General features: G+C 41.4%; 54 protein-coding genes, 2 pseudogenes and 1 riboswitch (1 of these 57 running past the window's edge). Of the genes and pseudogenes, 19 read left to right on the top strand and 37 right to left on the bottom strand.

Going from position 1 to position 57,671, the window contains the following annotated elements; all coding sequences use genetic code 11:
- The first annotated feature begins 887 nt into the window (after window positions 1-887).
- On the top strand, window positions 888-1,937 hold the full coding sequence (gene fbaB / locus D3222_RS11110) for a class I fructose-bisphosphate aldolase (protein ID WP_118986216.1): 1,050 nt from the start codon (window positions 888-890) through the stop codon (window positions 1,935-1,937).
- A gap of 265 nt (window positions 1,938-2,202) precedes the next feature.
- Here the strand turns inward: fbaB and thiD are convergent, their stop codons facing one another.
- Together thiD and cspE are read right to left on the bottom strand one after the other, a co-directional pair.
- Window positions 2,203-3,003 (bottom strand): bifunctional hydroxymethylpyrimidine kinase/phosphomethylpyrimidine kinase, encoded by an 801-nt coding sequence (gene thiD / locus D3222_RS11120; RefSeq protein ID WP_198672789.1) that lies wholly within the window; start codon window positions 3,001-3,003, stop codon window positions 2,203-2,205.
- A gap of 41 nt (window positions 3,004-3,044) precedes the next feature.
- Window positions 3,045-3,137: riboswitch (TPP riboswitch) on the bottom strand.
- A gap of 239 nt (window positions 3,138-3,376) precedes the next feature.
- Complete coding sequence (cspE, locus tag D3222_RS11125; RefSeq protein ID WP_011147003.1) at window positions 3,377-3,586, bottom strand: transcription antiterminator/RNA stability regulator CspE; 210 nt, start codon at window positions 3,584-3,586, stop codon at window positions 3,377-3,379.
- A 598-nt stretch (window positions 3,587-4,184) separates the two neighbouring features.
- On the opposite strand from cspE, the gene pagP reads away from it, so the two are divergent.
- Window positions 4,185-4,808, top strand: a complete 624-nt coding sequence (pagP, locus tag D3222_RS11130; protein WP_118986218.1) for a lipid IV(A) palmitoyltransferase PagP — start codon at window positions 4,185-4,187, stop codon at window positions 4,806-4,808.
- A gap of 67 nt (window positions 4,809-4,875) precedes the next feature.
- Here pagP and D3222_RS11135 read toward each other — a convergent pair whose 3' ends face one another.
- Window positions 4,876-6,255: an amino acid permease gene (locus D3222_RS11135; RefSeq protein ID WP_118986219.1), complete on the bottom strand. Its 1,380-nt coding sequence runs from the start codon at window positions 6,253-6,255 to the stop codon at window positions 4,876-4,878.
- Between the two features lie 169 nt (window positions 6,256-6,424).
- Window positions 6,425-6,568 (bottom strand): PhoP/PhoQ regulator MgrB, encoded by a 144-nt coding sequence (locus D3222_RS26705; protein ID WP_112877748.1) that lies wholly within the window; start codon window positions 6,566-6,568, stop codon window positions 6,425-6,427.
- A gap of 441 nt (window positions 6,569-7,009) precedes the next feature.
- Between D3222_RS26705 and D3222_RS11145 the strand changes: the two genes are divergently transcribed.
- Window positions 7,010-7,393: a helix-turn-helix domain-containing protein gene (locus tag D3222_RS11145; RefSeq protein ID WP_118986220.1), complete on the top strand. Its 384-nt coding sequence runs from the start codon at window positions 7,010-7,012 to the stop codon at window positions 7,391-7,393.
- Window positions 7,394-7,695: 302 nt separating this feature from the next.
- Here the strand turns inward: D3222_RS11145 and yddG are convergent, their stop codons facing one another.
- Together yddG and D3222_RS11155 are read right to left on the bottom strand one after the other, a co-directional pair.
- Window positions 7,696-8,601 (bottom strand): aromatic amino acid DMT transporter YddG, encoded by a 906-nt coding sequence (gene yddG / locus D3222_RS11150; RefSeq protein ID WP_118986221.1) that lies wholly within the window; start codon window positions 8,599-8,601, stop codon window positions 7,696-7,698.
- A gap of 8 nt (window positions 8,602-8,609) precedes the next feature.
- Window positions 8,610-9,104: a DUF2165 family protein gene (locus D3222_RS11155; RefSeq protein WP_118986222.1), complete on the bottom strand. Its 495-nt coding sequence runs from the start codon at window positions 9,102-9,104 to the stop codon at window positions 8,610-8,612.
- 339 nt (window positions 9,105-9,443) lie between these two features.
- Between D3222_RS11155 and D3222_RS11160 the strand changes: the two genes are divergently transcribed.
- Window positions 9,444-9,872, top strand: a complete 429-nt coding sequence (locus D3222_RS11160) for a DUF805 domain-containing protein (protein WP_118986223.1) — start codon at window positions 9,444-9,446, stop codon at window positions 9,870-9,872.
- 383 nt (window positions 9,873-10,255) lie between these two features.
- Here D3222_RS11160 and D3222_RS11165 read toward each other — a convergent pair whose 3' ends face one another.
- The 4 genes from D3222_RS11165 to icd form a co-directional block, all read right to left on the bottom strand.
- Window positions 10,256-11,074 (bottom strand): N-acetylmuramoyl-L-alanine amidase, encoded by an 819-nt coding sequence (locus D3222_RS11165; RefSeq protein WP_118986224.1) that lies wholly within the window; start codon window positions 11,072-11,074, stop codon window positions 10,256-10,258.
- Between the two features lie 251 nt (window positions 11,075-11,325).
- A complete protein-coding gene (locus D3222_RS11170) occupies window positions 11,326-12,789 on the bottom strand; it encodes an alanine/glycine:cation symporter family protein (protein WP_118986225.1) in 1,464 nt (487 codons plus the stop codon).
- A 2,023-nt stretch (window positions 12,790-14,812) separates the two neighbouring features.
- The gene (locus D3222_RS11175; RefSeq protein ID WP_118986226.1) at window positions 14,813-15,187 is read right to left on the bottom strand and encodes a hypothetical protein; all 375 of its coding nucleotides are present in this window, start codon (window positions 15,185-15,187) and stop codon (window positions 14,813-14,815) included.
- A gap of 314 nt (window positions 15,188-15,501) precedes the next feature.
- Window positions 15,502-16,755, bottom strand: coding sequence for an NADP-dependent isocitrate dehydrogenase (icd, locus tag D3222_RS11180; protein WP_118986227.1), 1,254 nt, complete (start codon window positions 16,753-16,755; stop codon window positions 15,502-15,504).
- A gap of 139 nt (window positions 16,756-16,894) precedes the next feature.
- On the opposite strand from icd, the gene rluE reads away from it, so the two are divergent.
- The 5 genes from rluE (at window position 16,895) to purB (ending at window position 21,177) form a co-directional block, all read left to right on the top strand.
- The gene (gene rluE, locus D3222_RS11185; protein ID WP_118986299.1) at window positions 16,895-17,524 is read left to right on the top strand and encodes a 23S rRNA pseudouridine(2457) synthase RluE; all 630 of its coding nucleotides are present in this window, start codon (window positions 16,895-16,897) and stop codon (window positions 17,522-17,524) included.
- The gene (locus tag D3222_RS11190) at window positions 17,517-17,966 is read left to right on the top strand and encodes an NUDIX domain-containing protein (protein WP_118986228.1); all 450 of its coding nucleotides are present in this window, start codon (window positions 17,517-17,519) and stop codon (window positions 17,964-17,966) included. The genes rluE and D3222_RS11190 overlap by 8 nt, the downstream gene beginning before the upstream one ends.
- An 84-nt stretch (window positions 17,967-18,050) precedes the next feature.
- Window positions 18,051-19,154 (top strand): tRNA 2-thiouridine(34) synthase MnmA, encoded by a 1,104-nt coding sequence (gene mnmA / locus D3222_RS11195; protein WP_118986229.1) that lies wholly within the window; start codon window positions 18,051-18,053, stop codon window positions 19,152-19,154.
- Between the two features lie 2 nt (window positions 19,155-19,156).
- Window positions 19,157-19,783: a high frequency lysogenization protein HflD gene (gene hflD / locus D3222_RS11200; RefSeq protein WP_118986230.1), complete on the top strand. Its 627-nt coding sequence runs from the start codon at window positions 19,157-19,159 to the stop codon at window positions 19,781-19,783.
- Window positions 19,784-19,806: 23 nt separating this feature from the next.
- Window positions 19,807-21,177 carry an adenylosuccinate lyase gene (purB, locus tag D3222_RS11205; RefSeq protein ID WP_118986231.1) on the top strand — a complete coding sequence of 457 codons (1,371 nt, stop codon included), beginning with the start codon at window positions 19,807-19,809 and terminating at the stop codon, window positions 21,175-21,177.
- Between the two features lie 208 nt (window positions 21,178-21,385).
- Here purB and D3222_RS11210 read toward each other — a convergent pair whose 3' ends face one another.
- Window positions 21,386-21,613, bottom strand: a complete 228-nt coding sequence (locus D3222_RS11210) for a hypothetical protein (RefSeq protein ID WP_118986232.1) — start codon at window positions 21,611-21,613, stop codon at window positions 21,386-21,388.
- Between the two features lie 45 nt (window positions 21,614-21,658).
- Between D3222_RS11210 and D3222_RS11215 the strand changes: the two genes are divergently transcribed.
- Complete coding sequence (locus D3222_RS11215; protein ID WP_369973513.1) at window positions 21,659-21,898, top strand: type II toxin-antitoxin system HicA family toxin; 240 nt, start codon at window positions 21,659-21,661, stop codon at window positions 21,896-21,898.
- A gap of 63 nt (window positions 21,899-21,961) precedes the next feature.
- Window positions 21,962-22,369 carry a type II toxin-antitoxin system HicB family antitoxin gene (locus D3222_RS11220; RefSeq protein ID WP_118986234.1) on the top strand — a complete coding sequence of 136 codons (408 nt, stop codon included), beginning with the start codon at window positions 21,962-21,964 and terminating at the stop codon, window positions 22,367-22,369.
- 40 nt (window positions 22,370-22,409) lie between these two features.
- On the opposite strand, the gene D3222_RS25940 is transcribed toward D3222_RS11220, so the two are convergent.
- Window positions 22,410-22,664 carry a hypothetical protein gene (locus D3222_RS25940; protein ID WP_232832485.1) on the bottom strand — a complete coding sequence of 85 codons (255 nt, stop codon included), beginning with the start codon at window positions 22,662-22,664 and terminating at the stop codon, window positions 22,410-22,412.
- Window positions 22,665-23,247: 583 nt separating this feature from the next.
- Here D3222_RS25940 and phoP point away from each other — a divergent pair.
- From phoP to D3222_RS11240, 3 genes are all read left to right on the top strand, one after another.
- Window positions 23,248-23,916: a two-component system response regulator PhoP gene (gene phoP / locus D3222_RS11230; RefSeq protein ID WP_118986235.1), complete on the top strand. Its 669-nt coding sequence runs from the start codon at window positions 23,248-23,250 to the stop codon at window positions 23,914-23,916.
- Between the two features lie 19 nt (window positions 23,917-23,935).
- Window positions 23,936-25,399, top strand: coding sequence for a two-component system sensor histidine kinase PhoQ (phoQ, locus tag D3222_RS11235; protein ID WP_118986300.1), 1,464 nt, complete (start codon window positions 23,936-23,938; stop codon window positions 25,397-25,399).
- 83 nt (window positions 25,400-25,482) lie between these two features.
- Window positions 25,483-26,604, top strand: a complete 1,122-nt coding sequence (locus D3222_RS11240) for a ribosomal protein uL16 3-hydroxylase (protein ID WP_118986236.1) — start codon at window positions 25,483-25,485, stop codon at window positions 26,602-26,604.
- A 270-nt stretch (window positions 26,605-26,874) separates the two neighbouring features.
- Here D3222_RS11240 and pepT read toward each other — a convergent pair whose 3' ends face one another.
- The 5 genes from pepT to lolC all read right to left on the bottom strand — a co-directional run bounded on the left by pepT (window position 26,875) and on the right by lolC (window position 32,270).
- Window positions 26,875-28,134, bottom strand: a complete 1,260-nt coding sequence (gene pepT / locus D3222_RS11245; RefSeq protein ID WP_118986237.1) for a peptidase T — start codon at window positions 28,132-28,134, stop codon at window positions 26,875-26,877.
- 54 nt (window positions 28,135-28,188) lie between these two features.
- Entirely contained in the window at window positions 28,189-29,031 is an 843-nt protein-coding gene (gene cobB / locus D3222_RS11250; RefSeq protein ID WP_118986238.1) for a Sir2 family NAD+-dependent deacetylase, read from the bottom strand.
- Between the two features lie 92 nt (window positions 29,032-29,123).
- Window positions 29,124-30,371: a lipoprotein-releasing ABC transporter permease subunit LolE gene (lolE, locus tag D3222_RS11255; protein ID WP_118986239.1), complete on the bottom strand. Its 1,248-nt coding sequence runs from the start codon at window positions 30,369-30,371 to the stop codon at window positions 29,124-29,126.
- The gene (gene lolD / locus D3222_RS11260; RefSeq protein ID WP_118986240.1) at window positions 30,371-31,075 is read right to left on the bottom strand and encodes a lipoprotein-releasing ABC transporter ATP-binding protein LolD; all 705 of its coding nucleotides are present in this window, start codon (window positions 31,073-31,075) and stop codon (window positions 30,371-30,373) included. Before lolD ends, lolE begins: the two co-directional genes overlap by 1 nt.
- On the bottom strand, window positions 31,068-32,270 hold the full coding sequence (gene lolC / locus D3222_RS11265; protein ID WP_118986241.1) for a lipoprotein-releasing ABC transporter permease subunit LolC: 1,203 nt from the start codon (window positions 32,268-32,270) through the stop codon (window positions 31,068-31,070). Before lolC ends, lolD begins: the two co-directional genes overlap by 8 nt.
- A gap of 197 nt (window positions 32,271-32,467) precedes the next feature.
- On the opposite strand from lolC, the gene mfd reads away from it, so the two are divergent.
- The 3 genes from mfd to D3222_RS11280 all read left to right on the top strand — a co-directional run bounded on the left by mfd (window position 32,468) and on the right by D3222_RS11280 (window position 38,693).
- Entirely contained in the window at window positions 32,468-35,914 is a 3,447-nt protein-coding gene (mfd, locus tag D3222_RS11270; RefSeq protein ID WP_118986242.1) for a transcription-repair coupling factor, read from the top strand.
- Window positions 35,915-36,839: 925 nt separating this feature from the next.
- A complete protein-coding gene (pvcA, locus tag D3222_RS11275) occupies window positions 36,840-37,817 on the top strand; it encodes an L-tyrosine isonitrile synthase (protein WP_118986243.1) in 978 nt (325 codons plus the stop codon).
- 30 nt (window positions 37,818-37,847) lie between these two features.
- Window positions 37,848-38,693, top strand: a complete 846-nt coding sequence (locus tag D3222_RS11280; RefSeq protein ID WP_118986244.1) for a TauD/TfdA family dioxygenase — start codon at window positions 37,848-37,850, stop codon at window positions 38,691-38,693.
- 313 nt (window positions 38,694-39,006) lie between these two features.
- Here the strand turns inward: D3222_RS11280 and D3222_RS26710 are convergent, their stop codons facing one another.
- The 4 genes and pseudogenes from D3222_RS26710 to D3222_RS25945 form a co-directional block, all read right to left on the bottom strand.
- On the bottom strand, window positions 39,007-39,126 hold the full coding sequence (locus D3222_RS26710; RefSeq protein ID WP_118986245.1) for an Imm42 family immunity protein: 120 nt from the start codon (window positions 39,124-39,126) through the stop codon (window positions 39,007-39,009).
- Window positions 39,127-39,301: 175 nt separating this feature from the next.
- Window positions 39,302-39,784: a hypothetical protein gene (locus tag D3222_RS11290; protein WP_118986246.1), complete on the bottom strand. Its 483-nt coding sequence runs from the start codon at window positions 39,782-39,784 to the stop codon at window positions 39,302-39,304.
- A 203-nt stretch (window positions 39,785-39,987) separates the two neighbouring features.
- A pseudogene (locus D3222_RS11295) lies at window positions 39,988-40,473 on the bottom strand (ESPR-type extended signal peptide-containing protein); the annotation flags it as partial.
- Window positions 40,442-40,747 carry a hemolysin secretion/activation protein gene (locus tag D3222_RS25945; protein WP_232832487.1) on the bottom strand — a complete coding sequence of 102 codons (306 nt, stop codon included), beginning with the start codon at window positions 40,745-40,747 and terminating at the stop codon, window positions 40,442-40,444. The gene D3222_RS25945 and the pseudogene D3222_RS11295, both read right to left, overlap by 32 nt.
- A gap of 439 nt (window positions 40,748-41,186) precedes the next feature.
- Between D3222_RS25945 and D3222_RS11310 the strand changes: the two are divergent.
- Together D3222_RS11310 and D3222_RS11315 are read left to right on the top strand one after the other, a co-directional pair.
- Window positions 41,187-41,491: pseudogene (locus tag D3222_RS11310) on the top strand (IS30 family transposase); the annotation flags it as partial.
- Between the two features lie 271 nt (window positions 41,492-41,762).
- A complete protein-coding gene (locus tag D3222_RS11315) occupies window positions 41,763-43,439 on the top strand; it encodes a S8 family peptidase (protein ID WP_118986248.1) in 1,677 nt (558 codons plus the stop codon).
- A gap of 85 nt (window positions 43,440-43,524) precedes the next feature.
- Here the strand turns inward: D3222_RS11315 and D3222_RS11320 are convergent, their stop codons facing one another.
- The 16 genes from D3222_RS11320 to plsX form a co-directional block, all read right to left on the bottom strand.
- Entirely contained in the window at window positions 43,525-44,829 is a 1,305-nt protein-coding gene (locus D3222_RS11320; protein WP_118986249.1) for an NAD(P)/FAD-dependent oxidoreductase, read from the bottom strand.
- A gap of 244 nt (window positions 44,830-45,073) precedes the next feature.
- Window positions 45,074-46,120, bottom strand: a complete 1,047-nt coding sequence (gene nagZ / locus D3222_RS11325) for a beta-N-acetylhexosaminidase (RefSeq protein ID WP_118986250.1) — start codon at window positions 46,118-46,120, stop codon at window positions 45,074-45,076.
- 177 nt (window positions 46,121-46,297) lie between these two features.
- Window positions 46,298-47,185 (bottom strand): thiamine kinase, encoded by an 888-nt coding sequence (gene thiK / locus D3222_RS11330; protein ID WP_369973514.1) that lies wholly within the window; start codon window positions 47,183-47,185, stop codon window positions 46,298-46,300.
- Complete coding sequence (gene lpoB, locus D3222_RS11335) at window positions 47,148-47,714, bottom strand: penicillin-binding protein activator LpoB (protein ID WP_118986252.1); 567 nt, start codon at window positions 47,712-47,714, stop codon at window positions 47,148-47,150. Before lpoB ends, thiK begins: the two co-directional genes overlap by 38 nt.
- A 180-nt stretch (window positions 47,715-47,894) precedes the next feature.
- Complete coding sequence (gene hinT, locus D3222_RS11340) at window positions 47,895-48,251, bottom strand: purine nucleoside phosphoramidase (RefSeq protein WP_118986253.1); 357 nt, start codon at window positions 48,249-48,251, stop codon at window positions 47,895-47,897.
- A gap of 70 nt (window positions 48,252-48,321) precedes the next feature.
- A complete protein-coding gene (locus tag D3222_RS11345) occupies window positions 48,322-49,107 on the bottom strand; it encodes a metal-dependent hydrolase (RefSeq protein WP_118986254.1) in 786 nt (261 codons plus the stop codon).
- A 31-nt stretch (window positions 49,108-49,138) separates the two neighbouring features.
- Window positions 49,139-50,122 (bottom strand): DNA polymerase III subunit delta', encoded by a 984-nt coding sequence (gene holB / locus D3222_RS11350; protein ID WP_118986255.1) that lies wholly within the window; start codon window positions 50,120-50,122, stop codon window positions 49,139-49,141.
- Complete coding sequence (tmk, locus tag D3222_RS11355) at window positions 50,122-50,760, bottom strand: dTMP kinase (RefSeq protein ID WP_118986256.1); 639 nt, start codon at window positions 50,758-50,760, stop codon at window positions 50,122-50,124. The genes holB and tmk overlap by 1 nt, the downstream gene beginning before the upstream one ends.
- Entirely contained in the window at window positions 50,757-51,782 is a 1,026-nt protein-coding gene (gene mltG / locus D3222_RS11360; protein WP_118986257.1) for an endolytic transglycosylase MltG, read from the bottom strand. Before mltG ends, tmk begins: the two co-directional genes overlap by 4 nt.
- A gap of 66 nt (window positions 51,783-51,848) precedes the next feature.
- Window positions 51,849-52,673, bottom strand: coding sequence for an aminodeoxychorismate lyase (gene pabC, locus D3222_RS11365; RefSeq protein ID WP_118986258.1), 825 nt, complete (start codon window positions 52,671-52,673; stop codon window positions 51,849-51,851).
- A gap of 239 nt (window positions 52,674-52,912) precedes the next feature.
- On the bottom strand, window positions 52,913-54,154 hold the full coding sequence (fabF, locus tag D3222_RS11370) for a beta-ketoacyl-ACP synthase II (protein ID WP_118986259.1): 1,242 nt from the start codon (window positions 54,152-54,154) through the stop codon (window positions 52,913-52,915).
- A 73-nt stretch (window positions 54,155-54,227) separates the two neighbouring features.
- Window positions 54,228-54,464: an acyl carrier protein gene (gene acpP / locus D3222_RS11375; protein ID WP_011147052.1), complete on the bottom strand. Its 237-nt coding sequence runs from the start codon at window positions 54,462-54,464 to the stop codon at window positions 54,228-54,230.
- A 154-nt stretch (window positions 54,465-54,618) separates the two neighbouring features.
- Window positions 54,619-55,353 (bottom strand): 3-oxoacyl-ACP reductase FabG, encoded by a 735-nt coding sequence (gene fabG, locus D3222_RS11380; RefSeq protein WP_118986260.1) that lies wholly within the window; start codon window positions 55,351-55,353, stop codon window positions 54,619-54,621.
- Between the two features lie 8 nt (window positions 55,354-55,361).
- Window positions 55,362-56,294 carry an ACP S-malonyltransferase gene (gene fabD / locus D3222_RS11385; protein ID WP_118986301.1) on the bottom strand — a complete coding sequence of 311 codons (933 nt, stop codon included), beginning with the start codon at window positions 56,292-56,294 and terminating at the stop codon, window positions 55,362-55,364.
- Between the two features lie 24 nt (window positions 56,295-56,318).
- A complete protein-coding gene (locus D3222_RS11390; RefSeq protein WP_118986261.1) occupies window positions 56,319-57,272 on the bottom strand; it encodes a beta-ketoacyl-ACP synthase III in 954 nt (317 codons plus the stop codon).
- A 6-nt stretch (window positions 57,273-57,278) separates the two neighbouring features.
- Window positions 57,279-57,671: the 3' portion of a phosphate acyltransferase PlsX gene (plsX, locus tag D3222_RS11395; RefSeq protein ID WP_118986262.1), read on the bottom strand. 645 nt of this gene lie beyond the right edge of the window; only the last 393 of its 1,038 coding nucleotides appear in the window; its start codon lies off the right edge, out of view — the gene reads right to left on this strand; it ends in the stop codon at window positions 57,279-57,281.

Genomic DNA, 57,671 nt, shown 5'->3' on the forward strand with positions numbered 1-57,671 from the left:
ATACAAGTCAAAACTAAAAATTTAGTATGATCATTATTCTGTATTATTATCACTTTTACAAAAGAATAAATAACTATATTGACTGTTGCTTACAGGATTATATGAATTTAAAAACATTGACGTCAAAAATGGTTATTTATCACATATAATGTTGTAACATAGTTATAAATAAATTGACAAAATAAAAAAATTATTTACATAAAAAATTAAAATCAATGCCACTTATATCAATAGCAATCGAAAAATATAAATATCCAACCTTAGAAAACTCATATAATAAAATATTTAGTTTAACTATAAAAAGAAGAATATAAAAATCCCTCTTATTTACCGGTTAATAAAATTAGGGGAATAATGTTATAACTCAATATTAATCAACAAGTTATTTATTGAAAACGATAAACCTTACGCATGTAAAATTAAAGTAACTCTGATAGACTGATCAGAATTGAAAGAAAAATAAATATACCTAATAGATTTCGAGTTGCAGCGCGGCGGCAAGTGAACGAATCTCCAGGAGCATAGATAACGATGTGACTGGGGTGAGTAAAAGCAGCCAACAAAGCAGCAGCTTGAAAGATGAAGGGTATAAACGCTATTTTGATAAATTTATACCCGTTATCTTATTCCAAGAAAACTGTCTGTTTGCAAACGATAAGAATTACGAAAACATATAATCCAACCCATAAAGATCTTACGCTTTCACCCCCATATCCCCTAAAGAATGGTAACGTCACTTTTGCACTAAATAGCCATTTTTCAGGTAATAAAATTCTCTTTAACCTCACACCTGAAGCGATCCACTACCACATCCCTCCCAATATAACTTGTTATCCTAAAAAGGATAAATGACAATCGATAGCATCTTTTCATAACTGGAGTAAGACATGACTGATATCGCTAAGTTGTTAGGCAAAGATGCGGATAGTTTATTGCAACATCGTTGTAGTACCATTCCGAGTGAAAATCTTTATCTACCAGGCTCGGATTTTGTTGACCGCGTAATGATCGACAATAACCGACCCAATACGGTTCTGCGCTCCATGCAAACCTTGTTAAATCATGGTCGCCTTGCAGGTACGGGTTATTTGTCTATTTTGCCAGTGGATCAAGGTGTAGAACATTCTGCTGCCGCTTCTTTTGCAGCAAACCCACTCTATTTCGATCCAAAAAATATCGTTGAACTGGCTATTGAAGCCGGCTGTAACTGTGTTGCCTCTACTTATGGCGTGTTATCCGCTGTTTCTCGTCGTTATGCTCATAAGATCCCATTTCTGGTTAAACTGAACCACAATGAAGCACTGAGCTATCCCGCTCAATATGATCAAACTTTATATGCCAGTGTTGAACAAGCATTCGAGATGGGCGCTGTTGCCGTTGGAGCAACAATTTACTTTGGTTCTATTGAATCACGGCGTCAAATTGAGGAAATTTCAGCCGCCTTTAAACGGGCGCATGAATTGGGCATGGTAACGGTATTGTGGGCCTACCTACGTAATTCCGCCTTCAAAAAAGAGGGAGTAGATTATCACTCCAGTGCAGACCTCACAGGCCAGGCTAACCATTTGGCAGCCACTATCGGTGCCGATATCGTTAAACAAAAAATGGCCGAAAATAATGGCGGCTATACGGCGATTGGCTTTGGTCATACCGATAAACGTGTTTACACTAATTTGACTACCGATCATCCTATCGATCTGGTCCGTTATCAGATAGCTAACTGCTACATGGGCCGCGCCGGTATGATTAACTCAGGTGGTGCATCCGGTAATAATGATTTGAGTGACTCCGTTCGTACCGCTGTCATTAATAAACGCGCTGGCGGTATGGGGCTAATCCTCGGCCGTAAGGCGTTCAAAAAATCCATGAAAGAAGGCGTTGAGCTGATTAATGCAGTTCAAGATGTCTATCTGGATAAGCAAGTCACTATAGCCTAAATCACGCTTATCGCCGGTGATAATGAATATACCTAATAGATTTCGAGTTACAGCGCGGCGGCAAGTGAACGAATCCCCAGGAGCATAGATAACTATGTGACTGGGGTGAGTGAAAGCAGCCAACAAAGCAGCAGCTTGAAAGATGAAGGGTATAGATCGTAAGTCGCTACCAAAGCTGAGTTATACTGCCCTCACAGCATAAACACCTTACTCGTCTTGTTCATTATCACTTTCTCACCAAATCCCGAAAACGCCAATCATACTCTCACCACCACTGATGAAAATGGTGCACAGGCCCAATACCTTTTCCTACCTCTAACGAGTCCGCTTGTTCTAACGCCGTCTGGAGGTATGATTTGGCAACAGGCAGTGTTGTCTGCCAATTCGAATAACGCGGACGCAAAGCGGCCAGTGCAGCGGAGAGCGTACACCCTGTACCATGTGTATGACGAGTATTAATTCTGGGCGCGGTAAAACGCCATTCTCCCTCAACAGTAAATAGCCAATCAGGGCTTTCATGTTCTGTAAGGTGCCCGCCTTTCAGTAAAACGGCTTCGCATCCTAGCGATAATAATTCACGCCCTTGTTTTTGCATCTCCGTTTCGGTTTTTGCTACAGAGCATTTCAATATCGCTGCGGCTTCCGGCAAATTTGGGGTAATCAACGAAGCCTTCGGTAATAATCGTTCAACAACCTCGGAAACCGCTTCCGGCGCCAGCAACGGATCGCCACTTTTCGCAATCATTACCGTATCCAATACAACATAAGGAACGGAATAACGACTTATTGCGTCGGCAACAACAGCAACGTTGGCTGCATTAGATAACATGCCTATCTTAGCGCTATCAATTCTGATATCTGACAACACAGATTCAAGCTGTGCCGCAACAAAAGTAGGATCGATATCATAAACAGATTGCACACCACAGGTATTTTGCGCAACAAGCGCTGTCATTACTGTTGTGCCATAAGCACCAAGTGCAGAGAAAGTTTTTAGGTCGGCTTGAATGCCAGCACCACCACTAGGATCAGTACCAGCAATTGTCAGTGAATTGATTCTTATCATAGGTACTCCTTCCAACCAGCAAAAGAAAAGCAAGTATCAGGAAAAAGACACCTCGACTTCCCTACGCTGGCATTATCCAGATCAGGTATTACGGGTCCATCTCAGCTCAGCGAAGAGCGCCCCGAGTCAAAACAAAAACACCCTATCAGATAACTAACAGGGTGATATCGGTATATACCCGTTATCTTTCAAGTTGCCTCTTTGTTGGCTGCACTCACTCACCCCGGTCACATAGTTATCTATGCTCCCGGGGATTCGCTCCCTTGCCGTCGCGATGCATCTTGAAATCCATTGGGTATGTCATTGTTGCCAATAAAAAATCAAACAGACAACAAATTTACTTCGTCAATCCAAAATGATTGACAAAAAGAAGTTATGCTGCTGTAACGTTTGCCGCAGAAGGACCTTTCTGACCGTCCTGAATTTCAAACTCAACTTTTTGACCTTCGGCCAGAGTTTTAAAACCCTCGCTCTGAATAGCGCTGAAATGTACAAACACATCTTTGCTACCATCAGCCGGAGTAATAAAACCAAAACCTTTAGATTCGTTGAACCACTTTACAGTACCAGTGATTTTTGCCATTTTAAGAATTTCCTTTGGATCACTTAATTCTAATTCGCCGTTCGGCGCAACATAAAAACTAGAGCAAGTTGCTGCTATTAACAGAACCCTATAACAGAACCCTACCTCGTTTACCCGAACGATTTATCACATATTCTTAATATGATGGCAAGCCATTTTTTATCAGCTATGGAGCTAACGCACATATTTAAAATTCTTAACAACAATTATTGTTTAACATAGCTGCAAAAATTTGAAAATCCAAGGTTATCCTAATTAGCTTACAGTTTATCCACTCAACAAAACCCCAGATAACATAAATAACGCTAATTTATTTTGCCTATCTTATTATTGGATTTTTTATATCGCTAGTATGTCCATAGAAACCAATCCCTACAGTTTGTAGTGAAAAAAATCAACACACTTCCAATATTAGTCAACTAAAATATCAGTATTAAATATACCCAGCTAATACCTATCACATCTTAATATTAATTTTTCGTTTAACTTTTATTGAAAATAGCAAGAGTAGAATTCCTGAATTTAGATGTTTGTCATATTTTACGTGATACAGAGGATCTTCCCAATTTATGTCGTCGGGAAATTGGAGCAATAAATAATGAAGTTTGATTTAACCGCAGCCTGTACCCTATCCGCTACTCTTTTAGTCTCATCTGGGACAGTGTTTGCAACAACGGCAGATACTGCTAACAAATCATTAAAAACCACTGAATCCCACACACTGATCAGTTATGGCAACAATTCAGGCAGTTTATGGGAAAAATTCAACAATAATGTCGCTCTCACCTGGGATGAACCCAATAATGAACTTTATCTGCCGGTAATGACTTGGCATAACAGACATACCTACGATAAGGAGAAAACCGATAAATATAATGAGCGACCCTGGGGTTTCGGCTATGGTAAATATCGTTATGACGAAGACAATGATTGGCATTCCCTTTATGCAATGGCTTTTATGGATTCTCATAACCGTTTGGAACCCATCGTTGGCTATGGATTTCAGAAGATGTGGATACCCGGTGATTTAGATGGTTTCCGAATGGGAATTGGTTTCACTCTGAGCGTTACAGCTCGTCATGATTATTATTATGTCCCTATTCCACTCCCATTACCGTTATTCTCCATAGAATATGATCGGTTATCGTTTCAAGGAACGTACATTCCCGGCACATATAACAACGGTAATGTACTCTTCGCTTGGTTACGTTGGCAGTGGTAACCGGATAAAAAATACCAGGCTGCGTGACATCAGCCTGGTATTTTTATAGTGATAATCCAAGTATATGTTATCCCTGCTCCTCTGTTTTCATTTTATCACGGCGGGAATGGGACATTAAAAACCCAATCCATAACACCCCCACCCAAAATGGCATCAGGATGACTGAAATACGGATGCTATCCATCATCAAAATAATGACAAGTATAAAGGTAAGGAAAACCAGACACAGATAATTACCGAATGGATACCAAAATGCCTTAAATGACGGCTCTATCCCCTGTTTAACTTTTTCTGCCCGGAATTTTAAATGCGCCATACAGATCATGACCCAATTAATCACCAACGTTGTTACCACCAACGCCATTAATAACTCAAATGCTTTACCCGGCATCACATAATTGATCAATACGCCAATGGACGTTGCCAAAGCAGATATAACAATAGCTCTGATAGGAACACCACTCTCATTAACTCTTTTCAACATCCCAGGAGCATTGCCTTGTTTTGCTAAACCGTACAGCATTCGGCTGTTGCAATACACACCGCTGTTATAAACGGATAATGCAGCAGTCAGGACAACAATATTCAGAACGTTAGCCACCCAGAAACTATCCAGGTTGTGAAAAATCATAACAAATGGGCTTTCACCTTCAACGACATTGCCCCACGGATAAAGCGACAACAACACGGTCAGAGAACCGATATAGAAAATCAATATTCTGTATACCACCTGATTAGTGGCCTTAGGAATACTAATACGTGGATTTTCCGCTTCTGCCGCGGTAATACCCACCAGTTCCAACCCACCAAAAGAGAACATGATTACAGCCATTGCCATAATAAGGCTGGAGATCCCATTAGGCATAAAGCCGCCATGCTGCCAAAGGTTAGTAATACTGGCTTGGGGTCCGCCGTTTCCGCTGACTAACAGGTAAGCACCAAAAACAATCATACAGATAATTGCGGTCACTTTAATGATGGAAAACCAAAATTCTGTTTCACCATATAACCGGACATTAATTAAATTCACCGTATTAATTAAAACAAAGAAGACGGTTGCAGAAACCCAGGTTGGAATATCAGGCCACCAATAGTGGATGTACATTCCCACAGCCGTTAATTCAGCCATTCCGACCAGAGTAAACATCGCCCAGTAATTCCAGCCTGATAAAAACCCGGGAAAATCGCCCCAATATTTATACGCAAAATGACTAAACGACCCCGCTACAGGCTCCTCGACTACCATCTCTCCTAGCTGACGCATAATCAGAAATGCAATAAAACCTGCGATAGCGTATCCTAAAATTACGGAGGGGCCTGCCATTTTTATGGTTTGTGCGATACCGAGAAACAACCCAGTCCCAACAGACCCCCCCAAAGCAATAAGTTGAATATGCCGGTTTTTTAAACCGCGTTTAAGTGTTGACCGCTGCGATTGTCCTACCATCTTGTCCTCTTGATACAACTTCTATCTTGTTATTAGTGGGAAAACAACCGCTTCCCCTTATCTGCTTTATTCAAAGCAGACAAAACACCAGCTTTAAAGGGTGGATATTGAAGATATATGTTAGCACAGATATATGACGGGAAAATGGCTGATGAGTATCAGCAACTAATCAGAAAGGCAGATATCGAGTCACGGAACAAATACCTGAATCAAACTGTTCCCCCTGATCACAATAGCTATCCAAAGCTAACAGGTACAAGAACAGACATATTCCAAGTAATACTAAGATTGCAATGGTTTTTTTTATGTCCAATTCTATTTCCTTCAAGTTCGGTCAGAACGCAATTCGTTAAGAATAAAGTTGGAAAATGATATTTTACAACAATGAAACAAGAAAAATATTCATCCTGTGCTTTCATTGTGAAAAAACCGTACCGGCAACAGTATGCATGCTAACAATGTAATCAGAACGCATTTAAACAAATACTAACTATACCCTTCATCTTTCAAGCTGCTGCTTTGTTGGCTGCTTTCACTCACCCCAGTCACATCGTTATCTATGCTCCTGGGGATTCGTTCATTTGCCGCCGCGCTGCAACTCGAAATCTATTAGGTAGATGTGGATTCTATTCGCTATAACAAAAAAATCAATTGTCACATTCAGTTACAATTTAAATCGTTATGTCAAGGCTTTGTCATCTTTAGAAAAAGTTGTGTATACTTCCTTTCACTTTCAACCAGACCAAAATTGTTAATGCCACAGGATAATCACTTAGCACTTGTATGCGCTCTCAGCAAATGGATTGAGAATCACCTTGGCCGGGTAATCCACTTGGAAGAACTGGCAACTTACTCCGGTTACTCGCTTTGGCACATGCAGAAAATATTCAAGGAAGTCACCGGAATTTCTCTTGGTAAATATATCCGCCAGCGACGCCTGGCCGGCGCTGTTCATCTTTTAAGAAACAGCACGTTGCCTATTTTTGATATCGCCCTGGATTTCGGCTTTGGTTCTCAATCTCATTTCACTTACATGTTCCGCAAAGAGTATGGCATCACTCCCTACGATTTCCGGCAGAATCCAGAGATTGAGCTCGAAGTTAAATTACCTCTGCATTTCACTACTAGCCGTTCGTGACGCGATAACCAGAGAACAACATTGAAACGGGCAAATACCCAACAAATGCAACTGTGCTTTCCGGTGAAAGGCAATCCGGTGAAAAACAAAGAGCTTCAACCTTTGTGTTCCGACCTTTTATTTGATGCCAGATACAATACTTCCCTTAACAAGGCTCTCTGGGTTTCATGGTTAGATGGACAGAGAGCTCTGTCGAATTTTTTAACGGCACTTGGCTTCCGTTAATATGAATTTGAAAAAACGGACAAACCTGATGCCAGTACCTTTGATATTTCATCCCTAATATTTTGATTCAATGGGTATCATCTAGTTTTCGTCGCTAACCAACAAACAATTGATCCTACGGTAACCATTAGCACGCCTTGCCAAAATGAAAAAGAGAGTACAGTGCTAAGAAGCAATGATGAAAAAGCCGTAGATATAATCGGCGTGAAATAAGATAGTGTAGCCAATAATGCAACATGTCCCCTGATGATCGCAACGGTCCAGGCGGCATTCGCCACCCCCATAACCGCGCCAGCAAACAATAATATGCTAACGCTACGTAGGTTTATCACCATTTCAGGAGGAGATGTGAAAAAATATTGAATCCATAATGCAAAAGCCGTCAGGATAAAAAATAACGACATGCCATTCTTACCTGCCGCCATTATTTTTGTAATGTTACAATACACCGCCCAAATAATTGCTCCCGCAAAAACCAGTCCATAGCTTAATGGGTTGCTTTGGATATTTCCTACCATCTGTCTGAGTGACCAGCCATTATCACCACTCATCACCCAACCGATCCCCAGAATAGACAATAATAAACCAGGATATAACCACCCGTTCACTTTCTGCTTATTAATAATCACTGCGAGTAAAACAGTAAAACCTGGCCATAGGTAGTTAACCATACCCAACTCAATTGCTTGAGCACGATTATTAGCAAAGCCTAATGCAAGTGATAAACAGATTTCATAACTGACAAATAACAAACTGCCAAGCCATAAATAGACTCTGGGAAAGGTGCTGATTTTTGGGAAGCCTATTAGCGGAATCAGAAAGATTGATCCAACAGTATAAATCAGTGCTGCGCCACCTACAGGCCCAAAATCTTCACTCACATTTCTTATCAACCCAACGATTGTACTCCACAATACAATCGCCAATATTCCGTACAGGGTCGCTTTGTATTGTTCTATCCTTGTTTTCACATCTATCCCCATATTTGTTCTTATTCTCGCTCTTTGTCATCCTGAATCAAATAAATCAGTACCAGAATGATAGTGACAAAAAAATGGAAAGCACTAGATACACCGTTCCACTGTTTAGACATCCACATGCCAAACCATTCGCCACCAATTGACATGAATGCCATCTGCCAAGTCAAGAACCCCAAGGTCAGACCCGCTATCGCCATCGCCTTCTTTTTATTAAAGATAGCAGCCTTAGATTTTAAATTTACCAGTAAATGAATACCGCCAATCCAACATAACACCGCCGTTAAAGTTTCTAAAGAAATAATGACAATATAACCAATGTGATGTAGCAACGGTGAATGAATTGCACGATAGGTAATAGTCGTATCTGGGAAAATGGTATCCATCATTAATACATGCTGTACAAATGCAAAATTAGTCGCATAATCTGTAATATTGCCAAAGGCAGCTAATGTCGCAAACAAAGCTATTGCAAAAATCATCAAAGTTTTAGATAAGCGAATAATCATTTGTCAAGTTCTCAAAGAATGGTTTAAGTACTAAAAAGATCATAAAGAACACAAACTATACCCTATGGATTTCAAGATGCATCGCGACGGCAAAGGAGAGAATCCCCGGGAGCATAGATAACTATGTGACCGGGATGAGCGAGTGCAGCCAACAAAGAGGCAACTTGAAAGATAACGGGTATACCATATAATTTAACAATCATCACCTTATTTCCACATATTTAATCTTAAAATTACGTTCAAAATATTCTCATCTAATATCTGATTGATATTTTTCTGTTCATACCATCATTAGATCAGTTATTATCTGATCCATTGTTATTTACCTGACTATTATTTATGGACGATTCTCCAGTTAGTGCAATAAAAAGCTATTTCAGTCAAACATTGAGTAGAAAAGATTATATTATTAGTTCTATTAAAATAGCGGTTATTTTTGGAATATTAATCTTTCTCTCTGGTTACCTAGCAGAAAACAATTATGCCGCCCATATGCAATATGAATTATCTGTGTGGCTGTACATGATCTCCATTGGCTTATGGGCAATGTGTTCCTTCGCTACGATTTACTATTTAATCATGAAAACTGCCTATAGATTCAATGATATAGGGCTATATGGCTGGTTAATCTCTATTTTTGTCTATCTGTGCAGTGTGTTACCAAACTATTTTGCCGACAAAATAATAATGTATGCACCACTTATCAGCCTAATTGGGATTATTCTTGCATTTATTCTGCCAAGAGGAAAAAATCATAATAAAGAGTAATATTTTCTCCATATCTCAAAAATTTCATTTAATCTGACTATTACTTAAGATAGTAATAGTCATTATAAAATAAAGCGACGATTATTTATATACACTGGGGATTTTATTACTTAGCCGTTACCTTACTTCTTTCGCTATAGAAATAATAATGAAAGCGACTTGGTGTTAAAACAGTGATAACAGGAAAGATATGACCAATAACTGGCGAGATAATCGGTAATGACAGGTTAAAACAAAGTGAAGATAAATCCGAAGGGTGGACCATGAAAATCTACAGAGTTGATGAGAGGAATCATGCCATAAAAATCACTCTGATAAAGTTTTTTCCATGGCACGATCTCACGCGATACGACGGCAAACTAAAATACTACAAAAAACTAAAACTACTTTTTATATTTCTCAACCAGAGCCAGAGCTATTGACTCAGTTTGTGCATCAGGATTACCACTGATGTCATCTGGTCTGAAATGCATCTGGAATGCACTGATGGTCTTACGGGTATCTTCATCAAGCACACCGGTTTGTGGAATGGTATAGCCATATTTAGCCAATGTCTTCTGGATTAATTCAACAGAAGCGCCATCATTCCATTTTCTGCCAGCCATATATTTTTCAACGGTTGCATCTTCAGGCCATGCACCGATACCTTGTTCAGCTAAACTCTTCCAAGGGAAAAGTTTGCCGGGATCATACTTTCTCAAAGGCGCGATATCACTGTGACCAACGACATTAATAGGTTCAATGCCATAACGTTGAATAATATCTTTCGCTAAACGCGTTAATAGATCGATCTGCTGCTCATTAAACGGATACCACTCTCTCTCAAGTAGCATTTCCGTAAATCCTTTATTAACAATTTCAATGCCAATCGAAGTGTCATTCAAGTCTTTCCGACCATTCCATCCACTGACGCCAGCATGCCATGCTCTCTTATCTTCAGGAACCAGTTGCAGAGCAACAGGCTTTCCTCTCACATAATTCGGTAACGATGGCAGCAAATAATGAGCACTGACACCGCCCTTAGTGAGTATACGCAAAGAATCTTTATCATCGACAGCGGTATAGTGGAACACCAAAAACCTTACTCTGTCATTTTGCCCTTGTGAAGGAAAAGAGCTATCAACTTTATAAGTGCCCCGATCTTCCAGGCTGGAACACCCCGCCAATAGCATAAATAAGCCAACCAATATGATCTTCTTCATCATTTCCCTGTCCCACCTATTAATTGAAAGAAATATAATAACACAAAGAAATCAAATGACTACAAAATAAATTTTATGTTTTGCATGATTTTTTTATAAAATAATCAGTCTTGTTCTTGACATCGAGCACAAGTAAAGATGCCTTATTCCCATAACTTAGATGGAAATAAGGCAAGAATAACAAATGAAACGTGAAAGGCTATCAGCCGCTCTGTTGTTAAAGAGTACTAACTATACTTTGTTCTAGCATTTCACTTGTGACTAGCCACTTGGTTCGATTTGGCAAGACTTGCCGTTTCTTCCCAAATACCAACTTCGACCTTTTTCTGAATTTCAGGATACTGATTAATATCAAATATCGGTAACTTACCGACACGTCTCTGTTGGTTGTAATCTTTTGCGAGTTTAAATGCGACGCCAGAAAGCAACAAAATAGCGGTCAGATTGGTAATTGCCATCAATGCCATAGACAAATCAGCCATTTTCCAAACTAAAGGCAATTCAGCTAACGCACCAAACATCACCATACCCAACACCGCCAGACGTAAGATCATTAAGCCCGCGGTATGATTACGTTCAAGGAATACGATATTGCTTTCAGCATAAGCATAATTCGCAATGATTGATGTGAATGCGAAAAAGAAGATAGCCAGTGCAATAAATTCAGATCCCCAATCACCGACAGCGGAAGACAATGCCCGCTGAGTCAATTCTATTCCACTTATTCCCGAAATATTGCCATCAAGCACACCCGATGACAGGATGATAACAGCGGTAGCACTACAGATAACTAGAGTATCCATAAAGACACCTAGCATTTGCACATAACCCTGAGATGCCGGATGAGGAGGATATGGAGAAGCAGCAGCAGCAGCATTGGGGGCTGATCCCATCCCGGCTTCATTTGAAAACAGACCGCGTTGAACACCTTGTGTCATCGCCTGTGCAACACCATAACCAACGGTTCCCGCAGCGGCTTCCTGCAAACCGAATGCACTTTTGAAAATCAATGCAAACACTTCCGGCATGCGTTCAAAGTTATGCCCGACGACCCAGAACGCCAAGATCAGATAAGCTATCGCCATAAAAGGGACAACCAACTCCGCAACCCGAGCAATAGAGCGCAAGCCGCCAAAAATAATGGCCCCACTAAGAATCACCAAACCGATGCCAACATACAAAGGATCGAAATTAAATGCGAAAGCAGCAGCCTGAACAATGGAATTTGCCTGAACAGCATTAAATACCAGACCAAAAGCAATAATAAGAAATATGGAGAACATCACGCCCATCCAGCGTACTCCAAGCCCCTTTTCCATATAGTAGGCCGGACCACCGCGGTAATTCCCCTTATCGTCTTTTGTCTTGTACAGCTGGGCAAGTGTACTCTCAATAAAAGAGGTTGCCATTCCAATCAGAGCAACCATCCACATCCAAAAAATGGCGCCAGGCCCACCAGCCGTTAAAGCGATTGCCACACCAGTAAGGTTACCGGTACCAACCCGTGCAGCCAAGCTGGTGCACAGAGCCTGGAATGATGAAATACCCGCACTGTCAGATTTTTTACTGTTTTTCAAAACTGAAAACATGTGCCCAAAATGGCGAATCTGTATAAAACCCGTACGTATAGTGAAGTAAATACCCGCCCCAAGAAGAAGATAAATCAATACGGAGCCCCAAAGGATACTGTTAAAAAAGCTAATTAGTTCCGTCAAGATATTTTTCCCCTTAAATTAGTAAACCCAGTCTGACCATAAAATCGTATCCGGCAGAATTCATTGCGCTTAATATGCCTTTATAATTAACAAGTAACACAATGCTGTATAAAAAAACACAGAGATACTGGTCAGGAAAACGCTATGAATGTAACACAAGTTTGAAATTGATGTATAATGTTTACTGACCTTTTTACATTATCCATCAGATTAAATGAATGTTTGGCGTACTGTTTTTGACTGAGAGTTAATAGATATGTCATTCAATCGACTATTGCCCGTCAGCCACTTCATACACTTTTGGCTATGTCTCCTACCTATGATTCACAACAAGCTACATATATGAAACCCATTGCTTTACTCTTTACCCACACAATCACTCACACAAGTAAAAAAAGTTCTACCAACGAACCGCTTGTTAATTAAATCAACAGCCAATTAATATCAAGAAAAAAAATTCAAAAATAAGATATTGTGATTAATTTTGTGAGCAGATTATCAGCTTTAACAAAAAGATCATCATTAATTTAGAAAATTTCGCATAGTGGCATTTATCACATAACACATTAAAAATCAAAAAGATAAAAAACTCTCTTATCGGATCACAATGAAATACCAACACATATACTCAATGTGGGAAATATCATCCCAATAGATAACATAACATGCAAAAAACTAATAAACATCTCAACCTATATCTGACATTTATCTGTAAACTTCCTCAATCACAAGAACAAATGATATTTTCCTCTTCGCTATTTGCGTTAAGTTATCATTAACATTAAAAAATTTTTAACAAATGTTCTCCACTTCTTTATTTGATTATAACGAATACATTTCTGCTTATTTTTCTATTCTCTGAATACCTTCAAATAGATATAATCGTTCCCACTATTCCATTCTCTATAAGATGATTGTCCAATATTTCCGCAAACGGATTAAAATAACAATAAAGCCGATATAATAAGATCCTTTTTTTATAAAAGATCGAGCGGTACTTTGATTACCTGCCAGATAGACTAAAACCTTTTATAAGGTTTGTAGAAAATTTGTTGAATAAGCAACAGAATTTTAAGTAAATCGGGTACACTGCAAACCAAAATCATTAGAATGATATTACCACTTTAAATTTTCCTAAGACTGGATACTACGAGCACAGATATCTTGGATAAATCCCAAAAACACAAGACTTAACTTTGACAATTCACCGTGATGGCCAGTTAGGGGCAGCTTAACCCAATTATACATAGTTAAAATCAACTTTTACTTTACATTATCTTAACATTATGTTTTAATTTCGTTAAAATATTATTTCATAATAAAACTATATTGTAAAAAATATGAAAAAACTTCTCTCATATGCAACATAAAACTGGATCTTTTATTATCTACTGCTAATATTTTCATTTGTTATCTTTTACAAAAAAAATATGTTTATGAAGTTAATATTGTATAAATATCTCACTTTTATTCTAAATGCATAATTTAAACAATATACGTTGAGGTTATGAATGATGTTAAGAAGAAAAAGGAAGAATCCCACTGATAACAATTTACCTATAAGAGTCTATCGTGGGAGATCTAAATATGAATATCACCCTCCATCAGGAGGTTCAATATCCATTTGTTGTTTAAGTTCACCATTATCTGTCGTTTGGGAGGAATATGAAAAAATTCTTAATAAGGAAAAGCAATAACTAAATAATAACATTTCAAATATTATACAGTAAGTACTTTATTTACAGTTATAAAACCAGCGGGAGAACAAACTCCCGTTAGCGGTTTTCGCCTAAATACATCAACAATAAAGATTTTTACACGCCATTAAATTAACTATCCGGTTTTAACTTCTTATATCTACATATCGCTCATCAAACCAAGCTGATCATTCGGACAAAGAAACTCAGCACAGCTCAGACCATTTCAGTATGAGCTGGAACATATCGCAACAAAAGACGATGAAAAGGAGGAAAAAGCGATAAATGAAAGAATGAGTTAGCAGTAACTTGCGATATTTTGCAAGTTACTGGATAACAGCAGCCGCCTTAAAAATATACTCTTTGAATAGCAACGCCAGCGCCGCAGCAACAATAAACCATTGGAGTCGATCAAATTTACCTTCAAGTTTATCAAAACGCTTATCTATAGATTCAAAACGCTTATCCATAACATCGAAACATTTATCAATAGATTCGAAGCGTCTATCTATTAATTCGAATCGCTTATCAATAGATTCAAAGCGTTTATCAAGTGACACAAAGTTAGCCTCAGTCTCACGGCGCAGATTATCAACACTCTCCTGAGTTGCAAGATGTTGCATATTCTGCCCTCGATGCAAGAGAGCGTTCAGTACATCGCTAGTACTAAACTCTATTTTTTTATCATCTGAGTCACTCATCCCTACCCTCCTATCAGACAAAACCAATATTAACTTTAGTATACACTCCGCCATATATGACTTGCAAAATTTTCCGTTTAATAAAACAACAATATATGCCTTTAAGCACTTGAGATTTTCCAATAAAATCATTAAGCCATAAACAGGAAAAAATGAAAGATAACTAACTGAAAATAGGGAAAAATTAGGAAATATAACGTAAAATAAATGCAGTTTTCCGCCACTATTTTTAAGAATTTTACAGCAAAAAATCCTGTAAATTCAGAAAACCCCACGGAGTATTCGCTACCGTGAAGTTTTCACAAGATGACGGATTACATATGCTGAATAATCGCGTCACCAAATTCGCTACATTTCAATAGCTTGGCGCCTTCCATCAGACGTTCGAAATCATAAGTCACGGTTTTCGCGGCAATCGCACCTTCCATACCTTTAACGATTAGATCCGCGGCTTCCGACCAACCCATATGGCGCAACATCATCTCAGCGGAAAGAATCACAGAACCTGGATTCACCTTATCCTGACCGGCATATTTAGGTGCTGTACCATGAGTGGCTTCAAACAGAGCACATTCATCACCGATGTTTGCTCCCGGAGCGATACCGATACCACCAACCTGAGCAGCCAGTGCATCAGAAATATAGTCACCATTCAGGTTCATACAGGCGATAACATCATATTCAGCAGGACGCAGCAAAATCTGTTGTAGAAACGCATCGGCGATGACATCTTTGACAATGATCTCTTTACCGTTTTTCGGATTCTTAATTTTCACCCAAGGGCCGCCATCCAACAGTTCACCGCCGAACTCTTCACGAGCAAGCTGATAACCCCAGTCTTTGAAAGCACCTTCGGTGAACTTCATAATGTTGCCTTTATGAACCAGAGTGACAGATTCACGATCATTATCAATTGCGTATTCGACGGCAGCACGAACCAAGCGTTTAGTTCCCTCCTCGGAACAGGGTTTCACACCGATACCACATTGCCGTGGGAAACGGATTTTATTTACGCCCATCTCTTCTTGCAGGAATTTGATCACTTTATCCGCTTCGACAGACCCCGCTTTCCATTCAATACCGGCGTAAATATCTTCCGCGTTTTCACGGAAAATAACCATATCGGTCAATTCAGGTTGTTTGACCGGACTTGGCGTTCCCTGGTAGTAACGAACAGGGCGAAGGCAAACATACAGATCTAATTGCTGACGCAATGCTACGTTCAGAGAACGAATACCACCGCCAACCGGCGTGGTCAGAGGACCTTTAATGGCGACGCGATATTCACGGATCAAATCCAACGTTTCATCCGGCAACCAAACATCTTTACCGTATACATGAGTCGATTTTTCACCGGTGTAGATTTCCATCCAGGAAATTTTACGCTCACCCTGATAGGCTTTCTGAACCGCTGCATCGACCACTTTCAACATTGCAGGGGTAACATCGACACCAATCCCATCCCCTTCGATATAAGGGATGACCGGGTTATTCGGAACAACCAGTTTACCTTTAGCGTCGACTGTTATTTTTTTACCTTCCACCGGAATAACTACTTTGCTTTCCATTAACCTCTCCTTTCAAGTAAGCGTAATACCTTGTTAATTTTTTGTAAGGGACGTGTCAATACTACTTGAATATTCTGCGAACGCCAATTGATAGCAGACTAATGTATAATACCCCTTCCATTTTATTCAGTGATCTATGATGACAAATTTCTCTATTAAAAAACACAAACTTAACCGATTCAGCCAAAGAAAAATATCACATTCCGTCAAAAAACCAACAGTACCTCGTCGAGTGTTGATATTTAACAAACCTTACGATGTTTTACCCCAGTTCACTGATGAAATGGGCAGAACAACACTAAAGGACTTTATCCCATTCCCCAATGTGTATGCCGCCGGGCGTTTAGATCGTGACAGTGAAGGATTATTAATTCTAACCAATGACGGCAAACTTCAAGCACAGCTAACCCAACCAAATAAAAAAACAGCCAAAGTTTATTATGTGCAAGTTGAAGGCGTTCCAGATGAAATCTCTCTTGATAAGTTACGCAATGGCATCATATTAAAAGATGGGCCTACCCTACCCGCAGGTATCGAGTTAGTTCATGAACCGACATGGCTCTGGAGTCGCCATCCACCCATTCGTGAACGCAAAAATATTCCGGTAAGTTGGTTAAAAATAACACTTTATGAAGGCCGAAATCGTCAAGTGCGCAGAATGACAGCACATATCGGTTTTCCTACACTTCGGCTGATTCGTTTTAGTATGGGAAACTTACAATTAGGCAAGATGAAACCCGGTGAATGGAAGGAGATCAATTTTGTTTAGCCCCCACATCACAGTTGCCTGTGTTGTCCATGCCCAGAATAAATTCCTGGTAGTTGAAGAGACAATTAATGGCAAAGCATTATGGAATCAACCCGCTGGTCATCTTGAGGCTGGTGAAACATTGTTACAAGCGGCGGAACGCGAATTATGGGAAGAAGCCGGTATTCAGGCTAAGCCGCAAGCACTGCTGAAAGTTCATCAGTGGGTTGCACCAGACGGCACCCCTTTTATCCGTTTTCTGTTTCTGGTTGAAATGGAACAACAAACAGTGACCTATCCACAAGACCGTGATATTGACTGTTGCCATTGGGTTACAGCAGAACAAATATTCAGTAGCCATTATCTTCGTTCTCCACTTGTCGCAGAAAGTATTCACTGTTACCTGCAAAACGAAAAGCATCCTCTCACCCTACTGGATAGTTATGTTTCTCCGTTTATTTAATAACAAAACAGTGATACGTTTAATGCACCCCGATTTGCAACGTGTTAAAATACGGCGCTTGTTTTTTTCTCCAGTGAGATTCCCATGTCAGATAACAGCCAGAAAAAAGTCATTGTCGGCATGTCCGGCGGTGTAGATTCCTCCGTTTCCGCCTATTTGCTACAACAGCAAGGTTATCAAGTGGCTGGCTTGTTCATGAAGAATTGGGAAGAGGACGATAATGAAGAGTACTGTTCAGCCGCGACTGATCTGGCTGATGCCCAATCCGTTTGCGATAAGTTAGGCATCGAACTTCATACCGTCAATTTTGCTGCCGAATATTGGGATAATGTTTTCGAGCATTTTCTTTCTGAATATAGAGCGGGCAGAACACCTAACCCAGATATTCTATGTAATAAAGAAATTAAGTTTAAAGCATTTCTGGAATTCGCTGCTGAGGATTTAGGCGCGGATTACATCGCAACAGGTCATTATGTCCGCCGCAAGGATATTAACGGTAAAAGCCAATTATGGCGTGGGCTGGATGACAATAAAGACCAAAGCTACTTCTTATATACACTGAGCCACCAACAAATTGCTCAAAGCCTATTTCCGGTCGGTGAACTGGAAAAACCGGAGGTCCGTCGTATCGCTGAAAAAATCGGTCTGGTGACGGCAAAGAAAAAAGATTCCACCGGTATCTGTTTTATTGGTGAGCGCAAATTCCGTGATTTCCTTGGCCGTTATTTACCTGCCAAACTTGGCCCAATCATGACAGTAGATGGAGAAACCCTCGGTGAACATCAGGGGCTGATGTACCATACACTGGGGCAACGTAAAGGTTTAGGGATCGGTGGAACGAAAGAAGGTAGCGAAGAGCCGTGGTATGTCATGGATAAAGACGTTCAGAACAACATCCTGATCGTGGCTCAGGGGCATGAACACCCCCGTTTAATGTCTACCGGCCTTATTGCACAGCAACTTCACTGGGTTGACAGACAGGCATTAACTGAAGAAATCCATTGCGTCGTCAAAACACGTTATCGTCAGCAAGATATTCCTTGCACTGTCACCCCCATAAACAAAGATAAAATAGAAGTCCGTTTTGCTAACCCTGTCGCCGCAGTCACCCCCGGCCAATCAGCCGTCTTTTATCAGGGTGAAATTTGTCTTGGCGGTGGAGTGATCGAACAACGTTTGCAGGAGTAATTGTGGCGAAGAATTTTTACAACATTACACTAGCGCTGGCAGGAATTTGCCAGTCAGGTCGCTTGGTACAACAACTTTCTCATGAAAACCAGTGTGATACTGATGCTGTTGCAACTATGGTTAATAGCATTTTAAACACCAACCCGGCATCCGTTTTAGATGTGTTCGGCAATCATGAACGCAATCTGAAAATTGGGCTGAATGCAATGCTAGGGATGTTTAATAGCTCTAACAAGGGTATTTCTGGCGATCTTACCCGCTATATCTTGAGTCTGATAGCATTGGAGCGCCGACTAAATAAAAATCAGGCAGCTTCCGATGCACTGGCTAACCGTATCAGTTTACTAGAACGCCAACAGGCACATTTCGAACCCATGTCAGAAGGGATGCTCAACGCGTTGGCCGGTATTTATGTCGATGTTATCAGCCCATTAGGTCCACGTATTCAAGTGACAGGTTCCCCTGATATTCTGCGCAATCCACTTGTACAAGCGAAAATCCGGGCTATTCTACTGGCTGGCGTCCGTTGTGCGGTCTTATGGCAACAAGTTGGCGGCGGTCGCTTGCAATTAATGTTTTCTCGTCAACGCCTGACCCAACAGGCGAAAGATATTCTTTCTCATTGTTAAATAAAATCCGGGAGTTGCTACCAATGGAATTATCCTCACTGACTGCTGTTTCTCCGATCGATGGCCGTTACGGCGATAAAGTCAGCGTATTACGTACTATTTTTAGTGAGTTTGGCTTACTGAAATTCCGCGTGCGGGTTGAAGTACGTTGGCTGCAAAAACTGGCAGAATGTGCTGAAATTAAAGAAGTTCCCGCATTTGATACAGACGCAAACGCTTACCTGAATGAAATTATCGCAAATTTCAATGAACAGGATGCAATGCGTATTAAAACTATCGAACGCACCACTAACCACGATGTCAAAGCAGTGGAATATTTTCTGAAAGAGAAAGTTGCACATATTCCCGCACTGCATCAAGTTTCTGAGTTTATTCACTTTGCCTGTACTTCTGAAGATATTAACAATCTCGCTTATGCTCTGATGCTACAAACAGCCCGTGAAGAAGTACTTTTACCACAATGGCGCCAGATGATTGATACCATCAAAAAAATGGCGAGTGAATATCGAGATTTACCACTGTTATCTCGCACTCACGGCCAACCAGCCACACCTTCCACGGTTGGTAAAGAGTTTGCCAATGTTGCTCACCGGATGGAACGCCAGTATCGTCAACTGGAACAAGTTGAAATACTTGGCAAAATTAATGGCGCCGTGGGTAACTATAATGCCCATATAGCCGCTTACCCACAGGTTGATTGGCATCAGTTTAGTGAAACTTTTGTGACTTCACTCGGCATTAAATGGAATCCATACACGACCCAAATCGAACCCCATGATTATATTGCCGAATTGTTCGATACCCTCGCCCGCTTCAACACGATTCTGATCGATTTTGACCGTGACATTTGGGGTTACATCGCACTTAACCATTTCAAACAGAAAACGGTTGCCGGTGAAATCGGTTCTTCCACGATGCCACACAAAGTCAATCCAATTGATTTTGAAAACTCGGAGGGCAACTTGGGGCTGGCAAATGCGGTATTTGGTCATCTAGCAAGCAAGTTACCGATTTCTCGTTGGCAGCGTGATCTGACTGATTCAACCGTATTACGTAACCTTGGTGTTGGTCTGGGATATGCTCTGATCGCTTATCAAGCTACGATGAAAGGCTTAAATAAGTTGGAAGTCAATGAACAGCACCTGCTGGATGAGCTAGATCAAAACTGGGAAGTGCTTGCTGAACCTATCCAGACAGTAATGCGTCGCTATAGTATTGAAAAGCCTTATGAAAAACTCAAAGAACTTACCCGTGGTAAACGTGTCAATGCTGAAGGGATGAAAACCTTTATCGATGGACTGGATTTACCGGAAGAAGAGAAAACACGCTTGAAAGCCATGACGCCAGCAAATTATATTGGCCGTGCAATTACACTGGTTGATGAATTGAAGTAGTTGATATTCCACAGACGGATAAAATATCCGTCTCAAACCGCTGACAAACCTCGTTGAAAACAACGAGGTTTTTACTTTTATCATGAATAATAATACTGACTATTTTTCCTTATTAACCTGTTTTAACTGCCTGTAAAGGCGGGTAAAAAATTCAATGCTCAACTGACATTGGGAGAGAAAACATCAGGAAAAATGGGTTTTTAATTGATTAACCTGAGGTTTGCTTAAGAAGGGAACTCAGCGCCTGAGGCACGATCAAAGTAACACTATCATCCAAGTAAATATTGATACCATCCAGCCCACCAGCAAATTCACCCTCACCTAATGCCAATAACATCTTAGCTTTGGATATCGACTGAATACTGTCCGGGGATTCAATTGGTGTGCGTTGCTTACCGCCACCACCTTTGCGGCCTTTGATTGTTAAAATTGTCATGACTCACTCTATAATGTAGGTATAATACCTACAAAAATATTGACAATGGAATCAGATGTAGGTACTGTACCCACACGTCAACAAAATGGGGGATTGATGAGCAGTGCAGAGTTAATAAAACACTTGATAGCAGACGGATGGGTTAAGACCAGACAAGACGGTAGTCACGTCACTTTAACTAAATCCGGTGTTGCGAAAATAATCACAATACCGCACCCAAGAAAGGACGCATCAAAAGGGGTTATCCGGCAGGCGCAAAATATTTCAGGACTGAAATTACTATGATAAAGGGCGCGGTTATACCGCGCCTTCTCTGCAAAGTTCATCATCAAATTAAAAGGTAATACTATGATTTATCCACTCTTTATATTTAAAACAGAAAATGGGTTTGATGGTTACTTCCCCGATGTTGAGGGCTGCTTTTTTGCGGGTAACACTTTAGAGGATGTTATCCGTGATGCAGAAAAAGCATTCGCACAACACATGGGAGTTTTAACCGAACACGGCGGCTATATCCCTGCCCCCAAAGACTCATCCGATTACATCGGTGATCCTCGCTTGTCTGAAGATGGAGGAGTTATAGCCCTCATTGAATTAGACCCTGCGAAATATGAGTCAAAGGCCATCAAGTTCAATTTAACTATGCCTGGCAATCTATTAACTGCTATAGATCGCTACATTGAGGAAAACGGACACTATAAAAATCGCTCTGCTTTTCTCGCTGAATTAGCCAGAAAGGAAATAGCTCATCACTAACAAGTTAGGGCGGGAAACTGCCCTAAATAAGATGCCGTGATCACTGTTGAGCTTCGGTATATATCCCAGCTGAAATGATTGCACCGCCAATTTCTCGCGTTCCATATAAGACAGGAACGGGATTCCCTTGCGCTGTCGTGTTAACCGGAACATTACCCTGATTTTGTACCTGCGTTTGGCTATTATCATCCGGCGTTATTCCTGCGGCGATAGCCGGATAAAGGGGATAAACGGCGGTAAGGTAAATTAAAAGATAACTCGTGGCCCTGACCAACGGGGTGCTGCGCTTATCCATCGTACTCTCTCTTTTCTTAAGTTAATCGGGCTTAGGTGATGAAACGGTAATCTTTTCATAAAAAAAATTGATAATTTGATAGTAACACAAGCAAACTATTCTAATGTATGATTAATTTCTTGCCTGAATAAATAGTACGAAACACGATCAACACTGAGTTATTTAATCCTGATAATGGGGAATTCGATGTATTAAATGCTAGGAAGTGGCGATAAGGATGGAAATACTCTTTTTTTGCACCAATAACAATTCTTTTAATTTTTTAATGGTATTACACCTCCAACCCAGCAGGTGTGGGGCATTCTGCTTATGTATTTGGGAATATTTTTAAATGGATTAGTCAACAACCAGAGGCGGATAAAACATTTTTTTATTGCTATCCTTATATAAACCAATCCCAAACACACTTTAAAGTTATATTCTCTATTTCTAATTAACATCTTGCTGTTATAGATCCATGTATCTAACATACTCAGCCAGAACCATTGCATTGAATTTTTTACCGGCAGTTTTGTCTATAATAACAGTCCGAATGAGTTGATTATTACAATAACTGCCTGCTGGAGTTGAGAAGGATTATTCCATGCGGATATTGATCGTTGAAGACAACATGTTACTGCGTCACCATTTAACAGTACAGCTTCGGGACACCGGTCATCTAGTTGATGCCGCTGCAAATGCCAAAGAAGCCGATTACTATCTGGTCGAGAGCGAACCCGATATTGCCATTGTTGATCTTGGTTTGCCCGGAGAAGATGGTTTGAGTTTGATCCGTCGCTGGCGCCAAAAAGATGAAAAACTCCCCATTCTTGTTTTGACCGCCCGCGAAAGCTGGCAAGAAAAAGTCACGGTTCTTGATGCAGGAGCAGATGATTATGTTACCAAGCCCTTTCATCTTGAGGAAATTATTGCCCGTATGCAGGCACTCCTACGCCGTAATAATGGGCTGGTTTCTCAGATTATTGAATTCCCGCCTTTCAAAATCGATCTGTCACGCAAAGAGTTAACAGTTTACGGGGAGAATGTCAGGCTAACAGCGTTTGAATACCGAATCATTGAAATACTGATGTGTAATAGCGACAAAGTGGTTACTAAAGAGTCATTAATGCGCCAATTATATCCCGATGCTGAACTACGCGAAGGTCACTCCATCGATGTCTTAATCGGCCGACTAAGAAAAAAAATATTAGATATTTGGCCTTATGAAGCTATCGTGACTGTCCGGGGCCAAGGCTATCGCTTTGATGTTTAAAACTTTCATGGGTAAAAAAGTGCTTAAGCACAAAAAACAGCCTTTCTCACTCCGTACCCGGTTTTTAATGGCAACTGCTGCGGTTATTCTTGCGCTTACCATGTCTTACGGTATTGTTGCCATTGTCGGTTATCTGGTCAGTTTTGATAAAACCGCTTATACACTACTACGCAGTCAGAGTAATCTATTTTTCAGTCTTGCTCAGTGGAATAACAATAAGCTGGATATTTCAGTACCACCTAATTTCACACTGAATAACCCATCATTAGTTCTGATTTATAACAACAAAGGAACCATCCTCTGGCGTCAACGCCATATCCCAAAAGTCGAAAACTCTATTCCTAATGAATGGTTAAAAGAAGACGGTTTATATGAACTGGATACTGACCTAAAAAGCAGCCGCGATTTGCTAAAAAACTCGGCTAACACACAAGGACAACTAGGTAAACTTAATGCACTTGACGAAAATGAAGATAATGAGCTAACCCACTCCGTTTCTGTCAACAGATATAGTGCGACAGCTCATTTGCCAGCATTAACGATTGTCGTCATCGATACCATTCCACAGGATTTACAAAAAACGGTTCTGGTGTGGGAATGGTTCGGTTATGTATTAATTGCCAATCTTATTCTGGTTATCCCATTAATCTGGCTGGCCGCACACTGGAGTTTACGGCCAATTAAATCGCTTATTCATCAGATCAGTTCATTAGAAAAAGGTGAACGGGAAAAGCTGGATGAAAATCCACCGGCGGAGCTGCGGGGGCTGGTTCGTAACCTTAATGTGTTGCTCAATAATGAACGCAACCGCTATACAAAATACCGAACAACACTGGCTGATCTGACACACAGCTTGAAAACGCCACTGGCTGTTTTACAATCAACTCTCCGTTCTTTGCGTGACAGCAAACAAATGACTATTCAACAGGCAGAACCTATCATGCTTGAGCAAATTGGCCGTATTTCTCAGCAAATAGGCTATTATCTGCACCGTGCCAGTATGCGTGGTGAGCACAGCACCATTATGCGGAAAGTCTCTTCTGTTCCTGCTTTACTAGATAGCCTGTGCAGCGCTTTAACAAAAGTCTATCAGCGTAAAGGTGTCAGTCTCACATTAGATGTCTCACCGGAGATCACCTGGCTCGGTGAGAAAAATGACTTTATGGAAGTCATGGGTAATGTGCTGGACAATGCCTGTAAGTACTGCCTTAAATTTGTTGAGATCTCTGTGACGATTGATCACGATTCGGTAATGATTATTGTCAATGACGATGGTCGAGGGGTACCAATTGAAAAATGGGACATGATTTTCCAGCGAGGTCAACGTGTTGATACTTTGAAGCCTGGTCAAGGGCTTGGATTGTCAATTGCTTCTGAAATTATCGAACAATATAAAGGCGATATCAGTATCAGTGACAGTCCACTTGGTGGCGCCAGAATTTGCGTTATATTCCGATGCCAGCAAATTAATGATGATGATTAGTTAAATATGCCAGTGTAGTCTGATACTGAGTTTAACTATTCGTTATAATACCCTGAAATTCACTTCACACTCAGGATGTCACTATGGACTATCAGTTGAATCTGGACTGGCAGGCATTTTTGCATAATCATTGGCAAAAACGGCCTTTACTGATTAAACAAGGCTTCCGTCAATTCATTGATCCCCTTACTCCCGATGAATTAGCGGGTCTGGCTATGGAAAATGAAGTTGACTGCCGCTTAGTCAGCCAGAAAAATGGCCGTTGGGATGTCTCTCATGGTCCATTCGAAAGTTACGATCATTTAGGTGAAAAAGAGTGGTCACTGCTGGTACAAGCGGTTAATCACTGGCACCATCCTTCCGCCGCATTAATGCAACCATTCCGCGTATTATCTGACTGGCGGATAGACGATCTGATGGTGTCCTTCTCCGTTCCCGGTGGTAGTGTTGGTCCACATCTAGACCAATACGATGTGTTTATCATTCAAGGAATGGGCCGCCGTCGCTGGCGCATTGGGGAAAAGCTACCAATGGAACAGCGCTGCCCTCACCCCGATCTATTACAGGTCGATCCCTTTAATGCCATTATTGACGAAGAGATGGAACCAGGCGATATTCTCTACATCCCACCTGGATTTCCGCATGAAGGTTATGCCATCGAAGATTCACTAAATTATTCAGTTGGTTTCCGTGCCCCAAATTCCCGAGAACTGTTCAGTGGCTTCGCCGATTATGTACTGGCTAATGATTTAGGCAGCTATCGTTATTGCGATCCCAATCTGACTTTCCGCGAAAATCCGGCGCTGGTCCAGCCGCATGAACTATCAGCGCTACACGCCATGATGAATGAGTTATTGGCACAGCCTGACACTTTCCAGCAATGGTTTGGTGAATTCATTTCTCAGTCACGGCATGAACTTGATATTGCTCCACCCGAGCCACCCTATGAAAGTGATGAAATTTATGAATTAATGAAACAAGGTGAAAATCTCCACCGTCTTAACGGATTACGGGTTATAAGGGTTGGTGATCAGTGCTTTGTTAACGGTGAATTAATAGAGACACCTCATATTAAAGCCGCTGATGTTCTTTGCCACTATTATGAGATTAATGCAGAAATGCTGGGTGAAGCGATAGATGATGTGCGTTTTATCAGCCTGCTCACTGCATTGGTCAACAGTGGCTACTGGTACTTTAATGATTAATGTATCATCACAAAAGGTGACCCTTTAAATAATTCCGTGTCACTTCTCACCCGGTTATTACCTCACTGCCTTTTAATCAGATCTTCCGATTAAGAGGCAGTTATCGAAAGTTGTCTTAATAGTCATTGCTTTAATCATCGTTATATCCACCTGAGAAAATTTTAAATATCGTTAAACTCGATTGAATACCATTTAACTCATGGAAAAGTGACTGGCATATTTATCAGCCAGGTCACCTCCACGTAAATGCAAAAACTTGTGGCGCCAGGATTAGTGTAAAGCTCTTGTAGTTTTCTCAACTTTTTTAGACAACAGTGCCGTTAATTCAGCAATACGCATGACAACACTCACAGCCTGTTCCATTCCCTCCAATGAAACAAATTCATGCTTGCCATGATAATTATACCCTCCCATGAATATATTTGGGCAAGGCAAACCACGGAATGACAATTGTGCCCCATCAGTACCACCACGAATGGGTTTAATAACGGGTTCAATATTACAATCCAGCATTGCCTGTTTGGCGATCTCAATAACATGCGGATATTTGATCACTTCATCATACATATTGTAATAATTGTCATTGATAGTCAGTTCGATACAACAGCCAGGATGCAACCCTTCACCGGCTTTTTCAGCAATTTTAATCATCTTCCTTTTACGTTCTTCGAAGTTATTCCGATCAAAATCACGAATGATATAGTGCATTTCAGCACATTCAACCGTGCCTTTAATACGTTGCAAATGATAGAAGCCTTCATATCCATCGGTATGTTCCGGTGTCTCTTCCGATGGTAATGCCTGATGGATATGGATCGCCAGCGATAAGGCATTGATCATCACATTTTTAGCACTACCAGAGTGAACATTATTGCCAACAATCTTAACGGTTACTACCGCTGCATTGAAATTTTCAAATGCCAGTTCACCTACACCACCACCATCTACGGTGTATGCCCACTGAGCATCAAATGAATTAATATCAAAGTAACGTGATCCCTTACCTATCTCCTCATCAGGTGTAAACGCAATCCGAATATCACCATGTAAGATATTGCTATTTTTCAGACGAACCATTGCCGTAATGATTTCTGCAATACCCGCTTTATCATCAGCACCAAGCAATGTTTTACCATCGGTGGTAATCAGTGTTTTCCCCAACATGTTATGCAAGATAGGAAACATAACCGGCGATAACACTTCATTACCCGCACCCAAAGCAATTTCACCACCTCGATAATTTTCCAGCATTTGTGGACTTACATTTTTTCCAGAGAAATCAGGTGAAGTATCAAGGTGAGCAATAAAACCGATAACAGGTACAGGCCAAGATGTATTAGCAGGTAATGTTGCCATAACACAGCCATGAGAATCCTGTACCACATTGGAAAAACCTAATTCAATCAACTCCTGTTTCAGCGCTTTGGCGAGTTCGAGCTGCCCATGACTACTGGGAATCGTCTTTGCTGACGGCTTTGACTGAGTATCAAAAGATATGTATTTAAAAAAACGTTCTAGTAATCTGTCCATTATTCTCTTCCCCAGGGATTTTGTTACCCATTATGAGGAAGAGAAACACAATAATTATTGCGTCAAATCAGCTTTAAATTCTTTAATACTATCAATTAACCTTCGAGCATACTCATCTACTATCTTACTGGCTGGTCCATAATGCTTTTCATCGAATAAACTTTCTACCTGACTCGGTTCTAGATTCAGCTCTACCGTGCGCGCCCCAGCTAGTTTAGCTTCATGTACAAATCCAGCCGCAGGATAAACATGACCAGAGGTACCAATAGCGATAAAAATATCTGCCTGAGCCAGAGCAGAGTAGATCTGTTCCATCTCCAAAGGCATTTCACCAAACCAAACGACATGTGGACGCAATGGCGAAGGGAACTGACAACAATGGCAACGTTCATCTGCCGCCAAGTCGTCTGTCCACTCAAACACTTGCCCAGATTGGCAACAACGAATTTTGAGCAACTCACCATGCATATGCACAGTGCGATAACTGCCCGCTTGCTCATGAAGATTATCGATATTCTGGGTAATCAACAAAAAATGATCGCCAAGCTCATGCTCCAGCGCGGCTAAAGCATAATGCGCTGCGTTCGGTTTTATTTCTGGTTGCTGAAGCTGATGACGCCGAGCATTATAAAATGCCTGCACCAATTCTGGATCTTTCTGAAAACCTTCAGGTGTAGCAACATCTTCCACCCGATGTTCTTCCCACAACCCATCAGAGGAACGGAAAGTCCGAATACCTGATTCAGCCGAAATGCCGGCACCTGTCAATACCACGATGTAAGGTTTTTTCATATTAAGCGCCAATCGATTATCCCTATAAAAAATCCGGCTACGAAACCTCTGATGCCTCAAACGCTTAACCTTACGAAGCCGACTAAGCCGACGACGAACTCGCATACTGATTTCCTTTAAGATTTCTTCAATACTGCTTAGGTTTCTGTTTTTTACACCATAACGCTTTTGGTTAGCTCATGCCAATAATAGATTGATTATTTCCCACTTAAAATTCGTGCCGGATCAAGTCTACTTGCCCGTCTTGCTGGATACCAACTTGCCAGTAAACTCAAAATCAAAGCCGTCGCCAGAACATACAGAACATCCATGCCATGCAACTCAGATGGCAGGAAATCAATGAAGTAAACATCACCGGAAAGAAATTGATGCCCGATCAGCTTTTCCAGCCCATGAATAAACGCCGTCAGATTCAGTGATGCCAACACGCCAGCCATAGCACCGACAATACTGCCCGTCATCCCCGTTAGTAACCCATACCAGAGAAAAACCGCTCTAACTTGCCTATCTTTAGCGCCGAGAGTTCGCAGGATAGCAATATCACTGCTTTTATCTTTTACCGCCATAATCAGGGTAGAAACGATATTAAAACATGCCACGCCAATCACCAGAATCATCGCCAGATACATAATGCTACGTACCATCTGAATATCATGATACATATAGCCATAGCTTCTTATCCAACTACTGATATAGACATATTCCCGTGATGCTTCCCCGGCAGACCTTACCCGTTGATCAGCGGCAAACACATCATCAACCTTGATCGCAATGCCAGTGATACCTTGCCCATAATCCAAATATTGTTGAGCATCGGCCAAAGGAACCAGAGCCAGACTATGATCAAGCAAGCCGCTCAATCGAAAAATTCCGCTAACCTGTAAACGAATCCGCTTTGGTTGCAACAGCTTCATTTCGGGATCATTGTTCGGGATCATAACAGTCAACCAATCACCCTGCTTAACTTTCAAAGCATTAGCAACTCCCTGTCCCAGAATGACCTGTTGATGACCCGCTTGAAAATTTTGCCAGGCATTATCTTGCACAAACTGGGGTAATGAGCTGACTTGCGACTCAGTGGTTAAATCAACTCCTCTCACCTGAACAGCATGCAAGCTGGCACCTTTTTCCATCAATCCAGTGAAAGTAATATAAGGTGAAGCGGCAACCACACCGGTGGTGTTTTTTACCCGTTCCAATGCAGGCTGCCACTGTTCAAAAGGCTGATGAACCGTATAGATTTCACCATGAGGAACAACAGACAAAATGCGGTTTCTCAATTCTCGTTCAAAACCATTCATGGCACTCAAACCAATAATGAGAACAGCGACACCAAGCATAATCCCTAAGGTTGAAATCACTGAAATCAGAGATACCATACCGCCACGGCGGCGCCCACGACTAAATCGCAAGGCAGTGACCAAGGAGAGAGGCAAATTCACCATTACAACGCCCCCGCCAGGGTCAATTCATCCTGTAAATAACCATCACGCATCTCCACCTGACGATTTAATCTACCGGCGAGATTCAAATCATGGGTGACAACCAGAAATGCCGTGCCTTGCTGCCGGTTAAGCTCACCCAGTAATGCAAAGATGCTATCTGCATTACGTAAATCAAGGTTACCGGTAGGTTCATCCGCTAAAACCAAAGCGGGCTCATTAACCAACGCTCTGGCAATTGCCACACGCTGGCGTTCACCTCCTGATAATTCTGATGGGCGGTGATGAGCACGCTTCTCCAGACCAACAGCCGCCAGCATTTCTAATGCTTTCTTCTGTGCCTGACTACGATTTTTACCACCAATTAACAGTGGCATGGCGACATTCTCTATCGCATTAAAATCTGGCAACAGATGGTGAAATTGATAAATAAAGCCCAATTCATGATTACGCAATTCTGCTCTGGCTCCGGGGGACATTGTATTCAAAGAGTGCCCTTTAAAAAGGACTTCACCAGAAGTCGGTGTATCCAACCCACCAAGCAAATGCAGAAGCGTACTCTTACCTGAGCCGGAACTTCCCACAATCGCCATCATTTCACTCTGATTGATAGCAAAAGTGACATTTTTCAGCACTTCGGTCAGTACTTGCCCTTCCTGATATTTTTTACACAGATTATTACACAACAGTAGTGGTTGATTATTCATAACGCAAAGCCTCAGCAGGTTGGATGGCAGCAGCACGCCAAGAAGGATATAACGTAGACAATAGAGCAATCGCCATCGCTGACATTGCGATTGTAGCAACCTGTAACGGCTCAATGGCAACAGGCAGCTCAACACCTGAGGTCAATAAGCCAATCAGTGGCATTAAGTTATTAAGCTGACTGGAAAGCAGAACACCAAGCCCAGTTCCCAGTAAAGTGCCGATGATCCCGGCTCCCGCTCCCTGGATCATAAAAATCGCCATAACCTGACGACGTACCAGTCCCTGTGTCTGCAAAATCGCCACTTCTCCCTGTTTTTCCATTACCAGTAAACCAAGCGAAGTGATGATATTGAATGCAGCCACAGCAATAATCAGGCTTAACAATAAGCCCATCATATTTTTTTCCATCCTTACCGCTTGGAAAAACTCACCTTTACGTTCGCGCCAATCCTTCCACAACAACCCTTCAGGCATGGTTTGTAAGCTCAAACTATCTACAGCCAAGGGTTCTGAGAGATAGAGACGCCAGCCAGTAATGTGACCTAGCGGATAGCGCATCAGACGAGCGGCATCTTGCTGATTAACCAGAATCTGCGTGCCATCGACCTCGCTATTAGACGCAAAAGTGCCAATAACAGTAAATAGACGCTGACTAGGAATACGCCCCATGGGTGTCAACTGACTTGCACCAGGTACCATCAGGCGAATGCGATCACCACGTTTTACCCCAAGCTCCCCGGCCAGTCTTTCGCCCAAAATAGCATTGTAGCTACCGGGTGCAAGTTGATGACGATAAGCGCTGGTTAAATATTCAGTCAGCGGCTCATATTCATCAAAAGTGATACCCAACATCACACCAACACCGACATTCCGGGCGCTTTGCAATACAACATCACCCGTCACCAATGGCGTAATCCTGTTAACCTGCTTTAGATCCGCAAGTTCACTGGCAGGATGCGCTTTTGGGTCTAGCGAGTGGTTTACCGACGTCACAACCGCCTGTGGCATAAAGCCAAGAATACTGGTTTCCAGTGAACGCTCAAAACCATTCATCACGGACAATACTGTAATTAATGCGGCAACACCGAGAGTAATGCCAATTGCTGACAGCCAGGAAACAAACCGACCAAATTTATCAGCCGCCCGACCACGCATATACCGCAAACCTATAAATAATGAGACAGATTGAAACATGAAATCTGTTACGCCCCTGTTGCCAAAGCAAAGTGTTCGGGGATAATAAAGGGTAGTTATATTTTATGGAACCACCAACATCCAGATTCTGTGGTTTTTTTATTTTCTCTCAACCAGCCAGCGTGTTTACTCGAAGACCATTATGTATCGAAAGCCTGTTGGGAATGGACTGAATCATAGAGAACACATTTACGCTTATGTCCTCAAAATATCGTTATGAACTTCCCGAACGTCGCGGTGATAACTGTCAATTAGGCCAACTGACTGGTGCCGCTTGCGCTGTAGAGTGTGCTGAAATTGTCGAACGCCATCAAGGCCCTGTCGTACTGATAACCAAGGATATGCAAAACGCCTTACGTCTGCATGATGAAATCCATCAGTTTACCGACTGCCCTGTTGATCTCCTTTCCGATTGGGAAACACTGCCGTATGACAGCTTTTCTCCTCATCAGGAAATCATTTCCAACCGTCTGTCTACACTTTACCGTCTGCCGACGATGACCAAAGGTGTTCTAATCCTGCCGATAAATACCTTAATGCAACGGGTTTGCCCTCATGAGTACCTTAACGGGCATGCACTAGTTATGCACAAAGATCAGAGGCTCTCACGGAATAAACTCCGTACTGAATTAGAACAGGCTGGCTATCGTAGTGTCGAACAAGTTCTTGAACACGGCGAATTTGCTACTCGTGGCGCACTACTTGATCTTTTTCCAATGGGAAGTGAGCATCCCTATCGTATTGATTTTTTCGATGATGAAATCGATAGCTTACGCATTTTCGATGTTGACAGCCAACGCACGCTGACTGAGGTTAAGCAAATCAACCTACTGCCTGCTCATGAATTCCCAACAGACAAAGAGACTATTGAACTGTTTCGCAGCCAGTGGCGGGAACGTTTTGAAGTCCGTCGTGACAGTGAGCATATTTATCAGCAAGTCAGTAAAGGTACGTTACCCGCCGGGATAGAATACTGGCAACCATTGTTTTTCAGCCAACCCTTGCCTTCATTATTTGATTATCTACCCGATAACACCCTGCTTATCAGCCAAGAAATAAACCATTCCGCTGAACGTTTTTGGCAGGACATCCAACAACGCTTTGAGAGCCGTAAAGTTGATCCAATGCGCCCTCTCTTACCCCCAGAAGAGCTTTGGCTTCCGGTTGATAATTTATTCTCAGCGCTAAAAAACTGGCCCCGCATTCAACTTAAAGCAGAAGAATTGAGCAAAAAAGCGAGTCACGTAAATCTTGATTATCGACCGCTACCTGATCTCTCCGTTGTTGCGCAAAATAAGGCACCGCTGGATAAGCTTCGCCGTTTCCTTGAACAATTCAGTGGCCGCGTTATTTTCTCTGTCGAGAGCGAAGGACGAAAAGAAACGTTACAGGAATTATTGTCACGAATAAAGATTAAACCCATTAAAATCAGCAAATTGCATCAAGCACAACAGCCAGGTCACTTTTTGATGATTGGTGCCGCTGAACATGGTTTTATCGATACAAAGAATGAACTGGCTCTGATCTGTGAAAGCGATATGCTCGGTGAACGTGTTGTTCGCCGCCGTCAAGACACCCGCCGCACAATTAATACCGATACCCTGATCCGTAACCTTGCAGAATTACGCCCCAGTCAACCAGTAGTCCATTTGGAACATGGCGTTGGCCGTTACCAGGGGCTAACTACGCTGGAAGCAGGGGGTATCAAAGCTGAATATCTGATCCTGAGTTATGCTGGCGACGACAAACTTTATGTTCCGGTCTCTTCCCTGCATTTGATCAGCCGCTACGCAGGTGGTGCTGATGAAAATGCCCCATTACATAAATTGGGCGGAGAGGCATGGAACAAAGCCCGCCAGAAAGCTGCCGAAAAAGTACGCGATGTGGCTGCGGAGTTGCTTGACATTTATGCTCACCGCGCCGTAAAACCAGGATTTGCTTTTAAACATGATTGGGAACAATACCAATTGTTCTGTCAAAGCTTTCCATTTGAAACAACTCCAGATCAAGAACAGGCAATCAACGCCGTTCTGAATGATATGTGTCAGCCCGTCGCTATGGATCGCTTAATTTGCGGTGATGTAGGCTTTGGCAAAACCGAAGTTGCAATGCGCTCCGCATTTCTGGCGGTCCATAATGACAAGCAGGTGGCAATCTTGGTTCCAACAACACTGCTGGCTCAGCAACATTTTGATAATTTCCGTGATCGTTTTGCTAATTGGCCTATACGTATTGAGATGATATCCCGTTTCCGCAGCGCCAAGGAACAGCAACAAATCGTTGAAATGGCAGCCGAAGGTAAAGTCGATATTATTATTGGTACACATAAACTGCTACAAAGCGATTTGCGCTGGAAAGACCTTGGTTTATTAATTGTCGATGAAGAGCACCGGTTTGGTGTTCGCCACAAAGAGCAGATCAAAGCCATGCGTGCCGATGTCGATATTCTGACCCTCACCGCAACCCCAATTCCACGAACGCTCAATATGGCAATGAGTAGTATGCGGGATCTCTCAATTATTTCGACCCCGCCCGCTCGCCGTCTGGCAGTCAAAACCTTCGTGCGCGAGTATGACAGTTTAGTGGTGCGAGAAGCCATACTGCGTGAAGTTTTGCGCGGTGGTCAAGTCTACTACCTCTATAATGATGTTGAAAATATTGAAAAAGCGAAGCTGCGTCTTGAAGAGTTAGTACCAGAAGCACGGATCGCCATTGGTCATGGACAGATGCGCGAACGGGATTTGGAACGGGTGATGACCGATTTCCATCATCAACGATTTAATGTTCTGATTTGCACCACAATTATTGAGACAGGCATCGATATTCCAAGCGCCAATACCATCATTATTGAACGTGCTGACCATTTTGGCCTGGCCCAATTGCATCAATTGCGGGGGCGTGTCGGACGTTCTCACCATCAGGCTTATGCTTACCTGCTGACACCACATCCGAAAGCAATGACAGTCGATGCACACAAACGTCTGGAAGCTATCGCCTCCCTTGAAGATTTAGGTGCGGGTTTTGCACTGGCAACTCACGACCTTGAAATTCGCGGAGCCGGCGAACTCCTAGGTGAAGAACAAAGTGGTCAGATGACAACAATTGGCTTCACTCTCTACATGGAGCTGTTAGAAAGCGCCGTCGATGCACTAAAAGCAGGCCGCAAACCTTCACTTGAAGACTTGACCAATAGTCAAACCGACGTTGAATTACGGATGCCTATTTTGCTACCTGATGATTATATTCCTGATGTCAATATGCGTTTGTCTTTTTATAAACGCATTGCCAGCGCCAAAGACGCATCAGAATTAGCAGAATTGAAGGTTGAATTGATAGACCGGTTCGGCACATTACCTGATCCGGGGCGCCACTTATTACAATCAGCAGCCATTCGCCTGTTAGCTCAGAAATTAGGTATTAAACGAATAGAAGCCCATGAAAAAGGAGGGTTCATCGAGTTTAGTGAGAAAAATAAAGTTGATCCAACTTATCTTATCGGTCTGTTACAGAAACAACCTGAAATTTACCGATTAGATGGCCCTGCTAAACTGAAATTCATCTCTGATCTGAACGAAAGAATGGCACGTCTGGAATTCATTCAGCAATTACTTGATACTTTTGAACATCATCAACTCTGTTCTTAAGACACTTTTACTTCCCCTATGATTGATTTGTCAGTCTGTGGGGAAGTACCATAATTTAATTCACATCGTACAGCTCTCTGTCTCTTCCACGTAACTCTGTCAAAATCAAAACCAATCTTCATCTGCGCTATTGAATAATTATGCTGTAATTTACTCATCAATATTTATTCTAAAATAAAAATCATATTGTATATTCATATATACCTAATAGATTTCGAGTTGCAGCGAGGCGGCAAATGAACGAATCCCCAGGAGCATAGATAACTATGTGACTGGGGTGAGTGAAAGTAGCCAACAAAGCAGCAGCTTGAAAGATGAAGGGTATAGAATAAGAATTACTAATTCGATTGGATTAAGGGTGAACTTAGTTTTCGAAAAATAATAACCAAATATGGTCATGGTTGTAATAATACTCTTTATTATCAATCTCATGCAGTAATTTGTTTTTTTACTTTAATGACTTCTTCTTTCATTGAATTTATAATTTTTTCTTATGCAATAACTAATTTGCATAATTTTTATAAATATATTAGCAAGTAAAGGAAAAATGCCTTACCTATCTTATTTAAGACAAATTCTAGGAAAAATTGCCAATATGAACTTGTCGGCAGCCCCATTTTACCTACACTAATTTAATTTTAAGAATATTTAATTACAGTGATCGTACCAGTTACCTGGCATTTTAATAGCCTTGTAAAACCGTACCTTAATGTAACAATCAATCAAATATATTGATTAATTATATAAATCACATTCAAACATATTGTTTATTACCAAATAAATTATTAGATATTCTTAAATATTATATCATCTTTTAATTGCATTATCTTACACTTCGCCTATACCAATTAGTAAAACCGCTGTTTATCTATTTCTAAAGAAATCAAAGAATGGATAATTACAATAAGTATGAGAAACCATAATTATGCAAAGTGTCACCGTTAATAATATTACATCCGAGAATGTTTCCTTTAATAATATTTCCATGCAGATTCTGCGCGAATTATTGCAATATCGTAGGCGCCTTACTGATCCAGGGAGAGACTCTGCTAAAGAAGAAGAGATTATTAAATCTGTACAATTACCTAGAATTGAATACTTTATCAGGAATAAAAAACCTATCGAATTCATTTTACCCGCATTCCCAACCAAATCACCAAACAGAAATAAAGTACTTGGTACTGCTCCGGATATGGCAGAACGCTTATCTTTGATTTTTCTTAATTCTCTTTGCCAACGTATTCAGCTTTATTATCCTCCTGGCGCCCGTATTATTATTTGCTCTGATGGGCATGTTTTTGGTGATCTCATTCGCGTCAGTGATACAGTTATCAGCCAATATCATGAAGATATTAAACAATTACTTCATGAAGTGGGTGCTATCAATTTAAGTACATTTAACCTTAATGACGATAAAGAACTCTGCGAACATAGTGATGATTTCAATTTACAGAGGCAAATGTTAGTCAAACATTATGCCCGTTCGGAAGAATCTATCAAAGACGAACTGTTGCAAAATAGTGATGGATTACAATTATATCGTGCAGTCACCCGCTTCTTATATGAAGACAGCTTATTACCCGGCTATACCGGTTCAAACAATGCTCTACAAAAAGATGCCAAACAAAGGGCCATCGGTGTTATTCAACGAAGTTGGGCGTGGGGAAGTTTATTAGATACCCATTTTCCAAATGCCATACGTTTATCTATTCATCCTCAGCCAGCAAATAGTATTAAACTTGGTATTCATATGATGCCAACCCGGGATGATTGGTTAACCCCTTGGCATGGTGTCGCAGCCAATGTAAATGGACAATTTATACTTATGAAACACAAAGAAGTCCAGATGATGGGTGGAAAACTAGTCGATATTCATGGAAAACCCAGTCACTATGTGATTTAAAGAGAAATTATAATTTAAAGGAAAATAACGATGACGGCATTAAATAACTTTCAGACAGAAGAGACAACCCCTTTTGGTTTAAAAATTACGCCTCAATATTCCGATCAACATATTAATACATTATCAGTGGAACAACTGAAAGAACTGGCTAGAAAACACCATCTGCTTATATTACGTGGTTTCAAATCTGATTTATCTGATCACGAAAAATATGAAGAATATGCCCGTAATTGGGGAGAAATAATGATGTGGCCGTTTGGTGCTATTTTAGATGTTCGTGAACACCAAGATGCTACCGATCACGTTTTTGATAACAGCTATATGCCGTTGCACTGGGATGGCATGTATAAACCGACAATTCCCGAATTTATTATGTTCCATTGCGCCCACGCACCTGAAAACGACCAAGGGGGCAGGACAACCTTTGTCAATACTCGTCGTGTTGTTGCTAATGCTACTCAACAGCAATTAGAACAGTGGAAAAATATATCGATTACTTATCGCATTAATAAAGTCACTCATTATGGTGGAGAAGTTTATTCTCCTCTACTGGAAGAACACCCGGACGGAAACGGATTCGTTATCAGATATAACGAACCGGCAATAGATGGCGAAAAATTCCTAAATAAACATGCTATTGAATATCACAATATCAGCCCTAATCAAGTAGCAGAATTTCAACAAGATTTTATCAATATACTATATGATAAACGTCATTTATATGCTCATGCATGGAAAAAAGGCGATTTAGTGATTGTGGATAATTTCTCTCTGCTACATGGACGTGAAGGATTTACTTCCAAATCAGAACGGCATTTACAGAGAGTCCACATTCAATCTAATCCGGCATTTAATAATCAAGCGTTAAGATCATAGTATTTTTATATAAATAAAGAACTGGAAAGATTATTACTTTGACTCCCATTGTCATATATTGGGAGTCAAATGATCTATCTTTATAAAAAATTGCACTTATTAGCCTACTCCACCAAATATAAACATTACCTGTTTTTCCATTTCGTATCGATTTCACCCAATCCATAGGATAATTCCGTGGCAATAGAATTTGATCAGCTCTACCTATATATTTAGCATTATTACTCAAAGGTGATTGTTCCCCAATAGAACCAATTGCGTATTACCGCGAAGGAGTTCGCTCTTTAACGGCGTTTTTCAAGGTAGTTGTCGCCTAATGTAATAAAATTACGTTTATGCCATTGCTATATCCACTTTCTGTGCTCCAATCAGATAAATACTCTATAAGTATGGCAAAGTGATTTGGATCACCAAAAATCATAATTATCTCCATTTTCCTGGTAAACCAAGTGGTGTTGCCCCGGATTGAGCCATTTTTTGAGCCAGTGAACCCGCGCCTTCAAAATATTTAGCACCTTCGGGGTCAAACAGACTTTCCATGCTAAGGGCATTATGTTTGACTCCCGGCCAATAACACCCCGACGCAACTTTTTATTTAGTCTAATAGATTATTTGGTTTGCAATATAAGTATAGGCTGAATAAACTCGTCTAAAGAGTCAACATCAACGTATGATACTTCATTTTCTCTCATCATATGTAGTTTAATAACAGAATCTATTTTCCCTTCAAAGTCATCAAATACAAGAATAAGTTCGAATTTGAAAGAAGGAAGATCTTGTTCTAGTTTAGTAATAATAAGAGAAGCGAATTTTACAGCAACATCTATAATATTGCTTTCCAAATAGTCACTTAATCTTATTTCATTATAAAAACACTCCTCCTCTGTCTTATCAAAGAAATTTTCATGACCATTAATTTTATTTTCGCTTGACACACTAGCTACAGGACATATAGAAGAAAAAAATACACAACCATTTGAACTTACTGTGAACCCTAAATTTAAGAATTCAGCAAGAACTTTTGGCATTACAACCTCTTCCTTGATATATCCATCTAAAAAACTAACCATTTTCTGATTGTATTTAATCATTTTTCCCCCAAATATTGTTTCATACCTTTGTCAATCGCCTGCTGAAATTTCGAATCAGATAATAAGTTATTTACTGATGATGGTGCAGGTATTTTATTTTTTGAAGAATCAAAACTATAAAACGAATTAGTAGATGGTTCGTAGTAATATTTGTTGTTTTTATTATCTTGATAGTGTATTGAGTATTACCATGAAAAACGCCGGTTGAGGCGGCTGGGATCATGGCTGTTGACTTCGTTGAGGATAACGCTGGCATCCCCTTTGGCTAACCACGGATTACCCGCCACCCTGCCGCCGAGTTGGGTCTGCGTGGCTTGATGGCTGTTATTGAGGATAACCCCTTGTTTATCCACATCAAACTGGCGATAGCTGTTGTGGGAAACGCCATCGGCACCGGGCGTCTGAATATTCACCTGCGGCGTGCCGTTGGCGCTGCGAATGAGGGTCGGTTGCTGACGCCCCGGCGCCTGTCCGTCGGCCACAATCGCCGCCTGTGCGGTGAGTGAAATCCCGCCAAGGGCGAATAACACCCCAAACCGTAGCGCAGTAAGCCGACAACAACGTTGCGGTGAAGAGGGGCGACGAGCGCGACGTCCCGTTCGCCCGCGCCCGGCCCGCGCTATCTCGGCCACCACCATCCACATCTGGCGGGCCTGATTAAAGATAATACGATACAACGGCTTGTTCATGATTTTTGCTCCACACAACACTACCCACTGGCAGTTTTGCTATTTGAATTAATACTGCCAATACAGGTTGAATCCGGCCGTGACCGGGGAGGTTTGGAAACCGGCGGGTTTCAGGTACAGACAGGTGAACCTCCGCAGGGGGTGGCGTTAATTGAGCCTCCAGGGCTGGCTGGCGTGCCTGTTGATGAATAAGTTGTTGTTCTGAAATGTCTGCGGCCTGACTGACTGAAACCACGCTACAAAAAACCGCAAACACTAAAATACTGCTTTTCATTGACTTTCTATTCCACAATGTCGAAGCGGTATTAACCACGAATTTAGCTTAGCGATCAATACTTAGGATTGATGATCAACCGGGCATCTAAAATAGGGGGATTGGTTAAGATAGCAGCAAAAACAAGGGGTTATAGTGAAAAGCAAAAAACAGGCCAATGTGATTATTTTGTGACAACATTGTATAAAAAACAGATTAATATTAATCATTTAATAACCAATATTAATAATTTCAAATTAATTTCATTTTTTGCGTTAATTATGTGATGAATATCACATTTATGATGTTTTATTTCATGATGAAATCACTTTCAAAGTGATAGTTGTCGTAAATTGGTGATGAGATATTATCTTTTCTGATTAGGTCAGATGATTCTTTTTAGCTCGGTTGGCAGAACTGGCGCTATGTTATTTCGGATTGGGAGATAGCCATCAGACAATTAACACTCGTTGAACGCAAGACGCCGTATACCCTTATCGTTAAGCTCGATAGCAAACAGGCATCAGAAGTCGCGAAAGCTGCCGTGAAAGTGTTATACGGGTTAAAACAAAAGGTTAAGACTATCACATTCGATAACGGTTTGGCGTTTGCAGAGTATGAACTCATCAGTGAAAAATTAGAGGTACAAATTTACTTTGCTCACCCTTATTCACCTTGGGAAAGGGGAGATCAATGAAAATATCAATGGGGAAAACACCCAATGAATTATTTAAAGGAATACGGATATGTTTACTTCCAGAGTGACGATGTTGTACTTATTATGTGAATCTATCCTACACTATTAATAAGGTCATTCAAACTTACTCGTCTTACATAAAAACCTACTTTTTATTTTAAGAAAAATAACTTTCTCACTAAAGCAATTATAAATTAATTTTAAAATCACATTCAGTAATAATCAGTATAGATAACCCAGTTACTCTCTAACAGAACAATGGACTAAGAAATAATAATAATTTGAAATACCCGAATATAGTTATACTGAGGAGGAAATTAACCAAAGAGGAGAATGAAAATGTCCATATCCCTTGAGTATTTTCAATCTGCAAAATTTGACGGTAATTTATATCTTAAATGTCACGGTGAAATTAGTAGCGATACAGAAATAAAATACACCGTAACCAATTCAAATACAAAAGAGATATATGAATGTTATAGTGAAGATAATCAACTCATCTGTTTGACTTCACTTAAAGCCGCAAATTATACAATAGAAACTACCATCAAAAAAGATGGTAAAAAAATTGCCGCGCTTACACCAGAGGATATAGAAATAAAAGAATCAGACTTTTTGTTTGATATCGATAAAAAAATCGATGATATAGATAAAGACAAAACGGATAATATCAACATTAACCATATACCACCGAAACAGATGCCCTCCAAAGGTAACACTATCTCTTTGAAAGGACACAATGATATCCCAAATAAGAATTTGAAGTATAATCTTGAGATTATGTTTTCCCCAGATGGATTAAAACGATTTGAAATAGAAAAAGATAATTTATTACCTATTTTTAATTCATATAAAAACGCAATAGAGATAAAACCGGTTTTTAATCAAGAAGATTTAGATAAGAAAACCTGGAAAACACCAGAATTCAGTAAATTAACTTACCTCTACAAGATAGATGCTGATATTAATCATGCTGATTTAGTCAAGTTAGCTAACGAACTGGAGGAACTGGATTATGTCGAATTTTGCTCTCTTACGCCGATTTTAAAAGAGCTACCACCACCACCCTTACTTCTGTCCGAAGAGGAAACGATAATTCCTGAATTTGATACTACTCATATCGTTACACCTGATTTTTCACATCTACAGGGATATTTAGACGAACACATAGGTATGAATATTAGAAATGCCTGGGATGAAGGTTATAAAGGCAAAGGCGTCACTGTACACCATCTTGATTTTGGCGTTTATAGAAACCATGAAGATTTAGTTGGTAATATTACAGTTATCAACAGCCGCCCAGAAACACAAGATTGTAATCACGGCACCGCAGCCACCGGCTGTATTGCTGCAAAAGATAATAAATTCGGTGTGACAGGTATTGCCCACGAATGTCAATTCCGTTTTTATGACGTCGATGATTTTGATAAAATCATATATAGCTTTTTACCAGGAGATATTATTAGTTTAAATATTCAAACTGTTGCCAATAATAGATATTATCCTTTCACCTATCTCAAATCTAATTGGCAAAAAATAAAAAGTTGTGTTGATGCAGGAGCAATCATTATTTTCGCTTCTGGTAATAGTGGTATTAATTTAGCCTATGACTTCACTTTCCCTAATTATGGCGATCCTGGCGGTATTATGATCGGTGCCTGTACATCAATTAATGGACACAGGTTAGGCTTTTCCAATCATAATCTTCACACCAGTTTAAACTCTTGGGGTGAGAATGTCACAACTACCGGGTATACAAACTTACAGTACCTACCAGGAAATAATAGAAATTATACTCGCAGTTATAATGGCACATCCAGTGCTACACCTTTAGTCGCAGGTGCATTAGCGCTTATTCAGTCCTATGCTAAATCAAAATACCATAAATATTTTAATTGCACTCAAATAGCAACACTGGTTAGAAGTAGCGGTTTTGCAATAGGAGAACCACAAGGAATCGGCACGCGACCAAATATTGCAAATGCCTTCAAATTAGTTGATCATCTGCTTTCTTAATTAAAGTTAATGATTTCAGGTTAAAGCAGTGATGCTTTATCAGGGCCACCCGTTATTCCACGGGTGGCCTTATACAACTAAATAATTAATGCAATTTTAATCGTGGACGAATTACACGGTTAATGCCACCAACAAGCATCATCAAACCAGTTTTAATATAACCATGTAAAGCTACCTGATGCATACGATATAAAGAGATATAGACAGCACGGGCTACACGTCCTTCTATCATCATTGAACCACGCATCAAATTACCCATCAAACTACCTACCGTACTGAATTTAGATAATGACACTAATGAACCATGATCTTTATAGGTATATTCTTTTAACGGCTTGTCATTCAGCAACGCAATAATATTACTGTAACACCGGCTAGCCATTTGATGAGCTGCCTGTGCTCTTGGTGGGACAAAACCCCCCTCTTTCTTTGAACATGACGCACAATCACCAATGGCAAAAATATGATCATCAAGTGTCGTTTGCAGAGTTGGCTTTACCACTAGCTGATTAATCCGGTTAGTTTCAAGACCGGCAATATCTTTCATAAAATCAGGTGCTTTGATACCAGCAGCCCATACCATGAGATCAGCTTTAATCAGCTCACCTTCTTTAGTATTCAACCCGCGTTCATCAGCGCTGGTCACCATAGTTTTGGTTAATACATGAACGCCAAGTTTTGTGAGTTCCTGATGTGCCGCAGCAGAAATACGTGCCGGCAATGCAGGCAAAATTCGCTCCCCTGCTTCGACTAACGTCACGTTCAACGCTTCTGAATTCAGCCCTTCAAAACCATAACTGTTAAGCTGTTTTACCGCATTGTGCAATTCCGCTGATAACTCAACACCTGTCGCACCACCGCCAACGATAGCAATATTAACCTTATCTTGCTGACCACAGTTTGCAGAATACTTAAGAAACAGATTTAACATTTCATTATGGAAACGGTGAGCCTGGTGTGGGTTATCCAGGAAGATACAGTGCTCTTTCACACCTTGTGTATTAAAATCATTAGATGTACTTCCCAAGGCCATAACTAGAATGTCATAGCTCAATTCACGTTCAGGAACCAGTACTTCGTTATATTCATCCCTGATCTCAGTCAAAGTAATTTTTTTGCTATCACGGTGAATATCAGTCAACGTCCCTAATTGGAAACTGAAATAGTGGTTACGAGCATGAGCCAGATAACTCAACGCATCAACCCCATCGTCAAGGGAACCTGTTGCCACTTCATGTAATAACGGCTTCCATAAATGACTTTGGTTACGATCCACCAGCACAATTTCTGCTTTCTTTTTACGACCCAACTTATGCCCCAGACTGGTTGCCAGTTCCAAACCACCAGCACCTCCACCAATGATCACAATTCTCTTCTTTGGTGTTGACATGACTACTCCACTAAAAATGTAAATCAAATGTTATCTAAGGATATTAAAACAATATCCTTAGATAACATTTAGTTTGAAATAAATAACTGATGTGATAGTACCAGAATATCACGGCTGGTTAGTTGGTCATACCAAAATTGAACAACATCAAATTCTTTTGAATAAATAAACATCAGAAAACCGGATAGGTAATAGCGCACACCAGATTCGATAAACGGGGAGTATGTAACTCACCCGTATTCCCCTATTTCTTCTCAGACAAGTTGGGAACTTTTCCACAACACTGCCATTTCTCATGTAAAACCGTTAATGCTTTATTGGCCTGCTGCCAACGCTTTGAATTCTTTAACTCATTCAGGCTATATTGACCGCCTCGATGATACAAGTCTGATAATTTTTCCACTTTGGTCAACGGCAGATTATCAAGCACGCTAACCACCCCATCACGGTTATTACATATCAAAATCATGTCACAACCTGCATTGAGTGCAGTCTGTCCGCGTTCAACGTAACTTCCCATCATCTCCGCCCCCACCATAGAGAGATCATCGGAAAATATCACACCATTAAAGCCCAATTGCTGACGCAGCACTGATTTTAACCAATATGACGACCCACTGGCGGGATGCTCATCTGCCTGAGAATAGATCACATGAGCCGGCATAATCGCATCCAATAAATTACGCTGGATAAAATCACGGAAAATAGACATGTCATGACGACAAATCGCTTCTAACGGGCGATCATCGCGGGGAGTTTCTTTATGAGAATCAGCATTAACAGCACCATGCCCCGGAAAATGTTTACCCGTCGATTTCATGCCAGCAGAGTGCATGCCTTTAATAAAGTGCTCCGCCATTATCTTGGCCTGTTCAGGATCTTCATGGAATGAACGTTCACCAATAGCCACACACTGGTGACCTAAATCCAAAACTGGCGCAAAGCTGATATCGATATCCATAGCAATCATTTCAGACGCCATCAACCAGCCCGCCTCTTGCGCCAATTGAGTGCCATGGAGATTGTCACTCAATCCAGCAAAAGATTGAGCCGCCGGTAAACAAGTGAAACCTTCTCGGAAACGCTGAACTCTGCCACCTTCTTGATCAACAGCAATCACAAGACGATGGCGGGAAGCCTTACGAATTTGACGTACTAATTCACGTAATTGCTCAGCATCATAAAAATTACGAGTAAATAGAATTAATCCGCCCACTAATGGATGTTGCAAAATTTCCTTTTCTTCATTATCCAATTCATAACCGACAACATCTAAGATGACTGGACCCATAACATTCCTCACTTATACCCTTCATCTTTCAAGCTGCTGCTTTGTTGGCTACTTTCACTCACCCCAGTCACATAGTTGTCTATGCTCCTGGGGATTCGTTCACTTGCCGCCGCGCTGCAACTCGAAATCTATTAGGTATATATTCATATACTGCCATTAATGCAGTGTAATAAAGATTTAAAACGTTAGACCAAAAGAGAGACGTAACGGTTGCGCTAATTCTAAAAAGTGTCGATCACCACTCTGTTTCCAGCGCACTTCAAACCACATCAAAAGCATGTAATCAACCCAAGGCCGCCAACGTTTAATCTGACGCTCTAATCGTGTCCGATCCAAGTATCCTGATGGCTGACGACAATAGTCGTTCAAAAAATCCTGCTGCTGCGGTTCATCCCAATGATTAGTGCGAAATAGCGTCGCTAACGCGAACCCAATATCGGTATCAGTTGCATATTCCCAATCAATGAGTTTCAGCCCCTGAGAAGTATTAAGCAAATTATCGCCATGCACATCCATATGGGCGGGTGATAATTTTAATATTGAAGGAACCGGAGACGACATAAAATGTTTATGCAACCGCAACCAGCGGGGAGTAAGACGCGCTTTATCAATTTGCAGCCAATGGCTTTCTAGCTGATGCCTCAGTTGAAGTTGGTAACCAAACAGAGGCTGGTGATGCAAAATAGCCAATAATACCGCCAGTTTTTGCAAAAACTCAGGCTGAGAAAACTCATCTTGCCCAATAATATGACCGGGCAACCACTCCAACAACAGCCAGTGAGGAACCATTGCTATGACTTGCGGAGCAATTTTTACCTGACTGAGATGGCGCAAAATGGCGCTTTCACGCTGACGATTAACGCCAAGCTGTTTCCCCTGCCGCCACTGCCTGCGGCCGACAACATGATATTCACCATTAGTGGCATAATAGCTCTCATTTGTCAGACCACTTAGCGGTCTTATCTTCCAATCGCTTACTGCGGTATGCGGCCATTGCCTGCACAATGCCTGCAACAAACAATCATGATTATTTAACGTCACCGTGCCCTGACCAGAGAATCTCACCCGTCTGTACCAACATCAGTTGCATGACGATATCACGCTTATCACTGTTACCTGAAACGATAGAATAAAGAACATAATCCGCATTCAAATAACGAGCTAGACCAATCGCTTTACTACGCAACCCTAAACTATCTTCTTCAGATAAGCCCAGAGATTGACGGGCATTTTGCACCTGATTTTGTGGTACTAATTCAAAAACATGCTCGCTACTGACAGCCTGACGCAAAGCATCGGTTGCTTGCATGGTTTGTAATGCGCCGTTAGTATTGTTTTTCACTGTATCAACTAATAGTAACTTCCCGTTTTCCAACCCATGAGCCTTAACGAGTTGCTCCACTAATGGTTGCACAGTACTTTCCCAGTCAATCGCGCGCATTTTAGGAGGCTCTGGTACCTTTTCAGATGGCAGAGTCGGTTCCGGTGGCGTCACTGGTACAACCGGCGTCGGAGGTTCAGGCTGCTCCGGTGGTAAAGATGGACAACCCGCCAAGAACATAACCGATAGCGCTACAAAAAAAATTCTTTTCATCAACCTATTCCAATTATAGAGCTTTAAAAAACAGATAAGTTTTTGCTATGACACCAGCAATATATTATCGGTCCAATTCCCATGATAAATTTGCAGCATTTATTAAAAAATCGAGATATTCGGAGCTATCTTAGGATAAATAACCCCGAATATCTGCCTACATATGTGAATTTCGGTACTTCACATCATCTTCGTCAGTAATGGTCCTAAATAACGACCACCAACCAAATGCATATGAATATGATAAACCTCCTGTCCCGCATGGCGATTACAGTTCATAATCAAACGATATCCATCTTCAGCAATGCCTTCTTGTTCAGCAATTTTTGCTGCAACCGTCATCATTCGTCCTAACGCTGCTTCATGCTCCGGTTTAACATCGTTCACTGTTGGGATCAGGACATTTGGAATAATCAAAATATGAGTCGGTGCCTGTGGAGAAATATCGCGGAATGCAGTGACTAGATCGTCCTGATAAACAACATCAGAAGGTATTTCACGGCGAATAATTTTACTGAAAATAGTTTCTTCTGCCATCACATTTTCCTTTTATTAAAAAAACAACAGATATATGAACGCTTACAAACCAAAGATTCAAGTTAATAAATCAAATTTTATCTACATCAACATGAAATAAATCGCAAAAATTCTGTGTGGTCACTTCCGCCAATGTCTCAATACTCACTCCTTTGAGTACAGCCATATATTCCGCGACATCACGCACATAGGCAGGCTGGTTTTCTTTACCACGATGAGGCACAGGTGCAAGATAAGGAGAATCGGTTTCAATCAGAATACGATCCAACGGTACATATCTTGCCGCTTCACGAATCTGCTCCGCATTACGGAAAGTCACAATACCAGAGAATGAAATATAGAAGCCTAAATCCAATAATTCTCTCGCCGTATCTTTATCTTCGGTAAAACAGTGCAAAACACCACCACATTCTCGTGCCTGTTCTTCACGCAATACCTTCAAAGTATCATCACGGGCACTGCGGGTATGAACAATAACAGGCTTGTTGAGTTTGCGTCCGATACGGATATGTTCACGAAACGAGGTTCGCTGTAATTCAGCATTATCCTGTTGATAATAGTAATCCAGCCCAGTTTCACCTAGTGCAACAACTTCATTCCCGGCCGCTAAACGCGCCAACTCATCAAAATCATAACCTTCATCCAGATTAAGTGGATGAATACCACAGGAAAATACGATATTTTCCCGTTCACCAATCAGGGTTTTCATTTGCTGGAAACCGGGTAGCGTCGTCGCTACTGCCAGCATAAATTTAACCTCCCGATCTGCCGCTTTTGCGACAACATCATCTACATTTTTATGTAGCTTTTCATAATCAAGGCAATCGAGATGACAATGCGAATCAACTAACAACATATTTAAACTCGTATACAAAAAGATTTCAGGGTTATGAAGTAAACTGTTTTTCCCAATTGAGCAACTGTTCTGCCAGTAACAATTCCCAATTTACGCCCACGACTGAAAGCAACTGATGACGACAAGACATCCAGTCATCAACGCTTTTCAGTAAAACAGCCATAGTATGCATGGAACTCAATTGATAAATCAGCGTTTGTTGATCCTGATTGATGCAATAACGCTGTAACTGCTGTTGCCACTTCACCGCATCAAATAACAAACTGATAAGCCAATGAAGGCGCCGCGGCGCATTTTCATGATTCAGTTGAGGTAAAAGTGACAAAGCATCACGTTTATCCAAAGCTTGTTTAACAGCCTGGCAAAACTGTTCTCGTATCTGCCATTGCTCCGGTTGCAACAATTGTTCTGCTGCTACAGGTGCTCCCCGAGACAGTTTCAACGCTGTCATTGCATCGACCGAAGAAATTAAAGGCAACTGTTTTTGCAACCAATACAGGCTACTTTCCATCTCAGGTACCGGCAAAAAATAGTAAAAACAGCGGCTACGTAAAGTGGCCAAAAGACTGGACGGCTGCCGACATTCCAGAAGAAAATAGGTATGTTCCGGTGGCTCTTCCAGCGTTTTCAATAATGCATTGGCCGCAGCATCTGTCAGACATTCGGTCAAAGGTAACCAGACAATTTTTACCCCACCTTGCTGAGAGCGGCTATAAAGCTTTTCCGTAATCTGCCGTACCGCTTCCACACCAACACTGGTTTTACCCTTCTCCGGTGACATAATATGCCAATCAGGATGAGTTTCTGCCATCATCAGATGACAACTATGACACTTCCCACAACTTTTCATCCCCTGTCTATTCCGACACATCAACCATCGGCTTAATCCATAGATCAACACATCGGCCCCAGTACCTGCATTAGTATGAACCAATAAAGCATGATGGCCTCGTCCTTGCCGATGAAATTCCACCAACTGACGATATGCCTGATTAAGCCACGGATACCAATTCATTAGCCATTTTCCTGCTGCTTCAGCCATTGCCCAAGTACCTGATAAATATCTGCTTGTACTTGCTCTATTGGTTGAGCCGCATCAACGGTCACAATACTCTTATCCTGTGCTGTAAACTCCAGGTAACGACTGCGCGTACGATCAAAAAAATCCATCGACTCTTTTTCAATTCGGTCTAACTCTCCACGTTCACGGGCACGCAGTAAACCAATCCGAGGAGGAAGATCGAGATAAATAGTCAGGTCAGGACGAAAATCACCCAGCACAGTATCACGTAACGAAGTCATTAAGTTTTTATCAATACCACGTCCTCCCCCTTGATATGCCTGGGAAGAGAGGTCATGACGATCACCCACAACCCATGTACCGCGAGACAAAGCAGGTTTAATCACATTTTCGACTAATTGAACTCTGGCTGCATATAACATTAACACCTCTGCTTTATCCGTCAGAGGTTCACCTTCAACACCTTGTTTAATTAACCCACGTAATTTTTCCGCCAGTGGTGTTCCACCCGGTTCACGGGTAAAAATTAAATTCTGAATACCGTGCTGCTGCAATATTTCAACGACTGTTTTCATCGCTGACGTTTTTCCTGCACCTTCCAGCCCTTCAATAACAATAAATTTGCTGTTCATTTGTCTTGTTTTAACCCCTGACGGTAAATATTTACCGCCTTGTTATGCGCAGCCAGATTGGCCGTAAAAGTATGACCACCTTTACCATTCGCCACAAAATAGAGAAATTCGGTTTTTGCCGGGTGTGCGGCCGCTTTTATAGAAGCAAGGCCAGGCATTGCAATCGGTGTAGGTGGCAGGCCATTAATCATATAAGTATTGTAGGGCGTCAATGTCGTTAAATCTTTACGAAAAATAGTGCCTGTATATTTTTCACCTAAACCATAAATCACTGTCGGATCAGTTTGAAGTCGCATATTCAACCGTAAACGATTAATAAATACAGAAGCAACTTTTGTCCGCTCGGCCTCAACACCGGTCTCTTTTTCAATAATCGACGCCATAATCAACATTTCATAAGCATTCTTATAGGGCAAATTTTTGTCGCGCGCGTTCCATTCCTCTTCAAGCGTCATTTTCATCCGTCGATATGCTCGTTTCAGCAATGCAACATCGCTTGTACCTGCCGTATAGTGATAGGTATCAGGATAAAGCCACCCTTCCAGGGTATCCGCATCTTTAATATCGAGTATTTCAGCCAATTCCCGAGCATCTTTATTATCCAATTCATGTTTAAGATATTCAGATTGCTGTAGTATTTTCCACCAGTCAGATAAACGGCCACCTTCAACAAAACGGACCGTAAATTGCGCTTCTTTACCACTAGAGAATAATTGCAACATTTCCCGTAAAGTCATTTCTCGTGTTAATTGATAAGTTCCCGCTTTGAACTCGGCAAGTTTTGGCTCCAACCTTAATAACCAAGGGAAAATATGACTATCTTCAATCAGGTTATCCCGAACCAGTAACGCTTCCAAACCATGACGACCAATACCAGCTGACAGGGTAAATATTCGATCCTGTTTAATTGTTAGTGTTTGATCCGCAAATTTTTCAACTTTTTCATAGCCAGCATAGAGTAATATTGCTGCCATAATGACAATCAAAACCAATAGGGCAAAAAGGCGTTTTTTCCATTTCATCAATTAATCTAATCACTTAAACACATTGTTTACTTAGACACACGGTTCACTTAAATACATCGTGAATTACAACTTCAGACATTCAGGAAGCAAATATTCATACAGTTCCCTTGACTGATATTTCCATCCGGGCTGATTTTCATAAGCTTGAATTTCTCTGACAGGTATCACTGGCATTAAAGAATTACAGACTATCACCTCATCTGCATCAGCCAATGTTTCGGGATAACAGTTTACACAAGAAAAGTGATAATCGCTTTCCGATAATAGCGCGATTATTCTTTCCCGCATCACACCTTCGATACCACAGCCTCGTAAATCAGGAGTATACACATCTTTGCCCTTACGCCAGAAAATGTTTGCAGTACAGCATTCAACCAGAAAACCATCAGTATTAACGACCAGAGCTTCATCGGCATTTGATTTTTCGATAAATGATTTAATCAATATCTGTTCTAAGCGGTTAAGGTGTTTAATTCCAGCAAGATAGGGGTTTATTCCCATCGGTACCGGACTGAGTACCATAGATAAACCTTTCTGACGCTGTTTCAAATACTTATCGGGATAAGAACTAAGAGACAAGATCTGATTGGGTTGTGTAAAACCCTGAGCACTATAACCACGCCCTCCAGCTCCACGGGAAATAATAACTTTAAGTACACCTTGTTCAGTTGTGGAAGCAATCTGTTTTATATGGTTTTCAAGCTGTTGCCAATCGGGCTGTGGAAGATATAACCTTTCAACGCCTTTTTGTAATCTTTGGATATGCAGTGGCAACAAAGCGGTCTGCCCCTGTTCTATTTTTGCTGTTGTGAAACAACCATCACCGAATTGAACTGAACGATCATTGACAGGTAAATAGTCGCTCCGCTCCCCATTAATCCAATACATATAATTTTGTGCTTAATTACTCAAAAAAGGCATTTCAATGCAATTTATCAACAAACGGTATCATAGTATATCGCTGACACGAGTGCAAAAATGCCCACGGCTCTTGTCACAAAAAAAGCTCCAATAATTATTAACTATTGGAGCTCTCTATTCTGTCGCCTCCCAGTATTTACAAAATCATACTGAGAAGCCCTCAACAACAAGTTTCTGTAATATCAGGCTTTGTCTGTCAATCAGGTTTACCTCTTACGGAAAATCAGTGAGCCGTTAGTGCCACCGAAGCCGAAAGAGTTACACAATGCATATTCCATCCCCTCTACCTTACGGGATTCATTTGGCACGAAATCCAGACAGCAGTTCTCATCCTGATTTTCCAGATTGATAGTTGGCGGAACAACCTGATCACGCAATGCCAGGATAGTGAAAATAGATTCAACCGCCCCCGCAGCACCCAACAAATGACCAGTCATTGATTTAGTCGAACTCACTAAAACATCAGTGCCTTTACCAAACACCAACTCAACTGCATGGGCTTCCGCTAAGTCGCCAGCAGATGTTGAAGTACCGTGAGCATTAATATATCCCACTTGCTTGGTCGTGATACCGGCATCTTTCAGCGCATTTTCCATCGCCAGCGCGGCACCCGCACCATTTTCTGGCGGTGACGTCATATGATAAGCATCACTGCTCATGCCAAAGCCAACGATTTCTGCGTAAATTTTCGCACCACGTCTCTTCGCATGTTCATATTCCTCCAGTACCAAGATACCTGCGCCATCCCCCAGAACAAAACCATCGCGGTCTTTATCCCACGGACGACTTGCACCTTGTGGATTATCGTTACGGGTAGATAAAGCACGGGCAGCACCAAAACCACCAACCCCCAGAGGAGTACTGGCTTTTTCCGCACCACCGGCTAGCATAATGTCAGCATCATTATAGGCAATAATACGGGCAGCATGGCCAATATTATGTACACCTGACGTACATGCCGTGGCGATAGAAATGCTTGGGCCACGCAAGCCGTAAATAATACTCAGATGACCTGCTACCATGTTTACGATCGTAGAAGGTACGAAGAACGGGCTGATCTTACGAGGACCACTCGCCACCAACGCCCCGTGATTTTCTTCAATCAGACCCAAACCACCAATACCAGAACCAATAGCAGCACCAAAACGACTAGCATTGGCTTCTGTTACTTCAATTCCAGAATCTTCAATGGCTTGCACACCTGCTGCAATACCATATTGAATGAAATCATCCATTTTTCGTGCATCCTTGCGCGAAATATTGAAATCTTCATGATTAAAACCTTTAACCAGACCAGCAAACTTAGTTGCATGGTGACTGGTGTCAAAATGGTCAATAAGGCTGATACCACTCTGTCCGGCACAAACAGCTTTCCAAGAAGATTCAGCTGTATTACCGACAGGAGATAACATGCCTAATCCGGTCACAACTACTCGACGCTTAGACACGCTCATCCTCCAGGGAGGGAAGTTATTTAGGGCGGAAACATAGGCGGTCGAATGACCGCCTAGGTGTGTTCACTTATTCGCTTTGGTTCTGGACGTAATCAATAGCTGCCTGAACTGTAGTGATCTTTTCTGCTTCTTCATCTGGAATTTCGATATCGAACTCTTCTTCCAGAGCCATTACTAGTTCAACTGTGTCAAGAGAATCAGCGCCCAAGTCATCTACAAAAGAAGCTGAATTAACAACTTCTTCCTCTTTAACACCAAGTTGTTCAACGATGATTTTTTTAACGCGTTCTTCAATAGTGCTCATGCTATTAAATTTCCTATCAAAATTCGCTTTCGCGATGGTTTTCGTAGTTTATAAAATACAGGAAAAGATGCAACCCAATCCCGGCTGGTCGAACCACAAACTTGCTCTATTTTGCGTTATTTGACACAAAAAATGCAACTGGTTCGCTCATTTTTTAGTTCATATACATGCCGCCATTGACATGTAATGTTTCGCCTGTGATGTAAGCCGCTTCATCAGAAGCTAAGAAAGCTACAGCACTAGCAATTTCTTTGACATCCCCAAGCCGCTTAGCGGGGATATCATTCGAAAAACTCGCCAACTGCTCCTCTGGCAAGGCTTTTAGCATATCAGTTTCAATCAGCCCCGGCGCAACAACGTTAACAGTAATACCACGGGAAATCACTTCGCGAGCCAATGTTTTACTGAAACCAATAATCCCTGCTTTCGCCGCTGCATAACTTGCTTGCCCAGGGTTCCCCATCGATCCAACAACAGAACCAATAGAGATAATACGACCATAACGTTTTTTTATCATAAAGCGCATTGCCGCTTTTGACATACGGAAAACGGATGAAAGATTAGTGTCAATAACATGCTGCCACTCATCATCCTTTATGCGCATCACCAAGTTATCACCTGTGATACCCGCATTGTTCACTAAAATGTCAAGCCCACCACACTCTGTTCGGATGGTGGACATGAGCTGTTCAATCGATTCCGGATCAGTGACATTCAGTACAAAACCTTTACCTTTTTCACCAAGGTAAGCACTGATGACTTCAGCGCCTTTTTCGCTTGTTGCTGTACCAATGATATAGGCTCCACGCTCTGCTAATAGCTCAGCAGTTGCACGACCGATCCCACGGCTAGCACCTGTTACTAATGCAATCTTTCCGTCTAATCTCATATTGTTCCTCAATTATTTTCCAATGCAGTTACTAGTGAAGCTGTGTCATTAACTGCTGCTGCGCTTAAGGTATTGACAATTCGTTTAGTTAAACCTGTCAAAACTCTACCTGGCCCTATTTCTAATAGCCGCCCGACACCCTGTCCAGCAATAAATTCAACTGTTTCTGTCCAACGAACAGGGTTATAGAGTTGTCGTACCAGTGCATCACGGATAGCTTCAGCAGATTGTTCTATTTTCACATCAACATTATTTACCACCGGGAACTGAGGATGGCTAAATTCAATTCCTTCCAAAACAACTGCCAGCTTATCTGCGGCGGGTTTCATCAGTGCACAATGCGACGGTACACTGACTGCCAAAGGCAGCGCACGTTTCGCACCGGCGGCTTTACATGCATCACCAGCACGCTCTACCGCCTCTTTCTCACCCGCAATAACAACTTGACCAGGTGAGTTAAAGTTAACAGGAGAAACAATTTGCCCCTGAGCTACTTCTTTACAGGCACGATCAATGGACTCATTATCTAAACCAATAATAACATACATTGCACCAGTGCCTTCAGGCACGGCTTCTTGCATCAATTTGCCACGCAGTTCAACAAGTCTAATTGCTTGTTTGAAATCAATGACACCCGCACAAACCAGTGCGGAATATTCACCAAGGCTATGTCCAGCCATCAGTGATGGTGCTTTTCCACCTTTTTCCTGCCAAAGCCGCCAGATAGCAACCGATGCTGTCAACAACGCGGGTTGAGTTTGCCATGTTTTGTTCAGTTCTTCTTCTGGCCCCTGTTGAACCAGTGCCCAGAGATCATATCCCAGTACATCAGACGCTTCAGCGAAAGTTTGCTCGACAACCGGGAACGCTGTAGCCAAATCGGCCAACATACCAAGGTCTTGAGAACCCTGACCAGGAAATACCATTGCAAATTCAGACATAGACATGTTCATCTTCCTGTCAAATTAAAAACGTATCAGTGCTGAACCCCAAGTAAGGCCACCACCAAAAGCCTCAATTAAGATTAACTGACCACGCTTAATCCGGCCATCACGTACTGCTTCATCAAATGCTGTAGGTACCGATGCCGCAGAAGTATTACCGTAACGATCTAGCGTTACCACTACTTTATCCATTGTCATATTTAATTTTTTAGCTGTCGCCGCGATAATACGCAAATTAGCCTGATGAGGTACCAGCCAATCCAACTCACTATACGGTAAGTTATTTGCTTCTAGAGTTTCATCAACTATGTTAGCCAATTCACGGACTGCAATCTTAAATACTTCATTACCGATCATACTGGCATACGCTGGTTCTTTTAGATTCTGACGCTCCTGATAAGGCAATACCAACAATTTACCATAGCTACCGTTTGCATGAAGGTGAGTTGAAAGAATTCCTGGCTCATTAGAAGCCCCTACCACCATAGCACCCGCACCATCGCCAAACAGGACAAGTGTTCCGCGATCTTCTGGATCAAGTGTTCTGGTAATAGAATCAGAACCAATAACAAGTGCATGTTTGGCCGCACCGGTTCTAATAAACTTATCAGCAATACTCAGTGCATAAACAAAACCAGAACAAGCGGCGGAAATATCAAAAGCCGCAGAATTTTGGGTACCCAACATGTGCTGAATTTGGCACGCGGAACTGGGGAAAGCATGGGTGGATGAAGCTGTTGCAACAATGATTAAATCAATCTGATCTTTATCAATGCCCGACATTTCAATTGCTTTCTTTGCAGCCCGGAACCCCATAACTGCAACAGTTTCATCATCAGTAGCAATACGACGTTCGCGGACACCTGTACGGGTAACAATCCACTCATCAGAAGTATCCACCATTTTTTCTAAATCAGCATTAGTACGCACTTGCGCAGGCAGATAACTACCTGTACCTAAAATTTTTGTATACATGTATGTTCAGTCACTCTTGGGTAATGCTGTTTCCAGGCGTGCAGCAATTCTATCAGGAACCTGCCTTTCAACGGCCTGAACAGCCTGTTCGATTGCGGCTTTAAACGCATGCTCATTAGCCGCCCCATGGCTTTTGATTACAATTCCATATAATCCTAACAGACATGCGCCATTATACTGGTCAGGGTTCAGGTGACCGAAGCGTTTTGTCATCCGTTTTTGCAACCACTTCTTGACTATTTTCAGCAACCAGGAAAATTTTTTCTTTTGTTCATCCGATGATTTGAGCAAGGATAAGATAACTCTAATCGCCCCTTCCATCGTTTTTAACGTCACGTTACCTGCGAAGCCGTCACATACCAACACATCGCTCTTACCTGTCAGTAATTCGTCGCCTTC

Source organism: Photorhabdus sp. CRCIA-P01 (assembly GCF_003545805.1).
In the GTDB taxonomy this organism is placed as follows: Bacteria; Pseudomonadota; Gammaproteobacteria; order Enterobacterales; family Enterobacteriaceae; genus Photorhabdus; species Photorhabdus antumapuensis.

Coding starts and splice junctions, on each gene's coding strand:
- D3222_RS11175 (WP_118986226.1), bottom strand. CDS start 15,187: ATGAGTGACTCAGATGATAAAAAAATAGAGTTTAGTACTAGCGATGTA.
- icd (WP_118986227.1), bottom strand. CDS start 16,755: ATGGAAAGCAAAGTAGTTATTCCGGTGGAAGGTAAAAAAATAACAGTC.
- lolC (WP_118986241.1), bottom strand. CDS start 32,270: ATGTTTCAATCTGTCTCATTATTTATAGGTTTGCGGTATATGCGTGGT.
- lolD (WP_118986240.1), bottom strand. CDS start 31,075: ATGAATAATCAACCACTACTGTTGTGTAATAATCTGTGTAAAAAATAT.
- purB (WP_118986231.1), top strand. CDS start 19,807: ATGGAATTATCCTCACTGACTGCTGTTTCTCCGATCGATGGCCGTTAC.
- holB (WP_118986255.1), bottom strand. CDS start 50,122: ATGAATTGGTATCCGTGGCTTAATCAGGCATATCGTCAGTTGGTGGAA.
- nagZ (WP_118986250.1), bottom strand. CDS start 46,120: ATGGGTCCAGTCATCTTAGATGTTGTCGGTTATGAATTGGATAATGAA.
- mltG (WP_118986257.1), bottom strand. CDS start 51,782: ATGAAATGGAAAAAACGCCTTTTTGCCCTATTGGTTTTGATTGTCATT.
- D3222_RS25945 (WP_232832487.1), bottom strand. CDS start 40,747: ATGAAAAGCAGTATTTTAGTGTTTGCGGTTTTTTGTAGCGTGGTTTCA.
- tmk (WP_118986256.1), bottom strand. CDS start 50,760: ATGAACAGCAAATTTATTGTTATTGAAGGGCTGGAAGGTGCAGGAAAA.
- fabG (WP_118986260.1), bottom strand. CDS start 55,353: ATGAGATTAGACGGAAAGATTGCATTAGTAACAGGTGCTAGCCGTGGG.
- rluE (WP_118986299.1), top strand. CDS start 16,895: ATGACAAATTTCTCTATTAAAAAACACAAACTTAACCGATTCAGCCAA.
- D3222_RS11155 (WP_118986222.1), bottom strand. CDS start 9,104: ATGATTATTCGCTTATCTAAAACTTTGATGATTTTTGCAATAGCTTTG.
- pvcA (WP_118986243.1), top strand. CDS start 36,840: ATGCAAAGTGTCACCGTTAATAATATTACATCCGAGAATGTTTCCTTT.
- yddG (WP_118986221.1), bottom strand. CDS start 8,601: ATGGGGATAGATGTGAAAACAAGGATAGAACAATACAAAGCGACCCTG.
- D3222_RS11210 (WP_118986232.1), bottom strand. CDS start 21,613: ATGACAATTTTAACAATCAAAGGCCGCAAAGGTGGTGGCGGTAAGCAA.
- D3222_RS11320 (WP_118986249.1), bottom strand. CDS start 44,829: ATGTCAACACCAAAGAAGAGAATTGTGATCATTGGTGGAGGTGCTGGT.
- phoP (WP_118986235.1), top strand. CDS start 23,248: ATGCGGATATTGATCGTTGAAGACAACATGTTACTGCGTCACCATTTA.
- D3222_RS25940 (WP_232832485.1), bottom strand. CDS start 22,664: ATGGATAAGCGCAGCACCCCGTTGGTCAGGGCCACGAGTTATCTTTTA.
- D3222_RS11215 (WP_369973513.1), top strand. CDS start 21,659: ATGGAATCAGATGTAGGTACTGTACCCACACGTCAACAAAATGGGGGA.
- hinT (WP_118986253.1), bottom strand. CDS start 48,251: ATGGCAGAAGAAACTATTTTCAGTAAAATTATTCGCCGTGAAATACCT.
- pabC (WP_118986258.1), bottom strand. CDS start 52,673: ATGTATTGGATTAATGGGGAGCGGAGCGACTATTTACCTGTCAATGAT.
- D3222_RS11280 (WP_118986244.1), top strand. CDS start 37,848: ATGACGGCATTAAATAACTTTCAGACAGAAGAGACAACCCCTTTTGGT.
- pepT (WP_118986237.1), bottom strand. CDS start 28,134: ATGGACAGATTACTAGAACGTTTTTTTAAATACATATCTTTTGATACT.
- D3222_RS11145 (WP_118986220.1), top strand. CDS start 7,010: ATGCCACAGGATAATCACTTAGCACTTGTATGCGCTCTCAGCAAATGG.
- D3222_RS11290 (WP_118986246.1), bottom strand. CDS start 39,784: ATGATTAAATACAATCAGAAAATGGTTAGTTTTTTAGATGGATATATC.
- mnmA (WP_118986229.1), top strand. CDS start 18,051: ATGTCAGATAACAGCCAGAAAAAAGTCATTGTCGGCATGTCCGGCGGT.
- D3222_RS11345 (WP_118986254.1), bottom strand. CDS start 49,107: ATGTTGTTAGTTGATTCGCATTGTCATCTCGATTGCCTTGATTATGAA.
- D3222_RS11165 (WP_118986224.1), bottom strand. CDS start 11,074: ATGAAGAAGATCATATTGGTTGGCTTATTTATGCTATTGGCGGGGTGT.
- lolE (WP_118986239.1), bottom strand. CDS start 30,371: ATGGTGAATTTGCCTCTCTCCTTGGTCACTGCCTTGCGATTTAGTCGT.
- fbaB (WP_118986216.1), top strand. CDS start 888: ATGACTGATATCGCTAAGTTGTTAGGCAAAGATGCGGATAGTTTATTG.
- acpP (WP_011147052.1), bottom strand. CDS start 54,464: ATGAGCACTATTGAAGAACGCGTTAAAAAAATCATCGTTGAACAACTT.
- D3222_RS11240 (WP_118986236.1), top strand. CDS start 25,483: ATGGACTATCAGTTGAATCTGGACTGGCAGGCATTTTTGCATAATCAT.
- D3222_RS11315 (WP_118986248.1), top strand. CDS start 41,763: ATGTCCATATCCCTTGAGTATTTTCAATCTGCAAAATTTGACGGTAAT.
- cspE (WP_011147003.1), bottom strand. CDS start 3,586: ATGGCAAAAATCACTGGTACTGTAAAGTGGTTCAACGAATCTAAAGGT.
- pagP (WP_118986218.1), top strand. CDS start 4,185: ATGAAGTTTGATTTAACCGCAGCCTGTACCCTATCCGCTACTCTTTTA.
- D3222_RS11135 (WP_118986219.1), bottom strand. CDS start 6,255: ATGGTAGGACAATCGCAGCGGTCAACACTTAAACGCGGTTTAAAAAAC.
- D3222_RS11160 (WP_118986223.1), top strand. CDS start 9,444: ATGGACGATTCTCCAGTTAGTGCAATAAAAAGCTATTTCAGTCAAACA.
- cobB (WP_118986238.1), bottom strand. CDS start 29,031: ATGCGAGTTCGTCGTCGGCTTAGTCGGCTTCGTAAGGTTAAGCGTTTG.
- D3222_RS11220 (WP_118986234.1), top strand. CDS start 21,962: ATGATTTATCCACTCTTTATATTTAAAACAGAAAATGGGTTTGATGGT.
- lpoB (WP_118986252.1), bottom strand. CDS start 47,714: ATGAAAAGAATTTTTTTTGTAGCGCTATCGGTTATGTTCTTGGCGGGT.
- D3222_RS26710 (WP_118986245.1), bottom strand. CDS start 39,126: ATGGAGATAATTATGATTTTTGGTGATCCAAATCACTTTGCCATACTT.
- mfd (WP_118986242.1), top strand. CDS start 32,468: ATGTCCTCAAAATATCGTTATGAACTTCCCGAACGTCGCGGTGATAAC.
- D3222_RS11390 (WP_118986261.1), bottom strand. CDS start 57,272: ATGTATACAAAAATTTTAGGTACAGGTAGTTATCTGCCTGCGCAAGTG.
- fabD (WP_118986301.1), bottom strand. CDS start 56,294: ATGTCTGAATTTGCAATGGTATTTCCTGGTCAGGGTTCTCAAGACCTT.
- thiD (WP_198672789.1), bottom strand. CDS start 3,003: ATGATAAGAATCAATTCACTGACAATTGCTGGTACTGATCCTAGTGGT.